This window comes from Rhodospirillales bacterium (genome assembly GCA_016872535.1).
Lineage (GTDB): Bacteria > Pseudomonadota > Alphaproteobacteria > Rhodospirillales > 2-12-FULL-67-15 > 2-12-FULL-67-15.
This window is the reverse complement of record VGZQ01000013.1, coordinates 1-47,454: the sequence shown is the minus strand read 5'-3', so window position 1 is coordinate 47,454 and position 47,454 is coordinate 1. Positions and strand designations below refer to the sequence as shown.

The following is a 47,454-nucleotide window of genomic DNA, read 5'->3' as shown; positions in this document are numbered from 1 at the left end:
GAGAAAAGCCGCCCAGGCGTCGCGCGCTTCTTCGGCCTCCGGCGGGGACATCAGAGAGTGCCCGGGGCCGTCGAACGGCCCCAAACCGGGAACGGCCTCGTTGGCGCTGCGAATGCCGGTTGCGACCACGAGGTAGTCATAGTCGAAGCTCTCGGCGGCAGTATGGACCCGCTTTTTCTCCGGCTCGATCCGCGTCACGGCGCCCTCAACGAAACTGATTTTCCAGCGGGCCAAGGTCGGGGCCAGGTTAAAGGAAATATTGGCCAGGGTCCGCCATCCCATCGTCACCCACGGCAACGACGGAATGAAAATGAAGCGCTTCTCCTTGGAAATGACGACAATCTCATGCCGACCGTTCGGCAGATGCTTGCGGAGAGTGATCGCCGCCGTAAGGCCGCCGAACGATCCTCCGAGAACCAAAATGCGCATGTCCTTTTCTCCCAGCTGCCGTCTTCGCCGTTTCGCGGCTTGACAAGATGCCATTCTTAGATCAATTATTCAAGAGAATATTTGAATATTGCCGCGCTTGCCGGCCGTTGAATCAACCAAAGCCCCCGCGCAACGGAGAAAAACCATGAAAATCCTGTTTATCCTCAACGACCCGCCTTACGGAACCGAGCGTGTTTACAACGGCCTTAGGCTTGCGGGCGCACTCCAGAAAAACGCGAAAGTCACGGTTTTTCTGATGGCCGATGCCGTTATCTCGGCAAAAAAAGGGCAGAAGACGCCGGACGGCTTCTACAACGTGGAACGAATGCTCAAAAAGGTCCTTCTCGGCGGCGGCGAGGTGCTGCTCTGCGGAACCTGCATGGATGCCCGGGGCATGGCGGCCGAGGATGTGATGGAAGGCCCCGCGCGCAGCACCATGGACGCCTTATCCGCGGCAACCATGGAAGCCGACAAGGTACTGGTTTTTTGAAATCCGTTGGCGCTTCGCCACGCCGGGTGCCGTCACCGAGCGATCGGAGCTTGACCCGCTGCTCGGCATGACTGATGGGGCGGACGGGTGCTGGACAATGGTTGCAACTTTTTGCGGAGCAACCTGGCACCGCGAGCAAGTGCAAGCCAGAGAACGTTGGATTTCGGGTATTCTTCCTCCGCCATTCATCATTGAAAATAAAAGATTTTTTATGGGTATTTGTCTTTTACCCACAACTACACCCACACCCCGATAGCCGCCGAGAGGCATTCCGGGGTCCGATTTCGCTGACGAGGTAGTATGCCGGCACGCTTAGGCGGCTTTCCCGACCTTGACAGCCACGCGGCGGCCGGCGCGGGCGAGCATGACCACGAGCGCGTCGAGGCTGAACTTGTCGATGCGACCGCGCACGAGGTCGTTGAGCCGCGGCTGCGTCACCCCCAGGTGCCGTGCCGTCGCGCTCTGCGTCAGCCCGCCGGCGGCGAAATCACAAAGCAGGCGCGCAACTGGCTCGGCAACAAGCTGGACGCGATCAAGCGCTCGCAGATCATGTTCATCGACAGGGACGACATTCTCAACCTGTTCATCGTGACGAACCTACCGCTGCCAAAGGGTGCGCTGCCTCCATCAAACGGACTCGACGCGCTAGACGACGAAATACCGTTCTAGCTGCCCGCGAGCGCGCTGCCTGAAGCGCCGGAGCGAGCGGCAGCCGCCCACAGGCGTGGGCGTTTCCCGACGACGAGGCCCGCGGGGATAACGTCCGGCCTGCGCGCGCATCACGCATCAGGAAATTGCGTCCATGGTCGGCTCGGTGCGCGAGGTGGTGCAGCGGGCGCTCAAGGAACTCGAGCGCGACGGGGCGATCGCGTTGGAGCGCGCCCATATTCGCATTCGCGATCCGGCCAAGCTCGAACGCCGGGCGCACGATTGAACGGGTCACGCAACGGAACGAAAGCCTTGCCGAAAACCGCCGGTGCCGGCAGTAGTTCCCTTTAGTCGCCCGAACCGCCATACTTTTCGGGATGTGCCCCAGGCTTGCACGGTTGGGACTTGCGCTGGCTCTGCTCGCGGCGGCCGCGTGCCAGCCCGCCCCGCCGATCGAATCGCCCGCCCCGCTCGCCGGCCCGTGGCGGGGCGACATCGCCGTCCACGTCACCAGCAACGACTGGCATACGGGCATCGTGGTGGCGCGCGCGGCGCTGCCGCCCGACGCGATTCCCGAGGCGGACGATTTCGTCCACGCCCCGTATCTCGAATTCGGTTGGGGCGATGCCGAGTACTATCCCGCGCCCAAGCCAACCTTCGCCCTGGCGCTCGGCGCCGCGTTCGGGGCCAACCCCGCCGTCGTGCACATGGCCGGATTGCCGGCCCACCCGCGGGACGTCTATCCGCGCTCCGAGGTAATCGAACTCGGGCTTTCGCCGGAAAGCTTCCGGCGGCTGGTCGGAGCGCTCGACGCGACGTTCGCCCGTTCGGGTGCCGCGCGCGCCCGCGCGAACGCGCCCGGGCTTTACTCCTACAGCCTGTTCTATCCGGCGACCGGCGCATTCAATCTGGCGAACACGTGCAACACCTGGACGGCGCGCAGCCTGGCGGCGGCGGGCGTGCCGGTCGACCCCGCCGGCGTCGCGCGCGCCGAGGAGATCATGGCGCAACTGCGCCCCATCGCGACCGCCGCGCCGCGACGGCGTTAATTTGGGCGCGTCGCGTCGGCGCGGCGTGCGCGAACGGCATCACGGATTGCCGACGGCGACGCTGCGTCCGTCGGCGATCAGATCGGCGATGTCGGCGCCGGTCAGGCTTTCGAGAAAGGCGACCAGGTCGCCGATTTCGGATTCATTCAGCCCCAAGGGCCGGATCAAGGGATCGAGACCGGGGTTGGGCCGTCCGCCGCCGTTGTAAAACCGCACCACGTCGGCAAGGGTCGCGAGCGATCCGTCGTGCATGTAAGGCGCGCTCAAGGCGACGTTGCGCAAGGAGGGCGTCTTATAGGCGAAGCGGTCGGCGGGATCGTCGGTGATCTCGAAGCGCCCGAGGTCGGGCTTCGCCGGCTCGCTCACCGCGGCGACCACCTCGTGGGGAAGGACGGTGTAAACGCCGGGCGCGAGTTCGACGCGCACGCCCACGGTGGGCGGCGCGGGCGCGCCGACGCCGGTGTTGTGGAAGCGGTGGTCGGTGAACAGCGCGTGATCGGGGCCGATCGCGTGGCAACCGGCGCAGCCCGCCTTGCCGCCGAAGAGGGCGAAGCCGCGCCGCGCCGCCGGGCCGAGCGCGGTTTCGTCCCTGCCGAAACGCCAACGGTCGAACGGCGAATTGCCGGAAACGAGCGTGCGCTGCCAGGCGGCCACGGCGCGGGCAAGCGTCGCGGCGTCGGCGGCGCGGCCGAAGGCGCGCTCGAAGAGGCCGGCGTAGTCGGGCAAGCCGCGCAGGCGCGCGACCACGTGGTCGAGGGAGGGATTGCCCATCTCGTCGGCGTCGACCAGCGGCAGCAGCGCCTGCTCTTCCAGCGTCGTCGCGCGGCCGTCGTGGAAGAGCGATTTCTGAAACGCCGCGTTGACCACCGTCGGCGCGTTGCGGCGCACCGAGCGGCCCTCGATGCCGACCGGCGTCGCCAATTCGTTCAGGGTGTAGCCTTGTTCCGGGACGTGGCACATGGCGCAACTGATGGTGCCGTTGGCGGACAGGCGACGGTCGAAGAACAGCTTGCGCCCGAGGGCGATCGTTTCCCGGGTCGGCGGGTCGTCGGCGGGAACCGGCACCGCGGGCAGGCCGAGCGGCGGCGTCCGCACGCGCGCCAGCGCCCGGTCGTCGATATCGGCGCCGCGCGCGCCGGGAGCGAAGGCGAGGACGCCGACGCCGACGCCGATCAGCGCCGCGAACGATTTCATTGGGGACGGACGCCGCGTTCTTCGAGCAACAAGGTCTTGGCGTCGGCGACCAGCAGCCGTGGGTCGAGCAGCGACACGCCGTAGATGTTGCGCAGCCGCCCGGCGCGGTCGATCAGGTAGACGCGGAGCAGATGCTCGAACGTGCCGTCGAAGGCGTTGTCCCGGCCGAGGTTCTTGACCACCAGCTGGTCGTAGTCGGCGAGAATCGGATCGAGGTCGTCCTCCGCCGCCGTGGTTAGGAACGACCACTCGCAGCTCGGCCGGCCTTCGCGCAGCGCGAGCAGCGGCGCGGCGTATTCGGCCATCACCTTGGGGGTGTCGTGGCCGGGATCGAAGCTCAAGGTGACGAGTCTGAGGTTGGCGGCCAAGTCCGGCTGGTCCGAACCCGCCCGGAAAATGTCGGCGAGGACCGCGGTCGCGAGCGGGCAACCCTTGGCGTCGCCGCAGTTGGTGTAGATGAAGCTCAGCAGCGTGATCTTGCCCCTGAGGATGTCGCGCAGCCTTTTGGGTGCTCCCCGGATGTCGAGCACGGCGCCGTCGCCGGCGTCGCGCAGTTCGGGCAGTTCGTACGTGCCGGGGACGGGCGGGTCGTAGTCGAACTCGGGCGTCCGTTCCGCCCACACCGTCGCGGCCGCCGGTTCGTTGTGCGCCGCGCGGTCGTGGGCATAGGCGGCCGCGCCGAGCCCGAACGCGAGCAACGCCCCGCCCATGAACAACGCGCGCGATACCATGGCGTAACCTTATCCCGGCGCGCCGCCCCGTTCCGCCTTATCGTCCGCCTCTAGCGGCCGTAGAGCGCCCGGCTGCCGAACACCATGATGTGCGAGCGGCCGAGCTTTTCCTGGTTGAAGTCGAGGACGAAGCGTTCCTTCAATTCCTTGCCGTCCCAGGCATAGCCCTTCAGGAACTGCTCGTTGTCGTCGCCCTTCTTGTCCCAGTTGGCAAGCAGCGAGCTGGTGAAATAGACGCGCTTGCCGTCCCAGCTTTGCGACACCATGTTGAGTTGCCGGCCGATCTTCTTCTCGTAGACCTGCTTCGGCTTGTGCGGATCGCTGACGTCGAACAGGCGCGTCGTCCCGTCCATGAAGCTGTTGACCCAGAGGGAGCGGTCGTCGGCCGCGAGGCTGATGTCGACCGGCAGCGGGATCTTGGACGGATCGCCGATGTCGGCGACCGCCTTCGCCTGCCATTCGCCCTTGTCGTCCTCGTGGATCAGCCACAGCTTGGAGGTGAGCGCGGTGCTGGTGAAGGCGTAGTTGCTGCGCGGCCCCCAGGCAAAGCGGATTTCGAGGGGCGAGCCGGGCACGTGGAACACCTGCTTCGGCGTGCGGGTGTGGAGATTCCACAGCACCACCGACTGGCCGAAGCGCTTCATCGCGGCTTCGTCCTTCAGCATCTTGCCGAAGTCCATCATGTAGTTGGACCAGCCGGTGAACGACGAGGTCAGCATCACGTTCTTGCGCGGCAGCGCGCGCACGTCGTAGCCGTAGCCGTCGGCGTGCTCGATGCCCTTGAGCTTGGGCATCGACTCCTTGGTCGGCATCCAATGGGTGCGCACGTACTTGCCGCTGTTGGTGTATTCGACCAGCGCGGTGCGCCCGCCGTGATCCTTGTCGTTGGAAAGCCCGGTGATCATCATCCGGCCGGGGAGCGCGTAGAACGTGTGCGGCCCGACCGCGCCGCCGCTCGCCTTGACGAAATCGGCGATGGTGTTGACCAGGCGCGGCTTGGCCGGGTTGGAGAACACGTCGAAGACGAAGATCTTGCTGTCGTCGAGGCCGCCGGCCCAGAAGAAGCGACGATTGTCGGTGAAGCCGCCGTGGTGGGCTTCGTGGCGGCCGCCGGTCGAGATCGTATGGACCACCTTGCCGAAGGTGGGCGAACCTTCGCGCACATCCACGGTCACCAGCTTGTCCGAACCGTCGCCCATGCCTTCGACGCCGAGGGTCCAGACATAGACGTATTCCTCGACACCGGTGATCATCGGCATGTAGGGCGATTGGCAGGTTTCGTCGGCGCGCGCGGGCAGGCCGACGGCGGTCAGGATGGCGACGGCGGTGCCGGCAAGCCAAATCCCGGCGCGACGGGCCGTGGTTTTCGCGGGATCGGTCATGGGTCTCTCCCCTGTTGCGTGATATTTCGATTAAGGTCGCTTGATGACGCCGACCGGGGCCGACGCTTTCATGTCGGCCAAGGCCTTCTTCAAGGGCGCGTCGTTGATCGGGTCCTTGGGCACGTCGCCGTCCTTGATCACCTTCAGCTGCAGCAGGAAGTCGTAGCCGTTCTTCATCAGCTGCTGCACGTCGGCGTCGAACACCATCTTGGCGACGTAGGTTTCCGGGACGCCGCCGATGGCGTCGGGATGACCTTCGTAGAGGGCCTTCCACGCGGTCTTGTGGTCGTAGCCCTTGACCTCGTCGACGATCATCTGCGCCATTTCGTTCGGCTTCTCGATCATGAAGCGGAGCGCCTCGATCTCGGCCTTGATCCAGCCGGCCGCCGCCTCGGGGTTCTTTTCGATGAAATCCTGGCGCATGAGCGAGAAGTTGGCGTCGGCTTCGTTCCACGGCGCGCCGGTCGCGGCGTACTTGGCGTGGCCGAGTTCGACCACGCGCCGCGCGTGCGGTTCCCACATGGCGGCGGCGTCGAGCTTGCCGCTCTCGAAGTTGCTGGCGATCACCTCGATCGCGGTGTAGACGATGTTGGCGGGCTTGAACGCGCCCTTGGCGATGATCGATTCGGTGAAACGGTTGGCGCAGGTGCCGCGATGAACGGCGAAGGGCTTGCCGTTCATCCAGGCCATCGCCTCCTGGTAAGTGGCGAACGCGGGCGCGTCCTTGCGGACCAGGATCTTGTTGCACTGCTGGCCGCGGCTGAACATCGGCACCGACACCAGCCGCAAATCGCCGATGCTGCGCTTGGTGGTCGCCACCAGCGAGGGCATGTCGCCCATGGTGCCGACCTGCATCTTGTTGGCGAGCATGGCGTTGACCATGGGCGGGCCGGTCAGGTGGGGCTCGAAACGCACTTTGCTGCCGGCGGGCAGGTATTTCTTCCACAGCTCCTTGTGCTTGATGACCACCCCGTTCCAGCCGCCGGTCCAGTACGGATGATAGCCGTAGGTGATGTCGACCGGTTCCGCGGCCGAGGCGGGCGCCGTCGCCGCGATCGCGCCGGCCAGCGTCAAGCCGGCGAGTTTCCTGCCAATTCCCATATCAGCCTCCCATCGGGGTTTGTTGCGGGGAATAGTGCTCGGATTCCTCGTGCGCGTACAGGGTTTCCAGCGCCTGTTCCTTGATTTCCCGGTATCGCGCCGAGGCCATGATCTCGAAGGTCCGGGGCCTTGGCAAATCGACCTCGATCGCGCGGCCGACCCGGCCCAGCTTCGGGTCCATGAACAAAATCACGTCGGCGAGGAATATGGCCTCCTCGATCTCCGAGGTGATGAAGAGCGTCGTCGGGCGGGATTCCTCGAAAACCTTGAGGTAATACTCCTGCATCAATTCGCGCGTCATCACGTCGAGCCCGCGGAACGGCTCGTCCATGATCAGGACGCGCGGCTCGTTGATCAGGGCTTGCGCGATCTCGGCGCGCCGCTTCATTCCGCCGGAAAGCTGGCCCGGAAACTTGTCCTGGAAGTCGAGCAGGCCGAAGCGCTGGAGCAGGTCGCGCGCCTTGGCGCGGGCCTCGGCCTTGGCGCCGGCGGTGCGCACCGAAGGCCCGAACAGCACGTTGTCGGCGACCGTCATCCACGGCCACAAGGTGGTTTCCTGGAACACCATCAGGCGATTGGGACCGGGCTTCTCGACCGCCGCGCCGTCGAGCAGCACCCGCCCCCGGTCGGGCGCGACGTAGCCGGCGAGGATGTAGGCGAGGGTCGATTTGCCCGAACCGGAAGGCCCCATCAGCACCGTGAGCCTCCCGGCGGCGACCGCGAGCGAGCAATTGTCCAATACGCGCACCGGGGCCTGTCCCTTGGCGCGGTAGGTTTTGCTCAAATTCTCGGCGCGGAGTTCGCCGCCGCTCATCGCCGCCCCCGGAATTTCGGATCATGCTGCGCCCAGGGCATCAGCCGCGCCTCGATATAATCGACAATGCGCGCCGAGAGATACCCGGCGATGCCGATGCTGATCATGCCGACGATCACGATCTCGGGCGTGTTGCTGACGTAGCCTTCCCACGTCAGCCGGCCGAGGCCGAGGTCGCCCGCGATCATCTCGGCCGCCACCAGCACGTCCCAGGTGATGGCGATGCCGAGCGTCATGCCGACCGCGACCGAGGGGATGACCGCCGGCAGGACGATGCGGAGAAAAATCCGCCAGGGCGTGGCGCCGAGCGACGTCGCCAGCCAAAAATAACGCTCGGGGATGTGGCGGATGCCGTCGAAGACGTTGATGACGATGACGAAGAAGGCGCCGATGAAGGTGATGAAGATGATGCTGGCCTCGTGCGTCGGCCAAAAAAGAATCGAGACCGGCACCCAGGCGAGCGGCGGAATCGGGCGCAGCACCTCGAATACCGGGAACACGATTTCTTCGGTGGTGCGGCTGAGACCAAGCGCGATGCCGAGCGGGATGCCGAACAATTGCGCGAAACCGAACCCCCACAGCACCCGCTCGAAACTCGCCGCCCAGTTGCGCCAATAGCGCGGATCGTCGACGAAGGAGGCGAAGAAGGTTTGCGTGACTTGGGTCGGGGTCGGGATCTTGCCGCCGAACGTGGACGACATCGTGCCCAGAATCTGCCAGACGAGGACGAACGCGACGATGGCCACCGCGCCGCGCCAATGGGCGAACAGGCGCGCGACGGCGTTTTGCGTTCGGCCCTTGGCGGCCATCACGCCAACTCCCGTTCGCCGCGTTCGAAGGCCTTCAGGGCCTCCTCGTGCACGGCGGCGATCAGTTGTTCCTTGAGGGCGACGAAGCGTTCCGAGGCGATCATCCTGGCGTGGCGCGGCCTCGGCAGATCGACCGCGACCCGCGAGCGGATGCGCCCCGGCCGGGTGGTCATCACCGCGACCGTGTCGGCGAGCAGGATCGCCTCCTCGAGGTCGTGGGTGATGAAAAAGACGGTTTTCGGGAATTGCGCGTGGATGTCCAGCAAATGCTGGTGCATGCGCCCCTTGGAGACCGTGTCCATGGCGCGGAACGGCTCGTCGAGCAGCAGCATCTTGGGGTCGTTGATCAGCGCGCGCACCAGCTCGACCCGGCGCTGCATGCCCGACGAAATCTGCCCCGGAAACTGGTGGGCGACGCGGTCGAGCCCGCCGCAGCGCGCGAGCATGTCGAGCGCCCGTGCCCGCGCTTCCTCCGGCGCCGTTTGCCGCTGCACCTTGAGGCCGTAGGTCACGTTGTCGAGCACCGTTTTCCAGGGAAAAAGCGCGCCTTCCTGAAAGACGACGATGCGGTCGGGGCCCGGGTGCGCGGCCCGGTCGGCGGACGCCAAGGGCGCGCCGTCGAGGGTGACGGTGCCCCGGGTCGGATGGTCGAACCCGGCGAGGATGTTGAGCAGCGTGCTCTTGCCGCACCCGGACGGCCCGACCAGGGCGAGGAACTCGCCGGCGGCGATCTCCAGACTGCAATCCTCCAGCGCCACCACCGTTTCGCCGTAGACCTTGCCGACGGCATCGATCGTCACCGCGCCGTTGACGGCGGTTGCGGGCGCGCTAGCCACGGACCGCACCGATGTTCTTCTGGTGCCAGCGCATCAGCCGGTCGCCGGCGACTCGGATCAGCGCGCTGCACACGTAACCGACGAAGCCGAGCGTCACCATGCCGATGACGATGGTCGGGTACTGGATCAGGTTGTAGGCCTCCCAGATCACGTAGCCGAGGCCGTAGCGGGCGGCGATCATTTCGCCCGCGACCAGCGAGAACCAGGCCGCGCCCATGGCGATCTGCAATCCGGTGAAGATCGAGGGCATGGCCCCCGGGATGATGACGTCGCGCAGCACGTCGACGGGCCGCGCGCCGAGGCAGAGCGCGGCGCGGAAGTAGGCGACGTCGATCGCGCGCACGCCGACCCAGGTGTTGAGGGTGGTGGCGTAGAACGCGACCAGGAAGACGACGAAAATCACCGCCGGTTCGGTGCCCGGAAACAGCAGGATGGCGAGCGGCACCCAAGCCAGCGGCGGAATCGGGCGCAGCAACGTGAGCAGCGCGTCGGAATACTCGCGCACCGTCGTTTTCCAGCCCATCATGATGCCGAGCGGCACCCCGAGCACGACCGCCAGTGCGAACGCGGTGGTCGCGCGGTAGGTGCTGTAGAGGATGTGGACGTAGTAATCGGCGGTGAAGACGGAAATGCCGTAGGCCGGATCGCGGCTCAGCCATTCCTGGAGGACGCCGACCGGATCGGGCAGGCGCCGGAACGCGGGAAACGGCAGCCACTTGACGCTCGCGTACCAGAGCACGAACGCGGCGGCGAAACCGAACACCATCAAACCGACACGCCGGTTGACGATCGCGGACAACATCGACGATTGGCCGCCGCCCCCTCGAAGCGCCATTTCCGGTATCTCTCCCGACCGGCATTTTGGTCGGCCCCGCTGCCGCCTCCAAGCGAAATATTTAGGTGGTACCGTCGCCGCGCGGCCCATGCTTGAATGGGCGCGTTTGAATGGGCGAGAAGGGGGCTTCCGTTGACCACGGCACAACCCGCAGGCGGCGAGCTGGCCATATTCGTCGCGCGTTGCCGCGCGGTCATGGCGGCCGAACGCGAAGCGGCGACGGTGGTCGAGAAGATCGCGCCGCTGATGCGCGATCTGCTGCTCGGTTCCAAAACCTTTCTCGCGCCGGGACATTTCCGCAGCGACCCGGATCATTATGCGCGCAACGCCATCCACATGTCCGAGGATGGCGAACTGTCCCTGTTCGCGCTGGTCTGGCTCCCCGGCCAATGGACGCCGATCCACGACCACGGCTGCTGGGGCGTGGTCGGGGTGCTGCGGGGCGTGTTGGAGGAACGCAATTATATGTCGGTCGACGGCGCGATCCGAAGCGACCACGGTATCCGCCTCCGGCGCGGCGGTGGCACGCTGCTGCCCGAAGGCGCGGTCAGCACGTTCGTGCCGAACCCAGATCACATCCACGTCACCGGCGTTCCCGACGACCGCGCCCAGGCGGTCAGCCTGCATCTCTACGGGCGCAACATGAATTCGTTCCACGTCTACGATCTTGCGGCCGGCACCCGCCGTCTCGTCGACGTGCCGCACCACCAGTCGAGGTAGGCGGTTCGATCCGCTTTTTTATCCGCGCGACTTGCCCCCGGGGAGGCCACCGGCACCGGGGACCGGCGCGATCCGCGAGGTCGCGGATTATTTGGAAACTGCCGACGCATTCCGGGATATCGTCGACCGCGCCGAGTGGAGAGGAAGGACGGAACCGATGGATGACATCGTCGCGGCCCGCGCCCTGCACGTCGTTGGCGTCGTTTTGTGGATCGGCGGGGTGGCCTTCGTCACGACCGTGCTGCTGCCCGCCGTGCGCGAGACCCGCGATCCGGCCGAGCGGGCGGCTTTCTTCGAAAAGGTGGAAAAGCGCTTCGCCGTCCAGGCCCGGATCACGACGCTGCTGGTCGGAGCGACGGGTTTACATCTGCTGGTCCGATGGGACCTCTGGCACCGCTTCGCCGACCCGGTTTTCTGGTGGATGCACGGCATGGTCGCGATCTGGGCGATTTTCACCTTCGTCCTGTTTGCCGCCGAGCCCTTGTTTCTGCGCCGGTGGTTTGAGGCCCGCGCCAAGGAGCGGCCGGAACGGATCTTCGCCCTGATCGAGCGTTTCCATTGGGTGTTGCTGACGGCCAGCCTGCTCGTGGTCCTGGGTGCCGTGGCGGGCAGTCATGGCGGATAGCGCCGTTGGCGGCCATTGTGGGCGGCCGCGTTGCCGTGAAGACGGTTCATGGCCGCGATCTTGCCGCCGGCACCCGGCGCCCCGTCGACACGGCGCAGTCGGACGTTGACAGCGCCGTCCTTTGGGAACTTTAATAATCGGAATTAATAAAAACGGCTTGGACCGTTTTTTCATTCACACAACTTCATCCCGGGGAGGCCACCATGAGCGCGGACGACATCGCCCAACGTTGGGATCGGCGGACTTTTCTCAAAGGCACCGGCACGGTCGCGGCCGGCGCCGCGCTCGGCTCGTGGCTGCTGCCGGGTTCGACGCTTGCGGCCAAGCCCAAGGTCGGTGGCACCCTGGTTCACCTGGTGCAGCCCGAGGTGCCGACGCTCGCCACCTTCCTCAGCACGTCGATCCCGGTCAGCCAGGCGGGCACGCGCGCCTACGCCGGCCTGCTCGAATACAATTTCGACCTCAGCCCGAAGCCGAGTCTCGCCGAATCCTGGACCGTGACCGACCAGGGCCGCACGGTGACCTTCAAGCTGCGCCGCGGGGTGAAGTTCCACGACGGCAAGCCGCTCACCAGCGCCGACGTGCAGTTCAGCATCATGGAAGTGCTGAAAAAGTTCCATCCGCGCGCGGCCAACAGCTTCAAGGAGGTGGAGAAAATCGAAACCCCCGACCCGCAGACGGCGGTGTTCCGGCTCAACAAGCCCGCGCCCTACATGATGATGGTGCTGTCGGGCTTCGAGACGCCGATCGTGCCCAAGCACCTGTTCGAGGGCACCGACATCAAGAACAGCAAGTACGCCAACGAGCCGGTCGGCGCGGGACCGTTCAAGTTCGTGGAATGGAAGCGCGGCCAGTACATCCGCTTCGACCGTTTCGGCGATTACTTCAAGTCGGGTCAGCCGTATCTGGAACGGGTCGTCGTGCGCTCGATCGCCGACACCGCCACCCGCTCGGCGGTGCTGGAAAAGGGCGAGGTGCATTTGGCCGGGTTCGGCGCGGTGCCCTACAGCGACGTGATTCAGCTCGCCAAGCTGCCACACATCACGGTGACCAAGAAGGGCTACGAAAGCTCCTCGCCGATCGTGCAGATCGACTTCAACACCCGCAAGGCGCCGTTCGACAACAAGAAGGTGCGCCAGGCGGTCGCCTACGCGCTCGAACGCAAGTACATCATCGACAAGATCTGGTTCGGCTTCGGCCGCGTCGCCACCGGTCCGATCAACTCGAACTTCAAGGCGAGCGGGCTTTACACCAGCGACGTCAAGAACTACGAGGTCGCCAACGGCCTCGAGATCGCCAACCGCCTGCTCGACGAAGCCGGCTTCAAGCGCAACGCCAGCGGCGTGCGCTTCGAGGTGACCCACGACATCACGCCCTACGGGGAGGAGTGGCAGCGGTTCGGCGAATACGTCAAGCAGCGCCTCGACCAGCTCGGCATCAAGGTCACCCTGCGCTACGAGGACGTCGCCACCTGGCTCCGGCGCGTCTACACCGAGTACGACTTCCAGTTCACCAGCAACTGGCTGCAGACGTTCCCCGATCCGGTCATCGGCGTGCACCGCATGCACCACTCGGCGTCGATCCGCAAGGGCACGGTGTTCGTCAACAACACCGGCTGGTCGTCGCCCAAGACCGACGAGCTGATGGACAAGGCGGCGATCGAGCCGGACGCGGCCAAGCGCGCCCAGCTCTACAAGGAGTTCCAGCAGATCGTGGTCGAGGAATGCGCGATCACTTATATCCACGAGTTGGAGTTCCCGACCATTTATAACAACAAGTACGTCGAGATCATCGACAGCGCGCTCGGAGTCCTCGGCAACTTCGACCAGGCGTACCTGAAGTCGTGATTCCCGCCCCACGGTCGGCGGGCGCGAACGCGCGGTTCGCACGATGAGCGTTGCCCGCAAGCGGCTTCGCTATATCGCCCGCCGCCTGGGGCAGGCGGTGCCGATCGTGCTCGGCATCGTCGTCACCAACTTCTTCCTGCTGCAACTGGCCCCGGGCGACGCCGCCGACGTTCTCGCCGGGGAAGCGGGGTCGGCCACGCCCGAATACATGGCCATGCTGCGCCAGCGCTTCGGTCTCGATCAGCCGCTGTTCACGCAACTTTTCTATTACGTCAAAAACGTTCTGCTGCTCGACCTCGGCTTTTCCTTTCGCCACAACATGCCGGTTCTCCATCTGATCCTCGAGCGGTTGGGGCCGACGCTGCTGCTGATGGGCGCGACCCTGGTGCTGTCGGTCGCTTCCGGCGTGTTGCTGGGGCTCCTCGCCGCGACCCGGGTAGGCAGCTGGCGCGACACCATGATTTCGATCCTCGCCATCGTGTCCTACGCGACGCCGTTGTTCTGGGTCGGGCTCATGCTGATCGTCGCGTTTTCGCTCAAGCTCGATTGGCTGCCGGCGACCGGAATGGAGTCGGTCGGCATGTTCTATTCGGGCTGGGAGCGGGTGGTGGACGTGTCGCGCCACCTGGTTCTGCCGGCGATTACCCTGTCCTTGTTCTACATGGCGCTCTACGCCCGGCTGATGCGGGCGGCGATGATCGAACAGTCGCGCATGGATTATGTCACCACCGCGCGGGCCAAGGGGTTGTCCGAACGGCGGGTCACGTTCCGCCACGTGCTGCGCAACGCGCTGCTGCCGGTGTTCACCATGGCCGGCGTGCAGACCGGCAATCTGCTCGGCGGATCGGTGATCGTCGAGTCGGTGTTCGGCTGGCCGGGGCTCGGGCTGCTGGCGTTCCAATCCCTGTTCGCGCGCGATTTCAACCTGCTGCTCGGCATTTTCTTCCTGTCCGCGTGCCTGGTGGTGATCGTCAACCTGCTGGTCGATCTGCTGTACACCTTCGTCGATCCGCGCATCGAGGTCGGCTGACGAAGGGGCGGGCGGGCACATGAAGGAATTTCTCGGCCGGATCCTCTCGCATCGCGCGGCGATCATCGGCGGCACGATCCTGGGCGTGGTGCTGCTGCTCGCGTTCGCCGCGCCGTTGCTCTATCCGGGCGATCCCTTCCAGCGGGTCGGCGGATCGTTCGAGCCGCCGTTCGGGACCTTCCTGTTCGGCACCGACTCGCTCGGGCGCGACGTCGCCGCCGGCATCGTCCACGGCGCGCGCACCTCGCTGATGATCGGACTGGTGGCGACCGTCATCGCGGTCGTGGTCGGCAGCACGGTCGGCGGCTTCGCCGGGTATTACGGCGGGGTGCTCGATGACGTTCTCATGCGGCTGACGGAGTTCTTCCAGACCATTCCGACCTTCGTCTTCGCCTTGGTGCTGGTGGCGGTGCTGTCGCCTTCGATCGGAAGCATCGTCGTCGCCATCGCGACGGTGACATGGCCGCCGGTGGCACGGTTGGTGCGCGGCGAGTTCCTGGCCATGCGCAACCGCGAATTCGTCCAGGCGTGCGTGGTGCTCGGCATGCGCGACATCGCCATCATCTTCCGCGAAATCCTGCCTAACTGCCTGTCGCCGATCATCGTCACCGGCTCGCTCATGGTCGCGACCGCGATCCTGATCGAATCCGCGCTCGCGTTCCTCGGCCTCGGCGATCCCAACGTCATGAGCTGGGGATTCATGATCGGCTCGGGCCGCACGTTTCTGCGCACGGCGTGGTGGCTGTGCGCGATTCCGGGGCTTGCCATCCTGCTCACGGTGCTGTCCATCAACCTGGTGGGAGAGGGGCTGAACGACGCCCTGAACCCGCGCCTGCGCGACCGATGAACCCGGTGTCCGACCCGGTGCTGCGGATCAACGGCCTGTCGGTGGCGCTGCCGGGGGGAGGCGACCGCGCGCACGCGGTGGCCGATCTCAGCCTGGACTTGCGGCCGGGCGAAATCCTGTGCGTGGTCGGCGAATCGGGTTCGGGCAAGTCGGTCACCGCGCTCTCGACCATGGGGCTGCTGCCGCCGCGGCTCCGCGTGACGGGGGGCGAAATCCTGTTCGAAGGGGAAAATATCCTGCGGGTGTCCGCCATCCGCATGCGGCAGATCCGCGGCCAGCGCATTTCCATGATCTTTCAAGACCCGATGACCGCGCTCAATCCCCTGATGACCATCGGCGAGCAGATCGAGGAGGTGATGGCGGTACACGAGGGCGTGCCGCGCGCCGAGCGCCGCCGGCGGGTCGTTTCGATTCTGGCCGATGTGCGCCTGCCCGATCCGGAGCGCATTGCGCACGCCTATCCGCACGAGCTGTCGGGCGGCCAGCGCCAGCGGGCGATGATCGCGATGGCGCTGGTGCTGGAACCGGCGATCCTGATCGCCGACGAGCCGACCACCGCGCTCGACGTCACCACCCAGGCGCAAATCCTGAAGCTCATCAAGGAATTGCAGGCGGAGCACGGCACCGGCGTTCTCTTCATCACCCACGATTTCGGCATCGTCGCCGAAATCGCCGACCGGGTGGCGGTGATGCAGAAGGGGCGGCTGGTGGAATTCGGCGAGGCCGACGATGTTCTTAACCGCCCGCGGCATCCCTACACCCGCTCGCTCATCGCCGCGGTGCCGACCCTGACGCCGAAGCCGCGCGCGCGCGAAAGCGCGGCGCCGCCGCTGCTCGCGGTCGAGGGCCTCGACAAGTCGTTCAGCTCGGGGGGCGGCCTGTTCGGCCGTTCGGCGCGCGTGGTGCGGGCGGTGCGGGAAGTCGGCTTCACCATCCGGCGCGGCGAAACCCTCGGCATCGTCGGCGAATCGGGTTCGGGCAAATCGACGGTGGCGCGCTGCGTCGTGCGTCTGCTGGAAGCCGACACGGGGCGCATCGTGCTCGACGGCACCGATCTGCGCTCGCTGGCGGGCGACGAGATGCGGCGTTTCCGCAAGCGCATCCAGATGATTTTCCAGGATCCCTTCGCCTCCTTGAATCCGCGCCTGAAGGTCGGGCGGCTGATCGCCCAGGGGCCGGTCATTCACGGCGTTTCCCTGGCCGACGCGCTGGAGCGGGCCTATCGATTGCTCGAACTGGTCGGCCTCGACCGGCGCGCGGCCGACCGCTTCCCGCACGAATTTTCCGGCGGCCAGCGCCAACGCATCGGCATCGCGCGGGCGCTCGCCCTCGAGCCGGAAGTGCTGATCGCGGACGAACCGGTCTCGTCGCTCGACGTTTCGGTCCAGGATCAGGTGTTGCGGCTGCTCGCCGACATTCGCGCGCGGCTCCGCCTCACCATGCTGTTCATCACCCACGACCTCCGGGTCGCGGCCCAGGTCGCCGACAGCGTGGCGGTGATGCATCAAGGCCGCATCGTCGAGCACGGCCGGGTCGAGGATATCTTCGGCAACCCGCGCCATCCCTATACCCGCGAACTGATGGACGCGGTCCCCGGGAAAGATTGGACGATCCCGGCCGTGGGCGGAAACGCCCCGGCGCCAAGCGGTTGACGCTTTTTTCGTAAAAAATATTGAAGTAAAGTTACAATCTTATTGGATTTTCCTGTTTTTTTGGTGAAGAGTAACTTCGCCAGCGCTACAAGGTATCGCATGCCAACAGAAACATCGCATTCGCGCGTTCCGCGCGAGTACTCGGGGAGGAAATCATGACGCTTACTCATCGCAATGCTCTTGGCCGTTTCGCCGGTCTCGCCGGCGCCGCCCTGCTGATGGCGGCCGGCGTATCGGACGCCGCCTTGGCGCAAGCCTATCCCAGCCGTCCGATCGAAATGATCGTGACCTGGGGGCCGGGCGGCGGCGCCGATGTCACCGGACGCAACCTCGCGCGTCTGCTGGAGTCCGAGCTCAAGGTCACCATGCCGGTCGAAAACGTCGCCGGCGCGACCGGCGTGACCGGCCTGATGAAGCTGCTCAACGGCCAGCCCGAAGGTTATCAGGTGGCGATCGTGACCGCCGACACCTACGGCCTGCTCGCCGGCCCCGGTCAGCGCTGGACCATGAACGACGTGATCCCCGTCGCGGTGTTGATCCAGCAACGCTCCGGCTATTTCGTGAAGGCGGACAGCCCCTACAAGACCTGGGCGGACGTCGAGAAGGCCGCCAAGGCCAATCCGCTCAAGGTCGGGCTCACCGGCCTCGGCTCGCCCGAGGATGTCGCTACCGCCACCATCGCCAAGCGCAAGAACATCAAGCTCGCGCCGGTGCCCTACGCCAAGCCGGGCGAGCGCTACGCGGCGCTGGTCGGCGGCCACGTCGATCTCCTCTACGAACAGGCGGGCGACGTCAAAAGCTTCATCGAGAGCAACCAGATGCGCCCGATCCTGTTCCTCGCCAATGCGCGGACCGCGCCGTTCGAGAAGATCGAGACCAGCAAGGACGTCGGCATCAACCTGGTTGCCGACCAGTTCCGCACGTTGACGATAAAAGCGGGTACGCCCCCCGACCGGGTCAAGCTGCTCGCCGACAAGATCGCCAAGGTGACCGCGACCGCCGAGTACAAGAAGTTTCTCGCCGATCAGTGGGCCGACCCCGACAGCGTCCTGGTCGGCGACAAGGCCGTCGCCTACATCAAGGGCGAGGTCGACGGGTTGGCCAAATTGATGAAGAACTAAAAGAAGTAAGCGCGCGCCCGGCGGCCGGCCGCTTGCGCCGGCCGCTGCCGCCGCGCTGGCGCCAATCCGACGTATCGTCCAGGTGAAGCCATGATCGGGATGCGCGAGCGGTTGGCGCGGGCCATTCCATTCCTGATCGTGCTCGCGGTCGGGGTATGGCTGTGGCATGTGGCCGACGGGTTCGTGTCGGCGCGGCCCGGCTACGCCGGTCCCGGGTTGTGGCCCAAGGCGGTCCTGATCCTGCTGCTGCTCGCGGCGCTGGTCGGCGCGGTGCAATCGTTCGCGCGCGCGCCGGAGGAAGGCCTCGGTGCGTTGATCGAACAGGCTTCCCGCGCGGTCGGCCGCGAGGGCGAACTCGAAGCCGACCTGCAGCTCGAATTCGGCGATCCGGCGACGCGCCAGCCGTTGTGGGCCTGGGCCGGCATCGCCCTGATGCTCGGCTATGTCGCGGTGATTCCGTGGATCGGATTCACCATCGCGACTTTCTTCCTGATGTTCGGGATCATTCTCGCCGGCGGATATCCGCGTCCGGGCGTGGCGGCGGCGATCGCCGCCGGCGGCGCGTTCGCATTTTTCTTCATCTTCCAGCGGATCGCCTATGTGTCCTTGCCGATGGGCGCGGGCCCGTTCAAGGACCTCACCATCGCGCTGATGGCCGTGATCGGGGTGCGCTGAGCCATGGACGGCTTGATCCAGTTGCTGAACGGCTTCCAGATCGTGTTGTTCCACCCGTTCAACCTGCTCGCGCTGATCGCGGGGCTGGTCCTCGGCCTGATCGTCGCGGTGCTGCCGGGCCTGACGCTGGTGATGGGCGTGGTGCTGGCGCTGCCGTTCACCTACGGCATGGGCATCCTGCCGGCGCTGATCCTGCTCACCGCCATGTATGTGTCGGGGACCTACGGCGGCGCGTTCACTTCGATCCTGTTCCGCATCCCGGGCGAGCCGATGGACGTGCCGCTGCTCTGGGACGGCTACGTCATGGCGCGCCAAGGGGAACCCGCCCTGGCGCTCGGCTGGACGCTGTTCTCGGCGCTGGTCGGCGGCATGGTCGCGGCGGTGGCGATGGTCGCCATGTCCGGGCCGGTCGCGCGTTTCGCGCTCGCGCTCTCCACGCCCGAGTACTTCGCCATCATCCTGCTCGGCCTGATGTCGGTGGTGACGCTCGCGGGCGGCCAGTTGACCAAGGCCCTGATCTCGCTCGCCATCGGCCTTCTGCTGGCGACCGTGGGCACCGATCCGACCCACGGGACGTTGCGTTACGATTTCGGGTTTTCGCTGCTCGCCGACGGCATCGAGTACCTGCTGGTGATGGTCGGCGCCTACGGCCTGGGCGAGGTGGTGACCCGGCTCGAGCAGCGCGGCACGCCGGCGGCTGTTTCCGGGCGCGACACAATCGTGACCAAGCTGCCGTCCTTGGTCGCCGCCCTCAAGGCCAAGTGGACCTTCGTGCGCGGCTCCCTGATCGGCTTCGTCATCGGCATCGTTCCCGGCGCGGGCGCGACCATCGCCTCCTTCGTCAGCTACGGCATCGAGGGCCAATACGGCAGGCGGCGCAAGGAAATGGGCACCGGTATCGCCGAGGGCATCGTCGCGCCGCAGTCGGCGGCGACGTCCTCGGTCGGCGGCGCGATGGTGCCGCTGCTCACCATGGGCATTCCCGGCTCGGGCGCGACCGCGATCATCCTCGCCGCGTTCATGCTGCACGGCGTGCAACCGGGACCGCATGTGTTCTTCAAGTCGGCCGACTTGGTCTATGCGATCTTCGCCGCCGTATTCCTGTCGGTGATCGGCATGTGCCTGATCGGCTACTTCGCCATCAAGCTGCTGGTCCGGGTACTGGAGTTTCCCGAAGCGATCACGTCGGCCTTCGTCGTGATGTTCTGCTTCATGGGGGCGATGGCGTCGCGCTCGACCGTCGGCGATCTCTGGGTCATTGCCGCGTTCGGCGTGCTCGGCTATTTGTTCGAGCGCTACCGCTTTCCGATCGCGCCGATGGTGCTGGGGGCGATCCTGGGGCCGCTCGCCGAAACCAATTTCATGACCACCATGATCAGCTTCAACAACGACTGGACGGTGTTCTTCACCCGCCCCGGCAGCGGCGCGATCATGGCGTTCAACGTGCTCGGCCTCGCCTACACCCTCTACAGCGGCTGGCGGGCGAAAAAACGATGAAGGCCGTGCGCATCGAGCGGTTCGGCAAGGCCGACGAACTGAAGCTGTGCGAGATGCCCAAGCCCGAACCCGGGCCGGGCGAAGCGCGCGTTCGCCTCGAACTTGCCGGGGTCAATTTCATCGACGTCTATATGCGCGACGGCAGTTATTCGCGCTCGCACACCTACAAGACCCCGCTGCCCATGACCATCGGCATGGAAGGGTGCGGGGTGATCGACGCGGTCGGTCCGGGCGTTGCCGATTGCAAGCCCGGCGACCGGGTCGCCTACTGCATCGTGCGCGGCAGCTACGCCGAATACGCGACGGTGCCGGCGTGGAAACTGGTGCCGGTGCCGGCGGACGTGCCGGCGCCCATCGCCACCGCCCTGATGCTGCAGGGTTCGACCGCCCATTACCTGACCCATTCCGCGTTCCGGCTGGAGCCGGGCCATAGCTGCCTGATCCACGCCGGCGCGGGCGGCGTCGGCCAGTTGCTGATCCAACTCGCCAAGCGGCGCGGCGCGCGCGTGCTCACCACCGTCGGCTCGCCGGCCAAGGCCGAGATCGCCAAGAAACGCGGCGCCGACCATTGCATCCTTTATCGCGACACCGATTTCCGCGAGGAAGTCATGCACCTGACCGACGGCAAGGGGGTCAATGTCGTCTACGATTCGGTCGGCCGCGACACGCTGGCGAGGAGTCTCCGTTCGCTCGCCCGGCGCGGCACCTGCGTCAATTTCGGGGCCAGTTCCGGCCAGCCCGACCCGGTCGCGGTGCTCGATCTCGCCGAAGCCGGCTCGGTCTTTCTCACCCGCCCGCACCTCGCCGACTACATGGCGAGCTCGGATGAAGTCCGCGGCCGCGCCGCCGACCTGTTCGCGGCCTGGAAAGCGGGCGCGCTCGCGGTTACCATCGACCGCGAATTTCCGCTTGGCCAGGCGCCCGAAGCCCATCGCGTCATCGAATCGCGCGGCACCACCGGAAAGCTTCTGTTGCGCGTCGCGTAAGCGAGTCGTCCATGATCCGCGAATTGAGCCTCCATCGCCTCGCGCTGCCGTTGCAGGTTCCCTACAAGCTCGCCTTCGGCCCGATCGACCGGTTCGACACCATCCTGGCGACGATCCGATGCGACGCGGGCGAGGGCGTCGGCGAAGCGACGGTGCTCTCCGGCTACACCGACGAGACCATCGACGGCGCCTGGATGCGGGCGCGCGCAGTCGCCCCGCGCCTGCCCGGCCTCACCCCGGCGGCGGCCAAGGCACTGGCCGAATCCGAACTGGCGGACGCGCCGTTCACGCGCACCGCGTTCGTCAGCGCGATCGAGATGGCCGAAGGCCATCCCTTGCTGGCGATCGCGGCGCCGGTCGCGGTACCGTTGCTGGTCGGGCTCGAAGCGACCGACGAGGCCGGCATCGCGCGCGAGATCGAGGCCGCGCTCAGCTCGGGCGCCGGCACCCTCAAGATCAAGGTCGGGTTCGACGCCGACCGTGACCTCGCCCGTTTGCGCCTGATCCAACGCCTCAATGCCGGTCGCCTCCGACTGCGCATCGACGGCAACCAGGGCTACACCCGCGACGACGCGCTCCGTTTCGCCAAGGCCCTTTTGCCCGACGGCATCGAATTGCTGGAACAGCCCTGCGCCGCCGCCGATTGGGACGCGGCCGCCGCCGTCGCCGAAGTAAGCGCGGTGCCCCTGATGCTCGACGAATCGATCTACGGCGAAGCCGATATCGACCGCGCCGCGCGCATCGGCGCCGCCTTCGTGAAACTGAAATTGATGAAATTCGGCTCGCTCACGCGCCTCGCCGCCGGGCTCGATCGCATCCACGCGCTCGGCATGCGCGCGGTACTCGGCAACGGCGTCGCGAGCGACATCGGCTGCTGGCACGAAGCCTGCGTCGCCCGCCGCCACGTGACCACGGCGGGCGAAATGAACGGCTTTCGGCGCCAGAGGCAATCGTTGGCCGTGAACCCGATGCGCGTCGAAGGAGGCGCGATCCAACTCGACCCGGGCCCGCTCCGCCTCGATCCCACCCGTGTCCGCGCGTCGGCCCTGGAACAGTTCGAATTCGGCGCGGGTCAAAAGGTTCGCAAAGTATCATGACGGCCCCCGATCCTATCGCCGAACGCGCCGTCGGCCCGGCAATTGGACGCACGTTGGTTACCGGCGTGATCGGCGCCGACACCCACATCGTCGGCAACCGCATCCTGAGCCTGGCGCTGGAAAAGGCGGGCTTCAAGGTGGTGGCGCTCGGCGCGCTGACGCCCGCCGCCGATTTCATCAAGGCGGCGGTCGAGACGGCGGCCGACGCCATCCTGGTGTCGTCGCTCTACGGCCAGGGCGAACTCGATTGCCGCGGCTTTCGCGATCTCTGCGTCGAAGCCGGGCTGGAGAACATTCTGCTCTACGTCGGCGGCAACCTGGTGGTCGGCAAGCGAAGCTGGGAGGAAACCGAACGCACCTACTTGGACATGGGCTTCGACCGGGTGTTTCCGCCCTCGACCCGCACCCCGGACGTGATCCGCCTGTTGAACGAGGATTTCAAGAAAAGGGCCGGGTCGCGATGACCGCGGCGCTGCTGATCGACTTCGGCTCGACCTACACCAAGCTGCGCGCGGTCGATCTGGAGCGGCCCCGGCTGCTGGCGACCGGGCAGGGCCCCTCGACCGTGGCCACCGATGTCACGGTCGGCATGGACCTGGCACTCGCCGATCTCGAACGTCATCTCGGCCGCCTGCCCGCGTTCAGGCATCGCCTCGCGTCGTCGTCGGCGGCGGGCGGACTCAAGATGGTGACCATCGGCCTGGTCCGGGAACTGACGGCGGAGGCCGCGCGCCAGGCGGCGCTCGGCGCCGGCGCCAAGCTGGTCGGCACGTTCGCGTATCGCCTGACGCCCGCCGACGAAGCGCGCATCCTCGGCCTCGCGCCCGACATCGTTCTGCTCGCTGGCGGCACCGACGGCGGCAACGCCGACGTCATCCGCCACAATGGCGCTCGCCTCGCGGCGCTCGATCTGGCGTGCCCGATCGTGCTCGCCGGCAACCGCGACGTGGGCGAGGAACTGGCGGGATTGCTCGCCGCCGCCGGCAAAACCGTGCGCCTCGCCGACAATGTCATGCCGAATTTCGGCGAACTCAATATCGACCCGGCGCGCGCCGCCATCCGGCAGGTGTTCATCGACCGGATCGTGCACGCCAAGGGCATCGACCGCGCCGCCTCGCGCTTCGACGCGGTGCTGATGCCGACCCCGGCGGCGGTGATGGAAGGAGCCCGCCTGCTCGCCGATGGCGCAGGCGATAAGACCGGCCTCGGCGAACTGCTGGTGGTCGATATCGGCGGCGCCACCACCGACGTCCATTCGGTCGCCGATGGCGCGCCCTCGCGCGAAGGGGTGGTGACGCACGGCCTGCCCGAGCCGCGCGTCAAGCGCACGGTCGAGGGCGATCTCGGCATGCGCCACAATGCCGCCGCCATCGTCGAGGCGATCGGGCCGGACGCCGTCGCACGGCGTTCGGGACTCGGCGCCGCGACCGTCGACCGGCTGCTCAAGGCGTTCTCCGCCGACGTGGAGCGGCTGCCGGCGACGCCCGAGGAAACCGCGTTCGACGAGGCGCTCGCCTGGGCGGCGGTGCGCATCGCGGTCGAACGCCACGCCGGCTTGACCCGGATCATGCAGACCGTGCAGGGGCCGGTGGTGGTTCAGACCGGCAAGGACCTCTCCGCCGTCAAGACCGTGATCGGCACCGGCGGGCCGCTCGCCCACGGCGCGACGCCGGCAAGCGTGCTGGAAGCCGCGCGCGCCGACCCCGCCCGGCCCATGTCGTTGCGGCCCACGACGCCCCGGCTGCTGGTCGATCACGATTACATGCTTTATGCTGCGGGCCTGCTCGCGGGGGTCGAGCCGGAAGCCGCGTTGGCGCTGGCGCTCGGTTCGCTCAAGCCGGTCGGGATCGATGATCATGAACAAGCTCGACGCAAGAATTGACGCGCGGTTGCCGTTCTCGGCGGCGCAAATCCCGCTCGACGAGTTTCATCGCCTGCGCAGGGAAAATCTCGCCCGTTGGCCGACCGGCGCCGAAATCGACCTCGACGAGGCCGCCGCCTATCACTTGGCGATGCCGGAAAAGAAGCGCCTGCCCGCGGTGATGAAGAAGGCCGAGGCCGAAGGCCGCTGCCTGACCCAGCCGCGCGGCGGTTTCGGCACCCTGGAATTGCAGATCGAACTGATGCGCGAGCTGGAAAACACTGGGCTTGCCGACATCGTGCCGACCACCACCGACAGCTACACCCGCAACGAGCAATGGGCCAAGGCCGCCGACGGGGTCGAGGAAAGCCGCAAGGCCGGCCGCTCCATGCTCAACGGCTTTCCCATGGTCAACTACGGCCCGCGCGAAACGCGCAAGCTGATCGAGGCGATCGGCCGGCCGGCGATCGTGCTGTCGGGAACGTCGTTTCCCAGGTTCACCGGCGAGGTCGGCTACGCCGCCGGCTACACCGGCTACCTCGGCTCGGGGGTCGCCTACACCGTTTCCTACACCAAGGAAACGTCGCTGGAAGAAGGCATCCGCAATTACCAGTATCTCGACCGCCTGGTCGCGCTCTACGCCGAGAAGGGCGTCCTGCTGCACCGCCGCCAGCCGGGATTCCTGACCGGCACCAACATTCCGCCGTCGATCGCGATCGTCACCGGCATTATCGACGCGCTGCTCGCCGCGCATCAGGGCGTGCGCGACTACGGCCTCGAACTCGCCCAGACCCTCCATCTCGTCCAGGACGCGGCCGGCATCCGCATGGCCCGGGTGCTGGTCCAGGAATACCTGAGGCGCTTCGGCTTCGACGACGTCTTCACCCCGATCACGTCGCTCCACTGGATGGGGGCGTGGCCCTACGACGAAACCCAGGCGGCGGCGCTGCTCGCCTACGGCGGCACGCTCGCGGGCGTCGCCGGCGCCAACTCGGTCACCACCAAATCGACCCACGAGGCGTTCGGCCTGCCGACCCCGGCCGCCAACGCCGAGGGCCTGCGCATCACGCGCATGGCGCTCTATCTCGCGCGCGGCCTCCGTCTCGACTCGATGCCGGAATTCCGGCGCGAGTGCGACCTGATCCGGCGCGAGGTGACCGCGGTGATGGACAAGGTCCTGGAGATGGGCGAGGGCGACGTCGCCCAGGGCACCGTGCGCGCGGCCGAAGCGGGCGTGCTCGACATTCCCTGGTCGCCCAACCGTTGGATCAAGAGCCGGGTGATGCCGGCGCGCGACGCCGAGGGCTACTTCCGCATTCTGTCGCCCGGCCTGATGCCGTTCCCCAAGGACGTACTCGACTTTCATGAGGAGTGTTTGCGCAAGCGCGCGGAGAAAGAGAACATTCCCTACGGCGACGAGTTGGCGGTGCGCAGCGTTTATGAGTTGAGCGAACCGCTCGTCAACCTCGCCCCGGCGGTTTTGGCGTAGAACCCGCTTTCACCGTTTGGGTCCGAGGCGGATCGGTTCGGCCTTTTCGACCAATTGGCCGATCAGATCGCGCGCCCGTCGCACCACGGAAAATACGGCATTGCGCACGATCGGGTCGACGGTGGCGACCCGGCGCTGGAATTCCGCGCGGGTCATGACGGTGACGACGGTTTCGTCCAAGGCGACGACGGTGGCGACGTGCGGCTGGTCGTCGAAGGCGGAAAATTCGCCGATGATCTCGCCCTTCTCCTTGAAGCCGAGGGACAGGTGGCGGTCGTTGCGCAGGGCCTTGCGCACCTCGACCTTGCCCTTGACGATCAGGAAGACGTCGTCGCCGTTCTCGCCTTCCCTGACCAGAGTTTCACCTTTGTTGAAAACCCGGGTCTTGAAACTTTCTGGAGTGGTCGTATCGGACATGTTTGTTATGGGATTGAGGTTGTTATCCTACCAAGCCTCGGACGCGCGTCCAAGATATGGCCATCCCCTTAACTTGGTTCCGGATTTTCCGCCCAGCAGCGTCCACTCAACCCGCGTCAGCCGCGCCTACCGGCGTTTGGGTCCGAGGCGAATAGGCTCCAAATTGGCGGAAAGCATATGGGCCATTTCGCGCGCGCGTCGCACCACGGCGAGAATGGCGCCGCGCATGATCGGATCCATCGCGTTGAGCCGACGCTCGAACTCGACGCGCGACATGACGGTGACAACGGTTTCGGTCAGGGCAACGGCGGTGGCAATGTGCGGATAATCGTCGAACGCCGCCATCTCGCCGATGATCTCGCCCGGGCCCTTGACGCCGAAAACGTAGGGAAAGTCGGCGTGCCGGCTTTTGCGCACCTCGACCTTGCCCTTGACGATGAGAAAGACGTCGTTGCCTTTCTCGCCTTCCTTGACCAGGGTCGCGCCCTTGCCGAAGACGCGGGTCTTGAAATTTTCGGGAGCGGTCGTTTCGGGCATGGTCGCTGCGGAATAAGGACGCATGATCCTAGCAAGATCGGCGCGCGCGTCCAAGATGGGGCGTGATTAATCGACGACGGCGATGCCCTTGATCTGCGCGTACACTTCCCGTCCCGGCCGCAGATCGAGGGCGTCGGCGGACTTGCGGGTGACGCGGGCGAAGATTCGGCTCGAACCTAGGGCGAGCGCGACCACCACTTGTCCCCGCGCCTCGTCGCGCATGTCGATCACGCGGACGGGCAGAATGTTGATGATGCTGCTTCCGGTCGGCTTTTCGAGCGCGAGGCTCACGTCGCGGGCCTGAACCTTGAGGCGCACCCGCGTTCCGGCGGAACGGGACGAACCGGGCAGCAGGAAGCGCCCGCCCGGACAGTCGATGGCGAGCAGGTGATAGGCGGCGTCGTAATCGGCGACGGTGCCCTCGATCCACGCCGCCGCGCCGTCGCCTTCGATCAGGCGAAGGTCGGACCTCGCGAGCAGGGCATCGATCGGTCCGCTCGCCGCGACGCGCCCTTTGTCCATCAGCACCAAGTGATCGGCGATGCGTGCCACTTCATCGAGGGCATGACTGACGTAGAGGACCGGGATGTCCCATTGGTCGTGGAGCCGCTCCAGGTAGGGCAACACCTCCGACTTGCGCGCGGCGTCGAGAGCCGCGAGCGGCTCGTCGAGCAGCAGCAGGCTCGGGCTGGTGGCGAGCGCGCGGGCGATGGCGACCCGCTGGCGTTCGCCGCCCGACAGCGTTGCCGGATCGCGGTCCATCAAGGCGCCGATGCCGAGCAAATCGATGGCCGCCTGCAAAGAGACCCGCCGCCCAGCCGCCGGGACTCGGTTCATGCCGTATTCGAGGTTGCGCCGGACATCGAGGTGGGGAAAAAGACTCGCTTCCTGGAAGACGTAGCCGAGCGGACGCTTGTGGGTCGGCACGAATTCATTCCGCGAGTCGTCCTGCCAAGTCGCGCCGTTGATGCGGACAAAGCCCGCCGCGCGTTCCAGCCCGGCGATCGCGCGCAGGACCGACGTCTTGCCGGCGCCGGACGGGCCGAACAAGGCCGAGACCCCGCGCCCCGGCAATGCCAGATCGACGTCCAGGGAAAAATCCGGACGGGCGAGAACGAGGTGCGCTTCGATCCCGCTCATCGGCGCCGCGCCCCGTCAGGGGCGCCCTCGAATACGCGCAGCGGGATTCGCCGCCGCGCCCCCGTCGGGTTGAGGACGTAAAGCGCAAGGAGGGCAAAAAAGCAGAATCCGACCATCGCCGCCGACAGCCAATGCGCCTGGCCGTATTCGAGCGCCTCGACGTGGTCGAAGATCTGCACCGACACCACCCGGGTCTCGCCGGGGATGTTGCCGCCGATCATCAGCACCACGCCGAATTCGCCGACGGTGTGGGCAAAGCCCATGACGGTGGCGGTGAGATACCCGGGCCGGGCGAGCGGCAACACGACCGATAAAAACGTGTCGAGCGGCGAGGCGCGCAACGTCGCGGCGACCTCGCGCGGGCGGTCGCCGATGGCCTCGAACGCGTTTTGGATCGGCTGCACCACGAACGGCAGCGAATAGAACACCGAGGCGACCACCAGCCCGGCGAACGTGAACGGCAACAGCCCGAGCCCGAGCGCGCTCGTCAGCCGCCCGACCGGCCCCTCGGGCCCCATCGCCACCAGCAGGTAGAACCCGAGCACCGTCGGCGGCAGCACGATCGGCATTGCCACCAGGGCGCCGACCGCGCTTTTGAGCCGCGAACGGGTATGGGCGAGCCACCAGGCGAGCGGCGTGCCCGCCACCAGCAGGATCGCCGTGGTGACCAGCGCCAGCTTGAGGGTCAGCCCGATGGCGACCAGCGCTTCTTCGGCCATGATTGGGTCCGCTCCCTTTCGCCCTCACCCGCCTCGCTTCGCTCGGCACCCTCTCCCGCGCTTGCGGGAGAGGGAGGGGCCCGCCGAAGCTCCGCCGAAGGCGGGAGGGTGAGGGAGGTTATTCATACCCATGCGCGCGGACGATGGCGCGCGCCGTCTCGGCCTTGAGAAAGTCGGCGAATGCCCGCGCCGCCGGGTTGTCTTTCGCCCGCGCCAGGATAATCGCGTCCTGGCGGATGGGCGCGTGCATGTCCCGGGGCACGATCCAGGCCGAACCGGAGAGGATCCTGCCGTCCCGGATCACCTGCGACAAGGCGACAAAGCCGAGTTCGGCGTTGCCGGTGGCGACAAATTGATGGGTCTGCGCGATGTTTTCGCCCTGGACGAACTTGGGCCGGAGATCGGACTCGAGGTCGAGCTTCGCCAACACCTCGATCGCGGCGGCGCCGTAGGGCGCAAGCTTCGGCGCGGCGATGGCCAGGCGGGCAAACGTTCCCGTTCGCAGAATCGCGCCCTCGGGATCGACGTAACCCTCTTTCGCCGACCACAAGACGAGCCGGCCGACGGCGTAGGTGAAACGGCCGCCGGCAAGCGCACGACCTTCGCGCTCCAGCCGCGCGGGCGTTTCCGCGTCGGCGGCGAGCAGAAGATCGAACGGAGCGCCGTTCCTGATCTGGGCATAGAGCTTGCCGGTGGCGCCGGGAACGAGCGCCGCGGTGTGGCCGGTGGCGCGCGTAAAAGCGGCTGCGATCGCCTTCATGGGCGAAGCGAAATTGGCCGCGACGGCCACCCGGACCTCTCCGGCCGAAACGGGCATGCTCGGCCCCAAGGTCAACCAGGTTGCGAACAGGATCAAGACGCGCTTCGGCATGGCCGGAAAATCGTGCTATTGGGTTCGCGGCAAGGATCGAGCACCATACCCTAAGGCAGCATTGGATTCGATGGAACCGACCGGGTTGCATTCCGGCGAGCAGACCGCCTACCTCGCGGCTCCCGGCTTCGAGCGGGAGTTGGCCCACGAATTGGGCGGCGATGCCGAGGCATTCGGGCGGCTGTATCTCGCGCCGGGACCGCCGCGACCGGCGGCGTGGTGCGCCAATGTCTGGTACGATCCGATACGGCTCGCGGTCGTTTCCATCGCCGACGGCGCCAAGCGGCTGCGGGCGGTCCAGCGCAATTGGGCGCTGTACGCGTTTCGGCTTCACCGCCGCGCCGCCCTGATCCAGGAACGGTTGCCGCACGTGTCGGCGAAGCCGCTCCGCTTCCCGTCGTCGGCGCCCGCCGCGCCGCTCGGCTCGTGGACGCTGCTCGCGCCGGGCGAGATTCTGGCCGCGTCGAGGTGCGCGAGTCCTTTCCCCAACGGCGAGGTCGGCTTCGTCGAGGACAAGGAAGGCCCGCCCAACCGCGCGTACCTGAAGCTGTGGGAGGCGCTGACGCTCTTGGGGCGCCGGCCGGGGCCGGGGGACACGTGTCTCGATCTTGGCGCCTCGCCCGGCGGCTGGACCTGGGCGCTCGCCGGTCTTGGCGCCCGCGTCGTCGCCGTCGACAAGGCGCCGCTCGCGCCGCGGGTGGCGAAGCTCGCCAATGTCGAGGTTCGCCGCGATAGCGCCTTCGCGCTCGATCCCGCCGCTATCGGGCCGGTCGCTTGGCTCTTCTCGGACGTGGTCTGCTATCCCGACCGGCTCTTTCGACTGGTCGAAAAATGGCTTGCCTCGGGCCTGGCGCGCAACATGGTCTGCACCGTCAAGTTTCAGGGCGCGACCGATTTCGCCGCGCAAGCCCGCTTCGCCGCGCTGCCCGGCGGGCGCTTGCTCCACCTGCACCACAACAAGCACGAATTGACGTGGCTGTGGCCGCCATAAAAAAACCCTCTCCCGCGCGGGCGGGAGAGGGTCTTCGCGTAGAGAGCCGGTTCAGTTCAGCTTCGCGGCCTGGATGTCTCCCTTGACGCCGATCCCGAGCGAGAACGGGAACGAGACGTGGTGGAACCGGGCGCCGACGTTGTCGTCGTGGATGGCGAAGCTGACCGTATAAGTGCCGCCGACCTTGAGGATCTTGTCGTCGGCCGTGTTGCCGGTGTTCAGCTTGCGCCGCCAGACCAGGGTGTACGTGCTGTCCTTCCAGGTGCCCTTGGTCGCGTCATTGTCGGCGGCCGAGCCCTTGGCGTCGGCGCGGCTGATCAAGCGCCCGGGCAGGATGTCGCCTTCCTTCCAGCCGGCGTTCGCGTCGTAGGGCGCGGTGTTGGCCTCGCGCAGCAGTGCCGCCGGTTTGGCCGGATTGCCGATGTCCTCGGGCCTTAGCGCCTTGGTCCCGACCTTGGCCGGATCGAACATGAACTTGGGCGTCATGGTCTTGCGGTCGACGTTCCAGGTGAAGGGGCCGGTACCGGCGTCGCCGAGGCGGTAGTCGAGCACGTAGCCGTCGTCGGCCATGCCGGCGATGTTGCTGCGGTGCGCGCGCCATTGCATCAGGTCGAGGAAGCCGCCGTCCGCCTTGATCTTGGCGATCTCCTCCTTGGTCTTGGTCTTGTCCCAGCTCTTGCCGTCGGTGCGCGAGGCGGGCAGGAACTTGAGCACCTCGTCCCGGTTGAGGCCGCCCTTGCCGAGATAGGGGTGCTTCTCGACGTCTTCCTTCTTCGCTTCGCCCGGCATGGTGTCCATGCCGTTGTGGCAGGTGAGCCAGCAGCCCTGACGGGCGAACAGCGGCACCTTGCCGTCGTCGAGCATGATCGAGAAGCGGTCCTCGAACAGCGGCGGCTCCTTGCCGGCGCGCACCGTGTCCTTGTCGCGATCGCCGCCCCAGAATTTCCATTCCTTGCCGTCGAAGCGGATGTAATCGTGCATCCGGCCTTCGCGCGCCATGTTGGTCTTCCATTGGAAGCGGAAATAGAGGTGGTCCGCGTCATGGGCGGCCTGGACGGCGAGGTCGAGGACGCCGTTCTTGCCGGCGATCGGCTCGGGTTCCAGCGGCCCGCCCTTGACCAGCTTGTTGCCCATGGCCGCTTCGTCGTCCTCGTGGCAGGAGAGGGCGCAGGCCTTGCCTTGTTTGACGGCGTTGTCGCCTTTCTTGTGCTCGGGCGAAAGCAACCAATCGTAGCCGCCCTGGCCGGGATAGAAGAGCTTGACCGTCTTGACCGGAACCTTGGACCAATCCAGGGTCGCGGGATCGGCGGCCAAGCCGAAACTGGGCATCAACAGAATGGCGGCAAAGGCGGATATAGAAGCGCGCGGCGTCATGGCTTCCTCCTGATAACGGTTAAGAGGGGATCTCGGCCGGCGAGACTATCGAGGCCTCAACATGACGCCGGCCGCTCAGGCTTTCCGACTTGCACCATTACCCCGAATGGGTGGGAATTTCCTTGACCGGAATCAAAGGCTTTCCGGACAAATTACCACTTGTGCGTGCGGGCGCGGGCCGTTTAGGTTCTTTTGCCCATCGTCGGGGCGAAACCGGCGGGGCGCATTTCAAGTCCAGGGAAGGCAAAGGAGTTTTCAATGCCGGTCGGTACCGTAAAGTGGTTTAACAAAACCAAGGGATACGGATTCATCGTTCCCGATGGCGGGGACAAGGACGTGTTCGTTCACATCACCGAGGTGGAAAAGGCGGGGATGCAGGGCTTGAACGAGGGTCAGCGGATCTCCTTCGGGGTTACGGACGCCCCGCGCGGCCTCAAGGCCGTGGACATTCGGGCCTCGGAATAGGTCCGCAACGGGACTGGAATGGCCGGGCCGGGCGGATCGCCCGGCCCGGTTTTTGTTTGTTCCCCGGCGCGCGCTCCGGCAAACTGAGGGCTCTGAGGATCGCTCCCGTGTTGCCTTTCCGTTCCGTCGTTTTCGTCGTCATTACTTTGCTTGCGGCGGCCGCGCCATCCCTGCCCGGGGCGACGGCCGAGGGTCCCGCGCGATCGCCCGTTTCCGCAAACGCTCCCGCCGGGTGGGAACGCACCCTCGACGCCGCCTCCCGCTACGTGCGCGGTCGCACGCACATCGAGGCGCTGGCGCGAAATTACCGCGACGCCCTCAAGCGCGTTCAGGAAGAAGCGGGAGCGGCGAAGACCGCGGCCGAGCGCGAAAGCAAGGCGGCCCAGGATCTGCTCGACGCGCTCGGCCCGGCGCAGGCGCGCGAAGGCGCCGAAGTCGCCGCCAAGCGCCGCCAATACACCCGCGACGTCGCCCAGGCCGGGGAACGCCTGGCGCTTGCCGACCTGGCGTTGCGCCGCGCCCGCGAACTGGAAGCCGAGATCGGGGCGCTCGCGCGCGCGAGCATGGTCGAACGCCTGCTCAGCCCGCTGCCGACGCCGTTCGCGCCGGCGGTTGTCGCCAAGGCGGTGCCGGAAGCGGTCACGTTCGCGGCGACCATCCTCCAATCTCCGGCCGAATGGTGGAACCGGTTCGCCGATGCCGACCGGGAGCAAACCCTGCTTTGGCGGGGCCTGTTCGTCGTCGTTCTCGCGTTCGGCGTGGCGGTGGCGGCCCGGCGCGCGCTGCTCGGCCGTTTCGGCCAGGTGGCCGTGACGGGCGAGCCCTCGATCGCGCGGCGCCTGCTCGCGGCGGCGGTGGAGGCGATCGCGCGCGGCTTGGTGCCGGCGGTGCTGCTGGGCGGAGCGCTCGCCTGGGTTTCGCGCGAGGATGCGTTGTTCGGCGGGGTCTTCGGCGCCGTGATCGTCGGCGGTTTGGTCGCCGCGCTGGTGGTGACGATCGTGCCCGCGCTGACGCGGGCGGTGCTCGCGCCGAGTATATCCGTGTGGCGAATCGTCGCGGCGTCCGACGAGCAGGGCCGCGGGCTCGCCCGCCGCGTCGAAATCCTCGCCGCCGTTTTCGCCGCCGATCTGTTCTTCCAGACCGTCGCCCGGTCGGTGCCGATATCGGCGGAGCTGACGTCGCTCTATGTCATCGGGGCCACGGCGGCGGAGGCGATACTGCTTACGGTCGTGGTGGCGCATCCGGTGCTGAAAGGCCGGGGCGGCGGATTGTGGCGGCTCGTGCGCCGGCTGCTGGGCGCGGTGGCGCTGGTTTCGGTCGGCGCCGCGGCCGTCGGCTACGGCTGGCTCGGGCGCTACCTGATCGAGGCCACCCTCTATTCGACCGCGATATTCACGGCCCTGTTCCTGCTGCGCGAACTGGTCGCCGAGGGGATCGACATCCTGCTCGGCTCCGAGATCGCGCGCACGCGCCTCAACGTCTCGTCCAGGACGCTGCAGCGGCTCAAGTTCTGGCTCGCCGCCGGCGTCGATCCGGGCCTCGCGTTGCTCGGCTTGTTCCTGGCGGCGCCGTTCTGGGGATTGCCGTACCGGGACATGATCGATTCGATCGTGGCCGCGGCCAAGGGATTCCGCGTCGGCAACATCACGTTCTCGCCGGTCGCCATCGTCACCGCGCTCGCGGTCTTCTTCCTCGGCATGGCGGTCACGCGCCTGATCCAGCGCAAGCTGATGGACGGCGTGCTGCCGGAAACGCGACTCGACGCCGGAGCGCAGCACTCGTTGACGGCGGGCATCGGGTACGTCGGTTTCATCGTCGCCGTCGCGCTCGCGGTCGCGGTCGCCGGCGTCGACCTGACCAACGTCGCGCTGGTCGCCGGCGCGCTGTCGGTCGGCATCGGCTTCGGCCTGCAGAACATCGTCAACAACTTCGTCTCCGGCCTGACCTTGCTGGTCGAGCGGCCGATCAGCGTCGGCGACTGGGTGGTGATCGGCGCACACGAGGGCCGGGTCAGACGCATCAGCTTCCGCTCGACCGAGATCGAAACCTGGCAACGCGCCTCGGTCATCATTCCCAATGCCGAAATCCTGTCGACGGCGGTGGTCAATTGGACCTTCAACGACCGGACCGGGCGGATCGAGATTCCGGTCGGCGTGGCCTACGGCTCGGACACGACCAAGGTTCGCGACGTGCTCCAAACCTGCGCGCGGGCGCATCCGCGCGTCCTTGCCGATCCGGCGCCGGTCGCGCTGTTCCGCGCCTTCGGCGAATCGAGCCTCAATTTCGAGCTTCGCTGCTTCACCGACAACGTCATGGAGCGGCTCGCCATCACCAGCGACTTGCTGTTCGCCATCGACCGTCGTTTCCGCGAGGAAGGAATCGAAATTCCCTTCCCGCACCAGGTCGTCTATCACATCGACAGGCCGCGGGAAAAGACCTGAGCCTTTCTTACTTCGCGAACGGGGCCATATGCCGGCGCATGAACGCGCTCGCGCGGTGAATCGCGTCGCGCGCGGCGAGGTCGTCGGCGAAGGTGCGGACGTGCCGCTCGCGAAAGTCGAAGCCGCGCCCGACGCCCGGGTAGAGGGCGACCGTCACGTCGCGGCCCTTGGCGCGCATCGCTTCGGCGGCCATCTCGATGTTCCGGCGGCGTTGATATTGCTCCTGGTCGCCGAGCAGAAAAAAGGCCGGGACGGCGAGGTTCTCGGCCTCGGGCGCGAAGCGGTAGACCTGCATCGGCTCGGGCGCGTTGGGGTCCTGCAGGTGGGGGTAGTAGCCGACGTAGCAGGCGATGGCGTTTTCCTGGCGTCGGTGGGTCACGGCCGCCTTGAGCGCGTAGTAGCCGCCGCGCGAAATCGCGTACACGCACGCGCGCGCGGCGGATATGTCCGGTCGCGCGAGCAGGACGTCGAGACCGGCGGCGGTGTCGGCCTCGAGCGCGTAATCGTGCTCGATCGGCATCGCCGGGATGAAGCGCAACTGAAAGAGATCGGGCGCGAGCACGACGAACCCTTGCGCGGCGAGCCGGCGCGCGTGAGCGCGGTTTACATCGTCAAGTCCGCGCCGGCCGTGGACGAACAGCACCGGCGGGTATTTGGCCTCGCCCTTGGGGCGCAGCAGCAGGGCGGCGACCTCTTCGTCTCCGCTCCTATAGGTCAGTTCCCGGCTCTCGACCGGATGCGCCGCCGGCGCGGGCAGGCGGCCCTCCGTCCACCAGGCGTCGTCCCACCACCAGGGCGCTTCGATTTGGCGCGCGGGCGAATCCCCGCGCGGGTCATAGGATGCGCCCCTATCGAGGCGCGTCTGCTGCGCGACGGCGGGAACCGCCGGCAGAAGCGCTAGAGCGGCGAAAACGCCAAGGGCGGCGGCGATCGAGCGATTGGGAAGGCGCATGTTTGGTTACCTGGTGAGGGGGTGGCCGCTTCGGTATATGCGGCGCTGGCCAGTTCGCGCAAGAACGCCCCTGGCCCGCGTGGACGCGAGCGTTTATGGTAGTCTCGTGAAACCCAAGGATTTGACAATAGTGACTCTTTTCCGGATCGGCGCGGCCTGGACGTTGGGTCTTCTGCTGGCGTTGCCGGCGGGCGCGGCCGACATCGTGTCCCATCGCGGCATCTACGACCTGAAGCTTTCGGCCGCTCGGCAGGGCGGCGCGTTCGTCGACGCGCGCGGCGGGCTCGACATGACCATCGAGAAGACCTGCGACGGCTGGCTCTTGACCCAGGACTTAGGCATGGAACTGGCGACCGCGCAGGGCGCGGAAGTGCGCCAGTTGATCCGCTATTCCGGTTGGGAATCCCTCGACGGCCGTCGCTACCGCTTTGTTTCGCGCACCCAAACCGGCGCCGATCAGAAGGAATCGCGCGGCCAGGCCCGCGTTGGGGACAGTGATCTGTCCGGCGAGGCGATTTTCCAGGCGCCCAAGCCGCAAACGGTCAAGTTGCCGCCGGGGACCCGCTTTCCCATCGCCCACGCGGCGTGGTTGATCGACCGCGCGCTGGCGGGCGAGCATCAGGCGCCGAGCGTGGTGTTCGACGGCACCGACGGCGAAGGACCGCAGAACGTGACGGCGTTCATCGGCCGCAAGGTCGGTGCGACCGAGCACGAGTACGGACGGGGCGCGATCGGCGCGCTCGCCCAACGCGATGGCTGGACCATGCGGCTCGCGTTTTTCGCCGAGGGCAGCCGGGACGCCTCGCCCGAATACGAGATGGAGATTTTCCAGCTGGCCAACGGCGTCGCGCCACGCATGGTGGTGGACTACCGCGATTTCTCGGTCGTGCTCGACATTCGCAAGATCGAACCGATCGCGGCGCCGAACTGCTCATGAGGAGGGCGCCGGCCGTGACTACGATCGCTTCGTCCGCCCGATCGATCGCCGTTTTCGGTTTTATCTTGCTTGGCTTCGGCCAAGCCGGCCCGGGACCGGCCGTCGCCAGCGAACCGGCGGGCGGCTTCGTCGGCCTCCAGGTGCAAGGCGTCAATTCGGCGACGATGGCGGCGCTCGGCCTCGATGCCGTCAAGGGAGTGCTGGTGCGCGACGTAGCGGCCGGGGGGCCCGCCGATCTCGCCGGCATTCGTCGCGGCGATCTCCTGCTCAAGCTCGCCGGGCAGGAAATCGACAGCACCGAGCAACTGCTCCAGGTCGTCAACAAGACGACCTCCGACCAGATCGTGCCCGTAAGCGTGTTCCGCGCCGGCAAGACGGTCGAGTTGCGGGTTAAACTCGGCCCGTGGCCCCAGGCGCGGAAGGTGGATCGCGACGCCACCGGCATTCTGCCCGAAGCGGGCCTGACCATGGTCGCGCTTACGCCCAAGATGCGCGACCGGTTTTCGGTGCGCTGGAGTTCGGTCGGCGTTCTGGTGACGCTGGTCGACGAAAGCAAGGTGGCGGGGATCGGGATCAAGCGCGGCGAGATCATCCATCAGATCAACCAGGAAGACATCTGGCTGCCCGATCAGGTCATTGCCCGCTACAAACAAGCCAAGACCGCCAAGCGGCCGAGCTTGCTCCTGTTGATCGAAGGCGCGGAGGGTTTCCGCTACATGACGTTGCCGGTGCGGTGAGGGTCACTTCGCGGCTTTTTGGATTTTATTGACCACCGGCTTCAAGGATTTGAGGTACGCGGCCATCGCCTTGCGGTCGTCGGCGGACAGGCGGCCGGTGCCGTAGCGGATCACCTCGCCCATCAGGCCGCCCGCCACGTCGCCGTCGGGCAGCGTCCCGGTTTCCAGAAAATAGACGAGATCGGTCGTTTTCCAATCGCCGATCCCGGTCTTGGGCTCCGGGGTGATGTTGGGCGCGGGCTTGCCCTCGGCGCCGTCGGCGGAACCCGCCATCCAGCGCGCGCGATCGAGCCCGCCCAGCCGGTCGCGCTGGGTGTGACATTCGGCGCAATGGCCGGCCGCCTCGACCAGGTAACGCCCTCGATTCCACTGGGCGTCGCGTGTGGGATCGGGGATCAGCGGGCCTTCCCGGAAATAGAGCAACTTCCAGACCCGCGCGCCGAGGCGCAGGTTGAACGGAAACGGCACCTGATGGGGTTTGTTCGGTTGCGCGACCGGGGACAGCGTGAAGATGTAGGCCTTGAGGTCGCGCAGGTCCCGGTCGGTCATGCCGGTGAAGGCGGGATAGGGGAAGACCGGAAAATAATGCTCGCCCTGGGGCGAGACGCCCTTGCGCATGGCGCGGATGAAATCGTCGTCGCTCCAGCGGCCGATCCCATGGACCGGATCGGGCGTGATGTTGGGGCCGTAAAACACGCCAAACGGCGTTTCCAACGCCCGGCCGCCCGCGAGCAGCGCGCCCTTGTTCTTAAGATCGGTATGGCAGGAGGTGCAGTTGCCTGCGGCAAACACGGTTTCGCCGCGGCGCGCGGGCGAATCCCCGCGCGCATCCAAAGATACGCCCCTATCGGGGCTCTGGGGATCGCCCGTCTGCGCGCCGGCGCCGCCGCCCGAAAGCACGAACGCCGCCGTCGCCAGCAGGGCGACGGCGGCGCGCGCGCGAGTCATGATCGTCCGGCGGCCTTAGCGCTTGACGCGATAGTCGTCGTGGCAGCCGCCGCAGGTCTTGCCGGTGGCGGTGATCTGGGTCTTGATCGCGTCGACGTTGCCGGCCTTGGCGAGTTCGGCGAGCTTGGCGGTCTCGGTCTTGAACGCGGTCAGCTTGGCCTTGAAGTCGTCCGGCTTGGCCCAGATTTCGGGCTTGGCGTCGGAATTGGGAATGTCCTTGGAGGCGGCCGGGAAGATGTCCTCGGCGATCACCGCGAGCGCGGCGAGATTGGCGGCCTTTTGCGCCATGGCCGGGCCCCACTGGGCCTCGCCCTTGGCGAAGGCGGTGAGCGGCCCCCATTGGAACGCGACCGCGCGCATCACGCCTTGGCGGTACTTGAGCAGGTTGGCGGGGGTGGCCTGGGCGTAGGCCATGCCGGCGCCGAAGGCGATCAGCGCCCCGGCGGCGATCGTGGTCTTGAGCAGGCGAGTCATTGGACGTGTCTCCTCTTGCGATGTTGAGTTTGACGCGACGAACAAGGCACTTCGATCCGAAATCAGGATTTCTTCTTGGCCCGCGCGGCGGCGATCGCCTGCTTAAGGGATTCCTCGTCGGTCGCACCGGGAATCAGCATGTCGCCGACGACGAAACTGGGCGTGCCGCGGATGCGCAGCGCTTCCGCCAGTTCCTGGGTCCGCTCGATATCTTTCAAGACCGACGGGTCCTGCATCTTTTGGCGGACGGCTTCGGGCTTGAGCCCGACCGCCTTGACTTCGTTCATCACGCTGTCCTCGTTGACGGCGCGCGCGGACAGGGCCATCAGCCGGTTGTGCAGGGCGACATATTTGTCGGGGGCGAGCTTGAAAGCGGCGATGGCGGCGCGCGCGGCGAACATGGATTCGGGCCCGAGGACCGGAAATTCCTTGTAGACGAAACGGATGTTGCCGTCGCTTTTCAGGACGTTCTGCACGGTGTCGTGCACGCGCTTGCAGTAACCGCAGCGGTAATCGAAAAACTCGACCAGGGTGACGTCGCCCTTGGCGTTGCCGCCGACCGGCGAAGCCGGATCGCGCTCGATCTCGTCGCGGCGTTTGGCGATGGCGTCGCCCACCCCCTTCGCTTCCTCCGCCTCTTCCTTGGTGCGCAGATTGTTGATCGCTTCGACCAGCACCTCGGGATTTTTGAGCAGGTATTGGCGGACGATGTCCTCGACCTGCTTCTTCTGTTCGGGCGAAAGCGTCTGCCCCCGGGCGACGGACGGGGCCGCGAGCAGCAGGGCGAGAGCCGACGCGGCGACGGCACGGAATATTCGGCTGGGCATGATGGGGGGTCCCGATGAGATACGCTCGGGCGTCACTATGGAGCAAGGGGTGCGGACTGCCAAGTTCCGCCCTGTCCGTCCGGTCTTCACGAATATGTGACCCGGTTCAACGGGACAAGCGGATGCCCGAAACGTGGGCGGCCGGGGCATTCCCGGGCGCCGGCGCCACGGCCAGACCTATAAAGACGACGCGCACGCGCAAGGGGTCGTCGCCGGGCCACAGATCGCGATAGATCCGTTGCAAATCCACCGTCTCGAACCACCACTTGCCGGCGTTCTCGCGCCCGCCGCGCGCGATGTAGAGCGGCGCGCGCGGCTCGGACGCTTCGGGTTTGAGCACGGTTCCGCGCCGCAGCGCGCTGTCGGCCCAAGCGATGGCGAAGGAACGGTCGTGAGGCGGCAGCGCGCCGCCGACGGGAGCGGAAGCGAAGCCCGCACCCTTCGCGCCGCCTTGGAATCCGACAACGAGGCGGACAGGGTGGAGACCGTCACCGTGGAAATCTACGTTCCACGACCAGCTCAGATCGGGCGTCATGAACGCCGGTGCGTCGATCCGCCGGGCGAGCAGAAAGCCGCGGTCGCCGGGAACCAGCCGCAACGCCGGAACGCCGTCGATCTCGACCACTCGCGCCTGGCCGGGGGTGACCTTGCCCTCGCTGACCCAATCGCCGGGTAGGCCGGCCGCGACCAGGTCCGGCGTGGGACCGAGAACGTCGAGCTTGCCTTCGATATCGATTCCGGCACGCGGGGCGGCGCAGCCGACAAGGACAAGCGACAAGACGGACACCGCGGCGCGCGCGGCCGGCGTCATTTGCGCTCCCGGGCGGATTCGAGGATGTCCTGGGCCTGAAGCCAGCCGGGCGAGCCGCGCGGCAGGAGTTGCTCGGCGCGGCCGGCGTGGTAACGGGCTTCGTTCTTGCGGTTGAGCAACATCGCTTCCTCGGCGAGCGCAAGCGAGCTTTCCGCCATTTCGCCCTTGCGGCCATGGGCGATGGCCAGCTGGCGCCAATAGAACGGTTGCGCGCGGTCTTCGCGCAGCGCCGCGTTCAGGTTCGCGATGGCCGGCTCCAGCAGGGCTGGGTCCTGAGATTCGATCTGCACACGGGCAAGGTCGGCCTTGAGCAGGCCCGAATCCGGCAGCAACCGCACGGCAGTCTGATAAGGACCGACCGCTTCCGCGACACGGCCGTTTTCGAACAGCATCTGGCCCTTGAGTTCGCTGAAATACGGATCGTCGGGATGTTCGCGGATCAGCTCGTCGATCAGCGGGAGCGCCTTGTCCAGTTGCGGCACGCGATAATAGGCAATGGCGCGGGCGTAACGGGCAATCGCGCTTTTGTCCCGTTCGGGATACTGGCGGAGCGTGTGGCCGAGCGGATTGAGAAAGGCATAAAGCTTGGCCTTCATGCGCTGATGCATGTTTTCGAACGTGACCGACAGCGGAACCGCCGAGTAGGGCGAAGCGGCGACGTGCTGAAGCATGACCTCGATGCGCTCGCGGCTCAAGGGGTGGGTGCGGAGATACGGGTCTTGTCGGTCGGGGGTGCGCGGGTCCTGCTTCTCGAGCACTCGCATGAATTCGAGCAAGCCTTGCGCCGACTGGCGGGTCTGATCCAGGAATTGGAGCGCGGCGGCGTCGGCCGCCGATTCCTGGGTCCGGGTGAAGGCGAGAAAGCCGCGCATCGCCGTGCTCGCGCCGCCCATCATGACCGCCGCCCCCGCGTCGCCGCGCCCGGTGGTGACCGCCGCCGCGCCGCCAAGGATCAAGGCGAGAATTTGCTGGGCCGAGGCCCTGCGCATCTCGTCTTCCATTTTGGAGAGGTGCCCGCCCGAGATGTGGCCGACTTCGTGGGCTATCACGCCGATCAGTTGCCCCGAATGCGCGCTTTGCAGAATCAGCCCGGTGTTGATGAACAGGCGCTGGCCGCCGGCGACGAAGGCGTTGAGGGCGCGGTCGTTGACGAGATGGATGCGAACGTCGTCCGGGTTAAGCCCGGCGGCCTGGAACAGTGGCGTCGCATAGGCGCGGATGATATTTTCGGTTTCGGCGTCCCGGATCAGGGACAGCTTGCCCGACTGGGCCAAGGCCGGCTGGACGGTACCGATAAATGCGAGAACGGCGGCGCCGGCGGCGAGAATCGGAACGGGAATGCGTATCGGCAAGGACGGTTCACCGGTGTTGGGACGCGAAAAAGGTAGTAAGCCGAGCCCCCGGCGTCAATTGACGGTGCCGGCTTTTACGTTGGCCTTTGCGGCGGTCGTCGTTTTGGGGGGGTGCGCCGGCAAGCCGGACGAATCCAAGCGCGGCACCGTCGGTTTTGTGCAGGGTTTTCTCGGCGGCGTGGTCGCCGACGAGCCGCGCGCGGCACTGACCGGCCGTGAAATCCTATCGGTCGGGGGCTCTGCCGCCGATGCGGCGGTGGCGACGTATTTCGCGCTTGCCGTCACGCTGCCCTCGACGGCGACGCTCGGCGGCGGCGGTATCTGCCTGGTGCACGACCCGGCCAAGAACAAAGATAAGGCGTCGATGCTCGATTTCGTCGCGCCCGCCTCCAAGGCGTCGGCGGGATCGGGCACGACGGCGGTGCCGATGAACACGCGCGGGTTCTTCATGCTTCATGCCCGACACGGTCGGTTGAAATGGGAGCAACTCGCGGCTCCGGCGGTGAACATGGCCCGCTTTGGCGTGCCGCTGCCGCGGGCGTTGGCGCGGGATATGGCGTCGGCGGGCAGTCCGCTCGCCCGGGACGGGGAGGCGCGGCGGATTTTCGGCCGCGCCGACGGCGCGGTCCTTCTCGGCGAGGGCGACCGGCTGATCCAAGTCGATCTTGCGGCGACGCTGGATCGCATCCGCACCCAAGGTCCCGGCGACCTGTATGCCGGCGCCGGCGCGCGCAGGCTGGCCGAAACCTATCGCGCCGCCGGGTATGCGCTCGACCGGGACGAGTTGCGGGATGCCGTCCCGACGTGGCGCGAGCCGGCGGCGTTCCCGATCGAAAGCCAGGGCCGGCGCGCGCTCGCTTATTTCACCGTCGCCCCGGCGCTGGCCGGTTCGGCCGCGGGACGGATTGTCGCCCAGCTCGCCGACAAGGATCGTTACGCCCGCGCCGGGGACGGCGAACGCGTGCCGTTGTTCCTCGACGCCGCCCGCCGCGCCTTGGCCGAATTTCCGGCGGCGGCGGGGCCGGCGCAAGGTTCGTCGGCGACCGCGTTTGTCGCCGCCGACCGCGATGGCCAGGTGGTTGCCTGCGCGGTGACGCCGCACCGGCCGTTCGGCGTGGGCCGCGTCGCGCCCGGCACCGGCATTCTGATCGCGGCGCCTCCGTCGCCCGGCGGGGATGGGCTCGCCGCGACCATCGTCAACGACCGGCGCGGCGACGGCGTGCTGTTTGCCGCCGCGGCGGGCGGCGCCTCGTCGGCGACCGCGATCGCGCAAGTCGCGGCGCACACCATGTTCGCGGGCCGTCTGCTCGAGGACGCGCTCGCCGAGGCGCGGCTGTACCCGACGGGGACGGCCGGCATCGCCGGTCACGATGGGGTGGTCAACGCGCTTGCCTGTCCGGGCGGCCTGCGCGACGATCCGGGGTCGTGCTCGCTTCGGCCCGACCCGCGCGGTCTTGGCCTCGCGGCGACGGCGAACTGACCGATGACGCTCAAAAGTTCGCGCCGCGGCGGGGTACCCCCCTTTATCGTCATGGACGTGATGCGCGAGGCCAACGCCCGCGCGGCGGCGGGCGAATCGGTCCTGCACCTGGAGGTCGGCCAGCCGTCGACGCCGGCGCCGAAAGGCGTGGTGGAGGCCGCCCGCCGCGCGCTGGCGGAGAATCGTCTCGGCTACACCGAAGCGTTCGGCCTGCCGGAATTGCGCGAGCGCATCGTCCGGCATTACCGGAACGCCTACGGGGTCGAGGTGCCCACGACGCGCGTCGTCGTCACCACCGGCTCGTCGAGCGGGTTCGTGCTCGCCTTTCTCGCCGCCTTCGACGTGGGCGACCGGGTGGCTCTGGCGGTGCCGGGCTATCCGGCCTACCGCAATATTCTCGCGGCGCTCGGGATCGAGCCGGTGCTGGTCGAAACCGGCCCCGGGGACCGCTTTCAGCCGACGCCCGAGGTCCTGGATCGCCTCGCCGGCCGGCTCGACGGCCTGATCGTGGCGAGCCCGGCCAACCCGACCGGCAGCATGATCCCGCGCGGCGACCTGGAGCGGCTGGCGGCGCATTGCCGGGTGCGCGGCATCCGGCTGGTGTCGGACGAGATTTATCACGGCATCGTCTTCGGCCCGGCGGCCGAAACGGCGCTCGCGTTCGACCCCGAAGCCATCGTCATCAACAGTTTTTCGAAATACTATTCGATGACCGGCTGGCGGCTCGGCTGGATGGTGGTGCCGGAATCGCTCGCGCGCGCGGTCGAATGCCTGACGCAGAATCTCTACATCTCGCCGCCGACACTGTCGCAAATCGCGGGCATCGCCGCGTTCGACTGCGCGGTCGAACTCGACGCCAACGTCGCGCGCTACGCCGAAAACCGCCGGTTGCTGCTGGCCGAACTGCCCAAGGCCGGGTTCGACAAATTCGCGCCCGCCGACGGCGCGTTCTATCTCTACGCCGACGTCGGCGATCTCACCAACGACAGCGCCGAATTCTGCCGGCGGATGTTGGCGGAAACCGGCGTCGCCGCGACGCCGGGACTCGATTTCGATCCGGGGCGGGGCAATCGCTTTGTGCGTTTTTCGATCGCGGGCGCGACCGCGGATATGGCCGAAGCGGCGCGGCGCCTCGTCGCTTGGCGTCGGTAATCGTCCGGAAAACCCCATCGTTCAATGGACGACTTTCGTGGTGGCGTCGGATCGCCCGGGATGCTAGGATTTTGTCATGGGGGAAGTTCCGCGAACCGTTGTCGAATTGCCCGAGTTCGTCACCTTCGCGAAACACCACCTGACAGAGGACGAGCGAACGGCGCTCGTCGTTCACCTCGCGCTCAACCCTTCGGACGGCATTCTTCTCCGGGGAAGCGGCGGCCTGCGAAAGCTTCGGTGGGCCGCCAAGGGCAAAGGCAAGAGCGGCGGGGTGCGGGTGGTCCACTATTTCGGCGGTGAAGATTTGCCGGTGTTCCTAATCAACGGCTTCGCCAAGAGCGAGATGGAAAACATAGGCGCGGCGGCCCGCAACATGTACCGCAAACTGCTACCGTTGCTGGTTCGGGCATATAGGGAACGAAAGTAATGAAGCGGAAAAAGCTCAATAAAACTGAATCCAGTATTCTCCGGGGTATGAAGCAGGCCCTGGCCTACGCCCGAGGCGACAAGCGGGGAAGCGTCACGCACATCATCAAAGTTCCTCAGGTTGATGTTCGTGCGGCACGCCGGAAACTCGGCATGACCCAAAAGGATTTTGCCCTGAGCTTCGGCGTTAGCCTGGATACCCTGCGTAATTGGGAGCAGGGCCGCCGCCGTCCCGAAGGCTCGGCTCGGGTGCTGCTCGCCGTGATCGAGCGTGATCCCACGGCCGTGCTCAAGGCGGTGCGTGACGCGGCATGAGGATGACGGCGCCTTCATCCCCGCTGTGCGGATTTTTCCTCTTTGTGAGGGTGAGGAGCAATCGCGGCATATGACACATGAATTTATCGAAAAACTCGCCGATCCCATCCAGATCAAGCAAGTGATGGCGAATGCTCTCCGAAAGGGCGACGCCGAAGCTTACAATCGTGCGTTCCGACGGTTTTGTTCCGTGACGGGCGCGACCCACGACGATCCTGACGATTCTTTGGTTCGAGCCTTTTGGGAAACTCTCGCGGCCTACGAGATGCTCTTGGCCGAAAAGCATGGACGGACTCAACCGGCCGGCTATACGCGCCGGAAAGTCAAGGAACAAGGAGTTCTGAGGTGCTTAGTGGATTGGGCGAATGCGACCGGACCCACCGTGGGGTTCAATTTGCTGGTCGAAAAAGGAATGTGGGAACTTACCGGCGAAGCCCTTGTACTCCGATACGCGGATCGATTTGACGGCAATACAGTCTCCAACGCGCGAAAGCGCCTCGAAAAGGCCGGCGTCCGAGCCTGAGCCGAACAGGAATAACCAAGGCCTTTCCCACCAAATCCGAACGCCTCGAAGACATAGCTGAAGCGGCGCGCCACCTCGTCGGCTGGCGGGAATAGATTCCGGCCGCCGCGCGGCTTATCAGCCGCGACGCCACCAGCCGAGCTTGGCTGGCGCGCCCTCGGTCTTGCCGACCTCGACAATCTCGGTCTTGCTCGCGCGCAGACGGCGTTCCCGCTCCTCGGGCGTTTCCTCGGGCGTCGCCGGGGCGGGCGCTTCGGCCCTGGGTTCCGGCGCGGGCGGTTCCGAAACGAACGGTTCCGGCGCCCGTGTTGTCTGTGCGGTCGGTTCGTCATGCGAACGCATGTCCACCGGCGCGACGTGCGAAGGCGTGACGCGCGGCGGCGGAGTTTCGGCTTCCTCGCGCTCGGTGTCCGGCTCGTAGCGTCCGAAGCGCGGCCCGTCGAGGAACGCGATTCCGGCTTCCGCCGGCGTGGTCACGCGGAATTCGCGGCGCGGGCCGCCCTCCTGGAACCGTTCGGGCCGGGGCCGTTCCGGCTTGGTCTCGGGCTGGCCTTCGGCTTGGCGCGGTTCGGCCGGACCGGCGAAATCGGCGGTCTCGCCGTGGCGATGGCGATTGCGTCCGCCGCGCCGTCCGCGCCGGCGCCGGCGCCGCCGGCCCTCGTGCGGCTGGCCGTCGGGGCCGGTCTCGAAACCGCCCCGGCTCTCGGCTTCGTCCGGTTGCCGCTCGGCGCCCGGTTCGGATTCCGAGGCTTGGAGTTGCGCCGGTTGTTCTTCGCCCGGGCCGACCGGGGCATCGGGCTGCGGCGCGCCTAGGGGATAGGTAGCGTCTTCGGCTATCTGCTCCGGCGCGTGCACGCGATCCTCATACGCGCGCGGGGATTCTTCGGTTCGCCCGCCTGTCGGTGGGACCGCGCGGTCCTGGCCGCGTCCTCGGCGTCCGCGCCGGCGGCGCCGGCGGCGGCCGTCGCCGCCCGAACGAGCGGCGTCGTCGGCGACGGGCGTCTCGATCTCGGCGACAGCCTCGCCCTCGGCCGGCGCGATCTCCTCTTCGACCGGAATGTCGTCGCCCTCCTCGGGCTCCGGCATCGGCGCGCTGACCGGCGCCACGATCACCGGCGGGCCGCTCCGCGCCTTGGTGCGGTCGATGCGGTGGGCGGGCGGCACCAGAGTGTCGTCGGCGGCGAGCATGACGCGGAACGCGAAGCGCCGCTCCAGCTCGCTCAACGCCGCGCGCTTGTGGTTGAGGATGAACAGCACGATCGGCGTCGCGGCGTGGACGACGATCTCCTCGGCGCGGCCGCGCGCGCCTTCGTCCTCGATCGCGCGCAGGATCGCCAACGCCGACGTGTCGGTCGCGCGCCTGACGCCGGTGCCGCCGCAATAGGGGCAGGGCACCGAGCTGGTCTCGATCAGGCTCGGGCGCAGCCGTTGGCGCGACATTTCGAGCAGGCCGAAGTGGCTGATGCGCCCGATTTGGATGCGCGCGCGGTCATGGCGCATCGCTTCCTTGAGGCGGCGCTCGACCTGGTTCTGATTGCGGCTGCTTTCCATGTCGATGAAGTCGATGACGATCAGGCCGGCCAGGTCGCGCAGCCGCAACTGGCGCGCGATTTCGTCGGCCGCCTCCAGGTTGGTGCGGAACGCGGTTTCCTCGATGTGGCGTTCGCGGGTGGCGCGCCCCGAGTTGACGTCGATCGACACCAGCGCCTCGGTCTGGTTGATGACGATGTAGCCGCCCGAGCGAAGTTGAACCTGCGGGCTGTGGATGGTGGCGAGCTGATCCTCGATTTGGTAGCGCCG

General features: G+C 66.9%; 50 protein-coding genes and 1 pseudogene. 28 read left to right on the top strand and 23 right to left on the bottom strand.

Going from position 1 to position 47,454, the window contains the following annotated elements; all coding sequences use genetic code 11:
- On the bottom strand, nucleotides 1-483 hold a 483-nt coding region (locus tag FJ311_04305), incomplete at its 3' end, for a hypothetical protein (GenBank protein MBM3950658.1).
- A gap of 91 nt (nucleotides 484-574) precedes the next feature.
- On the opposite strand from FJ311_04305, the gene FJ311_04300 reads away from it, so the two are divergent.
- Entirely contained in the window at nucleotides 575-919 is a 345-nt protein-coding gene (locus FJ311_04300) for a hypothetical protein (GenBank protein MBM3950657.1), read from the top strand.
- 312 nt (nucleotides 920-1,231) lie between these two features.
- Here FJ311_04300 and FJ311_04295 read toward each other — a convergent pair whose 3' ends face one another.
- Entirely contained in the window at nucleotides 1,232-1,465 is a 234-nt protein-coding gene (locus FJ311_04295) for an XRE family transcriptional regulator (protein MBM3950656.1), read from the bottom strand.
- Between FJ311_04295 and FJ311_04290 the strand changes: the two are divergent.
- The 3 genes and pseudogenes from FJ311_04290 to FJ311_04280 all read left to right on the top strand — a co-directional run bounded on the left by FJ311_04290 (nucleotide 1,394) and on the right by FJ311_04280 (nucleotide 2,616).
- Nucleotides 1,394-1,588: pseudogene (locus FJ311_04290) on the top strand (hypothetical protein). The gene FJ311_04295 and the pseudogene FJ311_04290 overlap by 72 nt on opposite strands.
- Nucleotides 1,589-1,721: 133 nt before the next feature.
- Entirely contained in the window at nucleotides 1,722-1,853 is a 132-nt protein-coding gene (locus FJ311_04285; protein MBM3950655.1) for a winged helix-turn-helix domain-containing protein, read from the top strand.
- Between the two features lie 91 nt (nucleotides 1,854-1,944).
- A complete protein-coding gene (locus FJ311_04280) occupies nucleotides 1,945-2,616 on the top strand; it encodes a DUF2459 domain-containing protein (protein ID MBM3950654.1) in 672 nt (223 codons plus the stop codon).
- 39 nt (nucleotides 2,617-2,655) lie between these two features.
- Here FJ311_04280 and FJ311_04275 read toward each other — a convergent pair whose 3' ends face one another.
- From FJ311_04275 to FJ311_04240, 8 genes are all read right to left on the bottom strand, one after another.
- Nucleotides 2,656-3,810, bottom strand: a complete 1,155-nt coding sequence (locus tag FJ311_04275) for a methylamine utilization protein MauG (GenBank protein ID MBM3950653.1) — start codon at nucleotides 3,808-3,810, stop codon at nucleotides 2,656-2,658.
- Entirely contained in the window at nucleotides 3,807-4,541 is a 735-nt protein-coding gene (locus FJ311_04270; protein ID MBM3950652.1) for an SCO family protein, read from the bottom strand. Before FJ311_04270 ends, FJ311_04275 begins: the two co-directional genes overlap by 4 nt.
- Before the next feature lie 50 nt (nucleotides 4,542-4,591).
- Nucleotides 4,592-5,923, bottom strand: a complete 1,332-nt coding sequence (locus FJ311_04265) for a selenium-binding protein (protein MBM3950651.1) — start codon at nucleotides 5,921-5,923, stop codon at nucleotides 4,592-4,594.
- A gap of 30 nt (nucleotides 5,924-5,953) precedes the next feature.
- Complete coding sequence (locus FJ311_04260; protein MBM3950650.1) at nucleotides 5,954-7,024, bottom strand: hypothetical protein; 1,071 nt, start codon at nucleotides 7,022-7,024, stop codon at nucleotides 5,954-5,956.
- A gap of 1 nt (nucleotide 7,025) precedes the next feature.
- Complete coding sequence (locus tag FJ311_04255) at nucleotides 7,026-7,853, bottom strand: ATP-binding cassette domain-containing protein (protein ID MBM3950649.1); 828 nt, start codon at nucleotides 7,851-7,853, stop codon at nucleotides 7,026-7,028.
- Nucleotides 7,835-8,647: an ABC transporter permease gene (locus FJ311_04250; GenBank protein ID MBM3950648.1), complete on the bottom strand. Its 813-nt coding sequence runs from the start codon at nucleotides 8,645-8,647 to the stop codon at nucleotides 7,835-7,837. The genes FJ311_04255 and FJ311_04250 overlap by 19 nt, the downstream gene beginning before the upstream one ends.
- Nucleotides 8,647-9,384, bottom strand: a complete 738-nt coding sequence (locus tag FJ311_04245) for an ABC transporter ATP-binding protein (protein MBM3950647.1) — start codon at nucleotides 9,382-9,384, stop codon at nucleotides 8,647-8,649. Before FJ311_04245 ends, FJ311_04250 begins: the two co-directional genes overlap by 1 nt.
- Before the next feature lie 91 nt (nucleotides 9,385-9,475).
- Nucleotides 9,476-10,249 carry an ABC transporter permease gene (locus FJ311_04240; GenBank protein MBM3950646.1) on the bottom strand — a complete coding sequence of 258 codons (774 nt, stop codon included), beginning with the start codon at nucleotides 10,247-10,249 and terminating at the stop codon, nucleotides 9,476-9,478.
- A gap of 264 nt (nucleotides 10,250-10,513) precedes the next feature.
- On the opposite strand from FJ311_04240, the gene FJ311_04235 reads away from it, so the two are divergent.
- The 14 genes from FJ311_04235 to FJ311_04170 all read left to right on the top strand — a co-directional run bounded on the left by FJ311_04235 (nucleotide 10,514) and on the right by FJ311_04170 (nucleotide 25,765).
- Nucleotides 10,514-11,038, top strand: coding sequence for a cysteine dioxygenase (locus FJ311_04235; GenBank protein ID MBM3950645.1), 525 nt, complete (start codon nucleotides 10,514-10,516; stop codon nucleotides 11,036-11,038).
- A gap of 157 nt (nucleotides 11,039-11,195) precedes the next feature.
- On the top strand, nucleotides 11,196-11,663 hold the full coding sequence (locus FJ311_04230) for a hypothetical protein (protein MBM3950644.1): 468 nt from the start codon (nucleotides 11,196-11,198) through the stop codon (nucleotides 11,661-11,663).
- Between the two features lie 203 nt (nucleotides 11,664-11,866).
- A complete protein-coding gene (locus tag FJ311_04225) occupies nucleotides 11,867-13,510 on the top strand; it encodes a twin-arginine translocation signal domain-containing protein (protein ID MBM3950643.1) in 1,644 nt (547 codons plus the stop codon).
- A 43-nt stretch (nucleotides 13,511-13,553) separates the two neighbouring features.
- Nucleotides 13,554-14,540, top strand: a complete 987-nt coding sequence (locus FJ311_04220) for an ABC transporter permease (GenBank protein MBM3950642.1) — start codon at nucleotides 13,554-13,556, stop codon at nucleotides 14,538-14,540.
- A gap of 19 nt (nucleotides 14,541-14,559) precedes the next feature.
- Nucleotides 14,560-15,387, top strand: a complete 828-nt coding sequence (locus tag FJ311_04215) for an ABC transporter permease (GenBank protein ID MBM3950641.1) — start codon at nucleotides 14,560-14,562, stop codon at nucleotides 15,385-15,387.
- A complete protein-coding gene (locus tag FJ311_04210; protein MBM3950640.1) occupies nucleotides 15,384-17,039 on the top strand; it encodes an ABC transporter ATP-binding protein in 1,656 nt (551 codons plus the stop codon). Before FJ311_04215 ends, FJ311_04210 begins: the two co-directional genes overlap by 4 nt.
- Nucleotides 17,040-17,194: 155 nt before the next feature.
- Nucleotides 17,195-18,160: a tripartite tricarboxylate transporter substrate binding protein gene (locus FJ311_04205; GenBank protein MBM3950639.1), complete on the top strand. Its 966-nt coding sequence runs from the start codon at nucleotides 17,195-17,197 to the stop codon at nucleotides 18,158-18,160.
- Nucleotides 18,161-18,250: 90 nt separating this feature from the next.
- On the top strand, nucleotides 18,251-18,835 hold the full coding sequence (locus FJ311_04200) for a hypothetical protein (GenBank protein MBM3950638.1): 585 nt from the start codon (nucleotides 18,251-18,253) through the stop codon (nucleotides 18,833-18,835).
- 3 nt (nucleotides 18,836-18,838) lie between these two features.
- A complete protein-coding gene (locus tag FJ311_04195; protein ID MBM3950637.1) occupies nucleotides 18,839-20,332 on the top strand; it encodes a hypothetical protein in 1,494 nt (497 codons plus the stop codon).
- The gene (locus FJ311_04190) at nucleotides 20,329-21,318 is read left to right on the top strand and encodes a quinone oxidoreductase (GenBank protein MBM3950636.1); all 990 of its coding nucleotides are present in this window, start codon (nucleotides 20,329-20,331) and stop codon (nucleotides 21,316-21,318) included. The genes FJ311_04195 and FJ311_04190 overlap by 4 nt, the downstream gene beginning before the upstream one ends.
- A gap of 11 nt (nucleotides 21,319-21,329) precedes the next feature.
- Nucleotides 21,330-22,415, top strand: a complete 1,086-nt coding sequence (locus tag FJ311_04185; GenBank protein MBM3950635.1) for a mandelate racemase — start codon at nucleotides 21,330-21,332, stop codon at nucleotides 22,413-22,415.
- Nucleotides 22,412-22,879, top strand: a complete 468-nt coding sequence (locus tag FJ311_04180) for a methylaspartate mutase subunit S (protein ID MBM3950634.1) — start codon at nucleotides 22,412-22,414, stop codon at nucleotides 22,877-22,879. The genes FJ311_04185 and FJ311_04180 overlap by 4 nt, the downstream gene beginning before the upstream one ends.
- Entirely contained in the window at nucleotides 22,876-24,297 is a 1,422-nt protein-coding gene (locus FJ311_04175) for a hypothetical protein (GenBank protein MBM3950633.1), read from the top strand. The genes FJ311_04180 and FJ311_04175 overlap by 4 nt, the downstream gene beginning before the upstream one ends.
- The gene (locus tag FJ311_04170) at nucleotides 24,185-25,765 is read left to right on the top strand and encodes a methylaspartate mutase subunit E (GenBank protein ID MBM3950632.1); all 1,581 of its coding nucleotides are present in this window, start codon (nucleotides 24,185-24,187) and stop codon (nucleotides 25,763-25,765) included. The genes FJ311_04175 and FJ311_04170 overlap by 113 nt, the downstream gene beginning before the upstream one ends.
- Before the next feature lie 9 nt (nucleotides 25,766-25,774).
- Here FJ311_04170 and FJ311_04165 read toward each other — a convergent pair whose 3' ends face one another.
- From FJ311_04165 to modA, 5 genes are all read right to left on the bottom strand, one after another.
- Complete coding sequence (locus FJ311_04165) at nucleotides 25,775-26,182, bottom strand: cyclic nucleotide-binding domain-containing protein (GenBank protein MBM3950631.1); 408 nt, start codon at nucleotides 26,180-26,182, stop codon at nucleotides 25,775-25,777.
- Between the two features lie 126 nt (nucleotides 26,183-26,308).
- Entirely contained in the window at nucleotides 26,309-26,743 is a 435-nt protein-coding gene (locus FJ311_04160; GenBank protein MBM3950630.1) for a cyclic nucleotide-binding domain-containing protein, read from the bottom strand.
- Nucleotides 26,744-26,785: 42 nt separating this feature from the next.
- Complete coding sequence (gene modC / locus FJ311_04155) at nucleotides 26,786-27,859, bottom strand: molybdenum ABC transporter ATP-binding protein (GenBank protein MBM3950629.1); 1,074 nt, start codon at nucleotides 27,857-27,859, stop codon at nucleotides 26,786-26,788.
- Nucleotides 27,856-28,578, bottom strand: a complete 723-nt coding sequence (gene modB / locus FJ311_04150) for a molybdate ABC transporter permease subunit (protein ID MBM3950628.1) — start codon at nucleotides 28,576-28,578, stop codon at nucleotides 27,856-27,858. Before modB ends, modC begins: the two co-directional genes overlap by 4 nt.
- Nucleotides 28,579-28,696: 118 nt before the next feature.
- Nucleotides 28,697-29,395: a molybdate ABC transporter substrate-binding protein gene (gene modA / locus FJ311_04145; GenBank protein ID MBM3950627.1), complete on the bottom strand. Its 699-nt coding sequence runs from the start codon at nucleotides 29,393-29,395 to the stop codon at nucleotides 28,697-28,699.
- Nucleotides 29,396-29,519: 124 nt separating this feature from the next.
- Here modA and FJ311_04140 point away from each other — a divergent pair, with 124 nt between their 5' ends.
- Nucleotides 29,520-30,440 (top strand): hypothetical protein, encoded by a 921-nt coding sequence (locus FJ311_04140; protein ID MBM3950626.1) that lies wholly within the window; start codon nucleotides 29,520-29,522, stop codon nucleotides 30,438-30,440.
- Between the two features lie 51 nt (nucleotides 30,441-30,491).
- Here FJ311_04140 and FJ311_04135 read toward each other — a convergent pair whose 3' ends face one another.
- Nucleotides 30,492-31,814 (bottom strand): hypothetical protein, encoded by a 1,323-nt coding sequence (locus tag FJ311_04135; GenBank protein ID MBM3950625.1) that lies wholly within the window; start codon nucleotides 31,812-31,814, stop codon nucleotides 30,492-30,494.
- Between the two features lie 258 nt (nucleotides 31,815-32,072).
- Between FJ311_04135 and FJ311_04130 the strand changes: the two genes are divergently transcribed.
- Both FJ311_04130 and FJ311_04125 read left to right on the top strand, forming a co-directional pair.
- Nucleotides 32,073-32,279 (top strand): cold-shock protein, encoded by a 207-nt coding sequence (locus tag FJ311_04130; protein MBM3950624.1) that lies wholly within the window; start codon nucleotides 32,073-32,075, stop codon nucleotides 32,277-32,279.
- 107 nt (nucleotides 32,280-32,386) lie between these two features.
- Entirely contained in the window at nucleotides 32,387-34,720 is a 2,334-nt protein-coding gene (locus FJ311_04125) for a mechanosensitive ion channel family protein (GenBank protein MBM3950623.1), read from the top strand.
- Nucleotides 34,721-34,727: 7 nt separating this feature from the next.
- Here FJ311_04125 and FJ311_04120 read toward each other — a convergent pair whose 3' ends face one another.
- A complete protein-coding gene (locus FJ311_04120) occupies nucleotides 34,728-35,672 on the bottom strand; it encodes a dienelactone hydrolase (protein MBM3950622.1) in 945 nt (314 codons plus the stop codon).
- Between FJ311_04120 and FJ311_04115 the strand changes: the two genes are divergently transcribed.
- Together FJ311_04115 and FJ311_04110 are read left to right on the top strand one after the other, a co-directional pair.
- Nucleotides 35,671-36,609 carry a DUF1849 family protein gene (locus FJ311_04115; protein ID MBM3950621.1) on the top strand — a complete coding sequence of 313 codons (939 nt, stop codon included), beginning with the start codon at nucleotides 35,671-35,673 and terminating at the stop codon, nucleotides 36,607-36,609. The two genes, FJ311_04120 and FJ311_04115, sit on opposite strands and share 2 nt — an antisense overlap.
- Complete coding sequence (locus FJ311_04110) at nucleotides 36,606-37,346, top strand: PDZ domain-containing protein (protein ID MBM3950620.1); 741 nt, start codon at nucleotides 36,606-36,608, stop codon at nucleotides 37,344-37,346. The genes FJ311_04115 and FJ311_04110 overlap by 4 nt, the downstream gene beginning before the upstream one ends.
- Before the next feature lie 3 nt (nucleotides 37,347-37,349).
- Here FJ311_04110 and FJ311_04105 read toward each other — a convergent pair whose 3' ends face one another.
- The 5 genes from FJ311_04105 to FJ311_04085 all read right to left on the bottom strand — a co-directional run bounded on the left by FJ311_04105 (nucleotide 37,350) and on the right by FJ311_04085 (nucleotide 41,734).
- Nucleotides 37,350-38,294 (bottom strand): c-type cytochrome, encoded by a 945-nt coding sequence (locus FJ311_04105; GenBank protein MBM3950619.1) that lies wholly within the window; start codon nucleotides 38,292-38,294, stop codon nucleotides 37,350-37,352.
- Between the two features lie 15 nt (nucleotides 38,295-38,309).
- A complete protein-coding gene (locus tag FJ311_04100; protein ID MBM3950618.1) occupies nucleotides 38,310-38,768 on the bottom strand; it encodes a cytochrome c in 459 nt (152 codons plus the stop codon).
- A gap of 62 nt (nucleotides 38,769-38,830) precedes the next feature.
- A complete protein-coding gene (locus tag FJ311_04095; GenBank protein ID MBM3950617.1) occupies nucleotides 38,831-39,745 on the bottom strand; it encodes a DsbA family protein in 915 nt (304 codons plus the stop codon).
- Complete coding sequence (locus tag FJ311_04090) at nucleotides 39,702-40,406, bottom strand: DUF3047 domain-containing protein (protein MBM3950616.1); 705 nt, start codon at nucleotides 40,404-40,406, stop codon at nucleotides 39,702-39,704. Before FJ311_04090 ends, FJ311_04095 begins: the two co-directional genes overlap by 44 nt.
- Nucleotides 40,403-41,734, bottom strand: a complete 1,332-nt coding sequence (locus FJ311_04085; GenBank protein MBM3950615.1) for a tetratricopeptide repeat protein — start codon at nucleotides 41,732-41,734, stop codon at nucleotides 40,403-40,405. The genes FJ311_04090 and FJ311_04085 overlap by 4 nt, the downstream gene beginning before the upstream one ends.
- Before the next feature lie 10 nt (nucleotides 41,735-41,744).
- Here FJ311_04085 and FJ311_04080 point away from each other — a divergent pair, with 10 nt between their 5' ends.
- The 5 genes from FJ311_04080 to FJ311_04060 all read left to right on the top strand — a co-directional run bounded on the left by FJ311_04080 (nucleotide 41,745) and on the right by FJ311_04060 (nucleotide 45,654).
- Nucleotides 41,745-43,238 carry a hypothetical protein gene (locus FJ311_04080; GenBank protein ID MBM3950614.1) on the top strand — a complete coding sequence of 498 codons (1,494 nt, stop codon included), beginning with the start codon at nucleotides 41,745-41,747 and terminating at the stop codon, nucleotides 43,236-43,238.
- Nucleotides 43,239-43,241: 3 nt separating this feature from the next.
- Nucleotides 43,242-44,390: an aminotransferase class I/II-fold pyridoxal phosphate-dependent enzyme gene (locus FJ311_04075; protein ID MBM3950613.1), complete on the top strand. Its 1,149-nt coding sequence runs from the start codon at nucleotides 43,242-43,244 to the stop codon at nucleotides 44,388-44,390.
- A 76-nt stretch (nucleotides 44,391-44,466) separates the two neighbouring features.
- On the top strand, nucleotides 44,467-44,817 hold the full coding sequence (locus tag FJ311_04070; GenBank protein ID MBM3950612.1) for an addiction module toxin RelE: 351 nt from the start codon (nucleotides 44,467-44,469) through the stop codon (nucleotides 44,815-44,817).
- Entirely contained in the window at nucleotides 44,817-45,131 is a 315-nt protein-coding gene (locus FJ311_04065; protein MBM3950611.1) for a helix-turn-helix domain-containing protein, read from the top strand. The genes FJ311_04070 and FJ311_04065 overlap by 1 nt, the downstream gene beginning before the upstream one ends.
- Nucleotides 45,118-45,654: a hypothetical protein gene (locus FJ311_04060; protein ID MBM3950610.1), complete on the top strand. Its 537-nt coding sequence runs from the start codon at nucleotides 45,118-45,120 to the stop codon at nucleotides 45,652-45,654. Before FJ311_04065 ends, FJ311_04060 begins: the two co-directional genes overlap by 14 nt.
- Before the next feature lie 117 nt (nucleotides 45,655-45,771).
- Here the strand turns inward: FJ311_04060 and FJ311_04055 are convergent.
- Nucleotides 45,772-47,454, bottom strand: a 1,683-nt coding sequence (locus tag FJ311_04055) for a ribonuclease E/G (protein MBM3950609.1), incomplete at its 5' end; no start/stop codon positions are given.

Bases quoted from the DNA above. Each gene is read 5' to 3' on its own strand.
- FJ311_04300 (MBM3950657.1), top strand. From the start codon at position 575: ATGAAAATCCTGTTTATCCTCAACGACCCGCCTTACGGAACCGAGCGT.
- FJ311_04285 (MBM3950655.1), top strand. From the start codon at position 1,722: ATGGTCGGCTCGGTGCGCGAGGTGGTGCAGCGGGCGCTCAAGGAACTC.
- FJ311_04280 (MBM3950654.1), top strand. From the start codon at position 1,945: ATGTGCCCCAGGCTTGCACGGTTGGGACTTGCGCTGGCTCTGCTCGCG.
- FJ311_04275 (MBM3950653.1), bottom strand. From the start codon at position 3,810: ATGAAATCGTTCGCGGCGCTGATCGGCGTCGGCGTCGGCGTCCTCGCC.
- FJ311_04270 (MBM3950652.1), bottom strand. From the start codon at position 4,541: ATGGTATCGCGCGCGTTGTTCATGGGCGGGGCGTTGCTCGCGTTCGGG.
- FJ311_04265 (MBM3950651.1), bottom strand. From the start codon at position 5,923: ATGACCGATCCCGCGAAAACCACGGCCCGTCGCGCCGGGATTTGGCTT.
- FJ311_04260 (MBM3950650.1), bottom strand. From the start codon at position 7,024: ATGGGAATTGGCAGGAAACTCGCCGGCTTGACGCTGGCCGGCGCGATC.
- FJ311_04250 (MBM3950648.1), bottom strand. From the start codon at position 8,647: ATGGCCGCCAAGGGCCGAACGCAAAACGCCGTCGCGCGCCTGTTCGCC.
- FJ311_04240 (MBM3950646.1), bottom strand. From the start codon at position 10,249: ATGGTGTTCGGTTTCGCCGCCGCGTTCGTGCTCTGGTACGCGAGCGTC.
- FJ311_04235 (MBM3950645.1), top strand. From the start codon at position 10,514: ATGGCGGCCGAACGCGAAGCGGCGACGGTGGTCGAGAAGATCGCGCCG.
- FJ311_04230 (MBM3950644.1), top strand. From the start codon at position 11,196: ATGGATGACATCGTCGCGGCCCGCGCCCTGCACGTCGTTGGCGTCGTT.
- FJ311_04225 (MBM3950643.1), top strand. From the start codon at position 11,867: ATGAGCGCGGACGACATCGCCCAACGTTGGGATCGGCGGACTTTTCTC.
- FJ311_04220 (MBM3950642.1), top strand. From the start codon at position 13,554: ATGAGCGTTGCCCGCAAGCGGCTTCGCTATATCGCCCGCCGCCTGGGG.
- FJ311_04215 (MBM3950641.1), top strand. From the start codon at position 14,560: ATGAAGGAATTTCTCGGCCGGATCCTCTCGCATCGCGCGGCGATCATC.
- FJ311_04210 (MBM3950640.1), top strand. From the start codon at position 15,384: ATGAACCCGGTGTCCGACCCGGTGCTGCGGATCAACGGCCTGTCGGTG.
- FJ311_04205 (MBM3950639.1), top strand. From the start codon at position 17,195: ATGACGCTTACTCATCGCAATGCTCTTGGCCGTTTCGCCGGTCTCGCC.
- FJ311_04200 (MBM3950638.1), top strand. From the start codon at position 18,251: ATGATCGGGATGCGCGAGCGGTTGGCGCGGGCCATTCCATTCCTGATC.
- FJ311_04195 (MBM3950637.1), top strand. From the start codon at position 18,839: ATGGACGGCTTGATCCAGTTGCTGAACGGCTTCCAGATCGTGTTGTTC.
- FJ311_04190 (MBM3950636.1), top strand. From the start codon at position 20,329: ATGAAGGCCGTGCGCATCGAGCGGTTCGGCAAGGCCGACGAACTGAAG.
- FJ311_04185 (MBM3950635.1), top strand. From the start codon at position 21,330: ATGATCCGCGAATTGAGCCTCCATCGCCTCGCGCTGCCGTTGCAGGTT.
- FJ311_04180 (MBM3950634.1), top strand. From the start codon at position 22,412: ATGACGGCCCCCGATCCTATCGCCGAACGCGCCGTCGGCCCGGCAATT.
- FJ311_04175 (MBM3950633.1), top strand. From the start codon at position 22,876: ATGACCGCGGCGCTGCTGATCGACTTCGGCTCGACCTACACCAAGCTG.
- FJ311_04170 (MBM3950632.1), top strand. From the start codon at position 24,185: ATGCTGCGGGCCTGCTCGCGGGGGTCGAGCCGGAAGCCGCGTTGGCGC.
- FJ311_04165 (MBM3950631.1), bottom strand. From the start codon at position 26,182: ATGTCCGATACGACCACTCCAGAAAGTTTCAAGACCCGGGTTTTCAAC.
- FJ311_04160 (MBM3950630.1), bottom strand. From the start codon at position 26,743: ATGCGTCCTTATTCCGCAGCGACCATGCCCGAAACGACCGCTCCCGAA.
- modC (MBM3950629.1), bottom strand. From the start codon at position 27,859: ATGAGCGGGATCGAAGCGCACCTCGTTCTCGCCCGTCCGGATTTTTCC.
- modB (MBM3950628.1), bottom strand. From the start codon at position 28,578: ATGGCCGAAGAAGCGCTGGTCGCCATCGGGCTGACCCTCAAGCTGGCG.
- modA (MBM3950627.1), bottom strand. From the start codon at position 29,395: ATGCCCGTTTCGGCCGGAGAGGTCCGGGTGGCCGTCGCGGCCAATTTC.
- FJ311_04140 (MBM3950626.1), top strand. From the start codon at position 29,520: ATGGAACCGACCGGGTTGCATTCCGGCGAGCAGACCGCCTACCTCGCG.
- FJ311_04135 (MBM3950625.1), bottom strand. From the start codon at position 31,814: ATGACGCCGCGCGCTTCTATATCCGCCTTTGCCGCCATTCTGTTGATG.
- FJ311_04130 (MBM3950624.1), top strand. From the start codon at position 32,073: ATGCCGGTCGGTACCGTAAAGTGGTTTAACAAAACCAAGGGATACGGA.
- FJ311_04115 (MBM3950621.1), top strand. From the start codon at position 35,671: ATGTTTGGTTACCTGGTGAGGGGGTGGCCGCTTCGGTATATGCGGCGC.
- FJ311_04120 (MBM3950622.1), bottom strand. From the start codon at position 35,672: ATGCGCCTTCCCAATCGCTCGATCGCCGCCGCCCTTGGCGTTTTCGCC.
- FJ311_04110 (MBM3950620.1), top strand. From the start codon at position 36,606: ATGAGGAGGGCGCCGGCCGTGACTACGATCGCTTCGTCCGCCCGATCG.
- FJ311_04105 (MBM3950619.1), bottom strand. From the start codon at position 38,294: ATGACTCGCGCGCGCGCCGCCGTCGCCCTGCTGGCGACGGCGGCGTTC.
- FJ311_04100 (MBM3950618.1), bottom strand. From the start codon at position 38,768: ATGACTCGCCTGCTCAAGACCACGATCGCCGCCGGGGCGCTGATCGCC.
- FJ311_04095 (MBM3950617.1), bottom strand. From the start codon at position 39,745: ATGCCCCGGCCGCCCACGTTTCGGGCATCCGCTTGTCCCGTTGAACCG.
- FJ311_04090 (MBM3950616.1), bottom strand. From the start codon at position 40,406: ATGACGCCGGCCGCGCGCGCCGCGGTGTCCGTCTTGTCGCTTGTCCTT.
- FJ311_04080 (MBM3950614.1), top strand. From the start codon at position 41,745: ATGCGTATCGGCAAGGACGGTTCACCGGTGTTGGGACGCGAAAAAGGT.
- FJ311_04075 (MBM3950613.1), top strand. From the start codon at position 43,242: ATGACGCTCAAAAGTTCGCGCCGCGGCGGGGTACCCCCCTTTATCGTC.
- FJ311_04070 (MBM3950612.1), top strand. From the start codon at position 44,467: ATGGGGGAAGTTCCGCGAACCGTTGTCGAATTGCCCGAGTTCGTCACC.
- FJ311_04065 (MBM3950611.1), top strand. From the start codon at position 44,817: ATGAAGCGGAAAAAGCTCAATAAAACTGAATCCAGTATTCTCCGGGGT.